Origin of the sequence: Thermococcus sp. SY098, assembly GCF_035621495.1 — an archaeon.
Lineage (GTDB): Archaea > Methanobacteriota_B > Thermococci > Thermococcales > Thermococcaceae > Thermococcus_B.
The window spans coordinates 339,142-395,520 of the sequence record NZ_CP141821.1; the positions used below are offsets into that span (position 1 = coordinate 339,142).

The window sequence follows — 56,379 nt, forward strand, 5'->3', positions numbered from 1 at the left end:
TCATGAATTCCAAGTATCATGATAAATCACCAAGAGAAAAGAAAAAACGAGTTCAATAAGTCCTTGCAAACCTTGCAATGAATTTTGCATCCTTTCCACAGTGAGCGCACTTTTTGCCTTCAATTTTTGCCTCTTCCTCTGGATATGGAATTCCAAGCATCTTTGCATCAAGGATTTCTTCCATCTCAAGTCCACAGCTCTCTTCCCCACACCACGGGATTTCAACGACCCCTCTTCTGTCTTCAAAGACTTCTTTTGCCTCTTCAAGTGTGTCAACCCTCTTAATGTAGCTGTCGAGGAACTCTTTAGCCCTTGCATAGAGGTTCTCCATTATTGCATCAAGTGTTTCTCTGACCTTCTCAATTAGCTCAGCTCTCTCAACTGTGAACTTCTCAAGGGTGTCTCTTCTTGCGAGCACAGCCTTTTGTCCTTCAACATCCCTCGGACCAACTTCAATCCTCAGCGGAACCCCCTTAAGCTCCCAGTCATAGAACTTCCTTCCTGGCCTTATGTCCCTCTCATCAACATGAACTCTCATTCCAGCGGTCTTAAGCTCCTCGGCAATCTCTCTTGCATATGCAAAGACATCATAGGGCGAGTCCTTCTTTGGAATTGGGACTATAACCACTTGAATTGGTGCGATTGTTGGTGGGAGAACCATTCCTCTATCGTCGCCGTGGACAGCAATGACCGCCGCGAGAAGCCTCTCACTCATTCCATAGGTTGTCTGGTGGACATACTCATGGGTTCCATCTTCTTTTTCATACATTATGTTGTATGCCTTTGCGAAGTTCTGCTTGTAGTTGTGCATCGTTCCTATCTGCAGAGTCCTCCCATCGGGCATTACAACCTCTGCACCGAGGGAGTAATAAGCTCCTGGGAACTTGTCCCACTCTGGTCTCTTTGAGACTATATAGGGCAATGCAAGCTTCTTAGCCAAATTGTCAAATATCTCTAAGTCCTCCTTTATCTGCCTCTCGGCATCTTCAAAGCTGTCGTGGGCTGTATGAGCTTCGAAGAACCTGCTGATTTCTCTAACTCTAATCAGTGGTCTTGTATGCTTTGTTTCGTATCTATAAACATTGACAATCTGGTATATTTTGAATGGTAAATCTGCGTGAGAGCGAATCCAAAGCGCGAACATTGAATACATGGCTGTCTCGCTTGTAGGTCTGAGAATCAATCTCACATCTAAAGGATCGTGACCTGCATGGGTTACCCAAAATACCTCTCCCTCAAATCCAGCTATGTGTTCGGCTTCCTTTTGGAATTCGGTTTCTGGAATTAACGCTGGGAATAGGACTTCTTGATGTCCAGTCCTTTCCATCTCCTCATGGATGAACTTTTCAATGTTCCTCATTATCCTAAGGCCATAAGGCAACCAGATGTTCATCCCTTTTACCGGATACCTTTTATCTTGTATTCCAGCCGTTTCAATAAGCTCATTGTACCACTCGCTGAAGTTGTTCTGCCATTTGTTTCGCTCTACCTTCATAACACCACCTACCCCTTAAGACTTCAGAAGAAGTTTTTAATTTTTCGCTTTGAATCAAAAAGATTTATTAGCTCGTTTCGATAAACGTCTAAAGGTGATAGCATGAAACCGAAAGTGGCTGTATTGTTCAAGATGAAAAGCAAACCACTGGAAGAACTCAAAAAATACTGTGATGTTGATGTTCTGCTGTATCCTGAGAAAGAAGATCTCATGGAAGTAATCCACCAATACGACGGCATTATAATCTCACCCCTTAACAAAATTGATGCTGAAATCATCGAGAAAGCTGAAAGGCTTAAAGTAATAAGCTGTCATTCAGCGGGATATGATCACGTTGATATTAACGCAGCGACAAAAAAAGGCATCTATGTCACTAAAGTGAGCGGAGTCTTGAGTGAAGTTGTTGCGGAGTTTGCCATCGGCTTAATGATTGCCTTGCTCAGGAAGATAGCCTATTCGGATAAATTTATCAGACAGGGAAAATGGGAATCTCCAAAGCTTGTGTGGAGCAGCTTTAAGAATATTGAAAGTGTTTATGGCAAAAAAGTTGGAATTATCGGCATGGGAGCAATTGGAAAAGCGATAGCAAGAAGAGCAAAAGCGTTGGGGGCTGAAATACTGTACTGGTCGAGGAGCAGAAAAGAAGACATAGAAAAGGAAGTTAATGCAAAATATCTGCCCTTTGAGGAGGTTCTCAAACAGAGCGACATCGTTGTTCTGGCACTTCCAGCAACAAAAGAAACGTACCACATAATTAACGAGGAAAGCCTTAAGATCATGGAGGGCAAATACCTTGTAAATATAGGGCGTGGAGCATTGGTTGATGAAAGAGCTGTGATTAAAGCTCTCAAAGAAGGAAAGCTGAGAGGCTATGCAACGGATGTATTTGAGAATGAGCCGGTTCAAGAAAGCGAATTATTTGGGATGGAATGGGAAACGGTTTTAACACCTCACTATGCGGGCTTATCAAAAGAGGCAATGCTTGATATGGGCATTCAGGCAGTTAAAAATCTGCTGAAAGTTTTCAAAGGCGAAATACCGGAAGATTTAGTCAATAGAGATGTATTAAAAATTAGACCAATTGAGAGCATAAAGATGCTGTGAGGTGGTGGTATGGAGCACCTTATTAAAGAGCTCAGAGAAATAACCCAAATTCCAGGAATTTCTGGATATGAGGAAAAAGTTAGGGAAAAGCTGATTGAGTGGATTGAGCCTTTTGCGGATTATAGGATTGACAGAATAGGAAATCTGATAGTTGAGCTTGGAGAAGGTAAGGAGAAAGCAGTTTTCATGGCACATATAGATGAGATCGGGCTTTTAATTACGGGCATAACAAACAACGGGAAGCTCAAGTTCAGAAAAATCGGTGGAGTTGATGACAGACTATTAATTGGAAGACACGTTGATGTGATAACGGAGAATGGAAAGCTTGACGGGGTTATAGGGGTTACACCAGTTCACCTCAACCTCGAGAGGAAGTTTGACACAATTCCCTGGCATGCATTGGAGATCGATATTGGTGCGGAATCAAAGGAGGAGGCTCTATCACTGGGAGTTAAGCCGCTGGACTATGCCGTGTTCAAAAAGCACTTTGCTGTTTTAAACAAACGCTATGTTGCAACTCGCTCTCTTGATGACCGCTTTGGTGCTGTTGCACTCTTTGAGGCTATCAAAGATTTAGTTGATCATGACCTGAATGGAAAGTTCATCTTCGCCTTCACTGTGCAGGAGGAAATAGGGCTTAAGGGCGCTAAGTTTTTGGCAGAACACTACAGCCCGGAGTTTGCCTTTGCCATTGACTCCTTTGCGTGCTGCTCCTTCTTAACGGGAGACGTTAAATTAGGCAGCGGCGCTGTGGTTAGGGCTGTGGACAATTCAGCAGTTTACACAAGAAAACTCGCAAAGAGAGTTGTTGAGACAGCCGAGAAGAACGGGATACCTCTTCAGATAGGTGTCACTGGCGGAGGGACTGATGCGTCTGTATTCCAGCACAAAAGCGAAGTTCTTGCCTTAAGTGTGCCCATTAAATATCTGCACAGCGAGGTGGAGATGCTCCACTTGGATGATTTAGATGCCCTGATAAAGCTGATCGAGGCAATAGTGTTTGAGCTTTAAATGGAGGTGGTCAATTGCTCAAATATATCAGCTATTTTGCAGTTGGTGTTTTCATAGGAATCTTGGCTGCTCTTTTCGGATTGGGCGGGGGATTTTTGATAGTTCCCACACTCAACCTCTTGGGAGTTGAAATTCACCACGCTGTGGGAACTTCATCAGCGGCTGTTGTGTTTACTTCGCTCAGTTCTGCTTTAGCATATTCAAGACAGAAGAGGGTCCATTACAAGGCAGGACTCCTATTGGCAAGCACTGCAATAATCGGGGCATACATCGGGGCTTGGATGACATCTCTGCTGAATCCAGCACAGCTTAAGGTGGTCTTTGGCGCTACGTTAATACTCGTTGCAATTAGGATTTACCGCAAGAAGACAGCAGAGCCAAGTGAAGTTAAGCTTAAGGACGTTAAAATAAACTATAAGCTTGTTCCGGTTGGTGGATTTTTCGCGGGAATAGCCTCCGGATTGTTAGGGGTGGGAGGGGGGATAATAAACGTCCCCTTCCTTGTTTGGCTTGGAATGCCAATTCACTATGCCGTTGCGACTTCAAGCTTTGCAATAGTCTTCACTGCTGCAAGCGGAGCAGTTAAACACTACATGATGGGAAACGTTGAAGCCCAATGGCTTGTTCTTTTGGTGCCCGGGCTGATTATTGGAGCACAGCTTGGAGCAAAAATAGCAAAGAGAACTAAGGCTTCAAACCTGAAAAGAGCATTTGCAGTGGTTTTAGCTTTATTGGCATTGAGAATGATTTTAAAAGGGCTGGGAATTGCGGTTCCGTAATCTTTAAAATTGTTCTTTTTTTATTGTTTTTCATGCTTTGGCACATTTCCATAATATTCATTGGCTTTTTCATAGGTTTGTTCGCTGGTCTATTTGGAATTGGTGGGGGCTTCTTAATAGTTCCCGTTCTGACCCTTTTGGGTCTGCCTATTCATGAAGCTATCGGAACGAGTCTGGCGTGCATCTCTATGAGTGCTCTTGCATCTGCTTATGGGCATTTGAGGCGAAAAAACGTTCTCTTTAAAGTTGTTGTAATAAAAGAAGCGTTTTCAATTCCATCTGCATTGCTTGGTGCTTATATAACTGCATTCCTAAATACGAGACAGTTAAGTGCGATATTCGGCTTTGCTTTGATATATGTCGCATACAAGCTTATTAAAAAGCCTGAAACGCCCTCAATAAAAAGAAATGTCAAAGTTGATTATAGGAAAGTTCCAGTGATAGGGATTATATCTGGCTTTTCTTCTGGGCTTTTGGGGATAAGTGGTGGAATTTTAAATGTCCCGCTGTTTTACTCTCTGGGACTTCCCATCCATTATGCTATTGGCACATCAAGCGTTGCTTTGTTCTTCACAGCATTAGCTGGGACAGTTGGTCATTATATCCTCGGGCAAGTCCACTTTGACAAAGCTATATTGTTGGCTCCAGGATTAATACTGGGAGGCTTTTCAGGAGCAAGACTTGCCCATGAAATTCATCCAGAGCGTCTCAAAATGGGATTCTCGCTGGTACTTCTCATAATCGCAACCAGGATGATCTTGAAAGGTTTGGGGTTTTCTGTACCATGAGATTTAACCTTTTTAAATACTGCTTTGTTTTATTTCTGTGTAGATTATAACGAAATGTTATTGTCATTTTCCCATCTTCGTCAGAAAATTTTATAACTTTAACAGAAGAAATTGACAAAGGTGCTTTATGAGAATTGCAAAGAGAGCATTGGGGAGGATTATTGCGATATACATTACTGTCATGCTGATTTTGGTTTTAACCGCAGGAATCACTGCTAATCACCTACTCAAGGAGAGAGCTAAGGATTTAGCGGCATATGGCATTGGAATGAAAAATCCAGTTCTTTATGAGCAGATAAAAAGGGAAGCTGCAAAAGAGGGTGTTGAACCTTGGGAGTATATTTATGAACACTTTCTCCTTGAAAAGTATGGTTTATCAAAAAATCCGTTCCTCATGGGGATTCAGCTCCTCTTAAATAAAGGGGAACCTTTAAAGACACAAATTGACAAAAGAAAGGAAAGAGAATTAAGTCTTTCTCGTGCAACCCTTGTAACTCTAACTGTAATGCTGAGCTCTGTGGCATTAATTGTTGTCTTTGGAGTTATCTTTGGAATGAAGCTTGCAAATCATCCAAGACTGTTGGAGATTATAGAGGGCATAACAAGACTCTTCAATGGTTTGCCTTCTTGGTGGATTGGAGTTTTGCTGATAGTTATATTTGCTGTTAAGCTGAATGTCCTCCCTACAGGCGGTCTTTTCACGCCAAAACCTCTATATGGTGTTACATATGTTGTTGATTTAATAAAGCATCTCGTTCTTCCCATAATGACTTTATTTCTGGTATTTATTTGGGAGTTCATGAGCATAGTTGCGAGAGAAACACAGAAGGAGATGTATCAGCCCTACATACAGACAGAGAGAGCAAAAGGTATCCCAGAAAAGGTCATCTACAGAAAACACATTCTAAGGAACATTGGAATCGTGCTGAGCAGCTTTACAGCCCAAAAGTTCATGGAGATGTTCACAGACTATCTCGTCATAGATTACCTTTTTGGTTTGATGGGTCTCGGCTTAGTGCTCAAAAACTCATTTGTGAGAGAGATAATACCAAATGTAGGTGTTAGCATTACATTTAACTTCTACCTTTTCTTCGCAACTACCCTTATAATTGCTACAATATCCTTCGGTGTTTCTCTGTTTCTTGAATTTCTCAAAGGAGTTATAGATCCAAGGGTGAGCTAAAATGATGATGAGGAGACAAAAGATCGGCGTGATAGTTCTGATACTCTTCATAATTTTTGTCTTTGGGAGTTATTTTTCAGTCTCTAAGGAGGAGCTTGACAACTGGGAAAATGGAATATATTGGATCAATTATCCCAAAAGGGCAAAACCTGTTTGGTTGGGAGGGATTCCAACTGTTAAGCTAACGCCCAAGCTGAACTGGTCTTCCCAAGGATACAGTTTCTATGTTTACACCTATGAACATCAATACAATGAGAAGCCCAACGATATTGCGATTGTCATACATAATCCATCCCTCTATGTTATTGACGTAAAGAGACCGGATGGGGTTTTAGTTAATGTTTATGATGGGATGCTTTTTCAAAATATTACCTTGAATACAAACGATAGAGCTGTCCTCTCAATTTTCAGAGCATTGAAAAATAGGTTCAACTTAACTGATGCGGACTTGGGAACAAAAACACCTGCAGAGTTGCTTTTTTCCGCTGATCCATATTTCGACACATTAAAAGGCACTTATACTCTCAGAGTTCTATGCAACTGCTCAGTACCTCCAGAAGTCATCGTTTATGGGACAAGTTATGGTCTGCTTGGAACTGACAGCTATGGTAGGGACATATGGGTGGGATTTGTTAAGGGCATGGTTAATACACTTTATTTAGCATTATTCACAACATTTATGATAATTGCTTTAGGTCTCGTGCTCGGCTTGATCTCTGGCTACTTTAAAAACCTGCTCTCATCCATAGTCACATTTTTCTTAGAAGTCCTTACAGCTCTTCCAATTTTGCCCATCCTCGTTGTTCTCACGTGGGTCATGTCAAGGCAAAGCATTGGAGCTCATGTTGAAGTTAACCCTGTAAAGTTCATGCTTTTGGTCTCAATATTGCTGGTGGGTAAGTTTGCCAAGACTATCCGGATAATGACAATCCAAGAAAAGTCGAGGGAGCACGTTACTGCCAGCATCTCTTTGGGAGCTTCAGGATTTCATGTCATCAGAAAGCACATTTTACCGGTAGTTTTAGAGCACAGCGTTAGGTACTTCACATTCTTAATGCCAAGAATTGTTGCCCTGATTTCAATATTCGGCTTCTTTGGATTAATACCTGGCGTAAACTGGGGCTCGTTTGTTGGTGAAGCTTTACAACAAGGAGCATTATATGGGGGATACTGGTGGTGGGTGCTTTCACCAGGATTTGCCATGGCATTCTTAAGCTTGGGCTTTGCTCTGGTTGTGTCTATCGATAAACCCCTAACTCTCTCTTAGCTTTTTGTACACTAAAAACACAGCAAGAACTACCAAAAGCTCTGCTATTACCAGAGGCAAATCATACGAATAGTAGAGCCTGTGGATATGTATAAGACTTGGAAGAAGGAGCATAAGAGCTAACAGAGTACTTATTGGGCATAGTACTAAGAAGTCTTTGAATGAAAAGCTGGGATTTATGTCAGCAACCACAAGCTTGGAAAGGTAGTAAGAGAAAGACATTAGCAGTGCAGCAAATATTAAATAGCCCCCAATTACTTTCTTTCCAAGCTTTTCACGATCCCACACAGCATAGATGACCATTAAAGGCATAACTCCAATATATGCCTCTAACCATGCAGAGAGATCTTTTAAAAATCCATAAGGAGCATCAAAGTTGGCAAAAGCTACTGCTCCCGGCTGGAGGACAGCCAGAGCAAGGAGGTTTATTAAGAGAAATTTGAGTTGACTCCTCTTCAAGAATGCCACCATGTCAAATTTTAGTTTTGCAGTATTTATTTTTTTTCTTGTCGTTTCAAATTCAAAATCTTGGAATTTTCTTGCTCAAAAAAGTTAAATACTAAAAGAGCAAACCAAAATCAGTAAGTGGAACGTTTCGAAACGTTCTTTTCACCGGGTTCCTAAAATAAGTTGACCTCACATTCACAACTGGTGATGTCCATGAGATGGAGTGCCCTGGCACTGATGGTGTTGCTTCTGGGGGGTTTAGTGCCATTGGGTGTAGCCCAGGAAGAAGCCAGTAACACAACAGATATTCAGCAATTAAGCCTTGATAACGCAACAAGGGAGCAAATAATTGCAGAACAGCTTATCAACCAACTTATGAGATTGGATAAATTCACTGAAAAGAGAATTGAACCCATTAGAGGCAAACTTCCCGAGAACTCAACAATATTGATACATTATGAGAAAGCAAAAGAGTACAAAGAGAAGGCACTTGAAGAGTTTAACAACGGCGATTATTACAACTCAATACTTGATGCATTAACTGCAATGCACCACTACAAGATTGTTTTAAGGGAGCTAAAAGAAGGAAAAGAAAGAGTTGAAGATGCAAGAGAACGGATAAGAGCAGAGATAGAGAGAACAATTCAATACTTCAAATTTGTTGAGAAAACGATCCGCATAGCTGAAAAAGAGGGAATTGACGTCAGTAACTTGACAGTGCTTTATAATGAAACAAAACAAGCATATAAGGTTGTGTTAGAGGATATTAAGGCAAAAGATTTTGGAAAAGCACGAGAAGACCTCCAAGTAGCAAAAGAAAAGAAGATGCAGCTTGACAAAGAACTGAGGAGAGTTAGAAAAGAGCTGGCTTATGCAAATGCTGACAGGATTGTAAAAGGGTTTTTAATGAGAACGAGCAGAGGTATTGCCTTTGCTGAGAGGGCTATACAAGAGGCAAAACTTAGAGGAATAGATACTGCCGAAGCAGAGGATAAGCTTGAGGAGATAAAAGCAATTTATGATGAAGTCAAAAGCTTGGCAGAACAAGAAAAATGGGAAGATGCTTTAACAGTTATAATCAACAACAAAGCAGAGATTGATGCATTTTTCAGGAGCCTCAATAGGATTCATGAAAAATTCGCTGAAGAGAAAATAAAAAGAGACGCTGGAGCATTTCTCCGGGAGATGCAAGATAGGATTAGAAAGGATACCAGAGCATTACAAGAGCTAAAAAGAAGGGGAGTTGATACAAGAAGGGCTGAAATTGAACTTAGAACCGCTGCACAGGAGTTACAAATAGGATTAAGGCTGCTCAAAGAAAGAAAGCCCGCCCTTGCAAGGGAACATTTTGGGATTGCACTGAGGCTCCTTTACAGTGTTGAGCAGTTTATCCTTTCTCATTCCTGATTTTTTATTTTGGAGGTGATTAAATGAGGAAAATCATGACCCTTATTACCATCACCCTGCTTATAGTTCCACTGGTTAGTGCTGAATTTACGGTTTCTGAATTGGAGCTCACCATTTACAGAGATGGGTATGTTAAAGTCAGTTATCAAATCATTCCAGGTGATTATGCTGTTCAAATAAGTGTTCCTCTTTTAGGTGAGAATTACGAAAACCTCATTGTAGAAGATGAAAATGGCAATCCCCTTAATTTTGAGATTTCTGGGAATAGTGTGGTTATTTATGTTGATGATGCTCAACTTATAAAACTCTCATATTACACCCCTGATTTAACTTCCAAGCATGGGCTTGTTTGGACTCTAAACGTTTCTTCACCTTATCCATTTAAGATCGTGCTTCCCCAAAACGCAATAGTTGTTGATCTTAGCGATATCCCCCTTTCAATAAGCGCAAATATAATCTCTATGCCACCCGGAAACCAAAGTATCTCATATACTCTGGGATATGGGGTAGAAAAAGCCTCTCAGAATTGGGTATACTATCTCATCACAAGTGTTCTGGTTATTAGTGCAGTGGTTATTGGAATAAAGCTGATCTCCAAAAGGTCTTCAAAGAGCATTAAAATTGACCGGGAGGCATTTCTAAAAAAGATGGAGAATTTTGATCTAAATGATGAAGAAAAAAGTGTATTGCTGTATATCCTTGAAAAAGGTGGTAGAGCAAGCCAAGCTGAAGTAAGAAACGCCCTCGGACTTCCAAAAACCACTGCATGGAGAATGTTTAAACGTCTTGAGAAGCAAGGATTAGTAAAAATAATCCGGGGGAGGAAGGAAAACTGGGTGGAGCTGAGGTTTTAGAAGCTGATAAATATAGATAAACCCTCAACCTTCCATTTTTTCTCCTCAAGATACTTTTTTATAAAAGAGGGACTCGGAGAAACGTTTTGAAACGAGCAAAGTCCGGCGGGTTCCTAATATAGAGGGGACACCTACTTACTATCAGGTGAGAGCCATGAAGATGAGTATGAAAACACTGCTGGTGCTCTTCATAGGGGCACTGATACCGCTGAGTACTGCATGGGCGGCAACCAACACAACCGCAGTGAGCAACCAGACCCTGCCGGTCAACGCCACGAACGTGACCAACACCACCCCCGTTAACATGAGCAACGTCACCAATACAACGAACACGAGCGTTATGGCATACAATCTGCTCATGATACTGGACAAGGTCGCCAACTACACCGCCGGCCTGATAGCCGAGCTCAACGTGAGCAACGTCACGATCTCCAACTACACCCTTGACCTGTACTCTCAGGCTGAAGCAGCCCGTGCCCAGGCGTGGGAGCTTTACAACGCCGGCAACTACAGCGAGAGCATAAACGCCTCCATGAATGCCCTCTATCTCTACAAGGAGGTCATCGAGGAGCTTATCGACTACTACAAAGAGCACAAGGAGGAGAAAATGGAGGAAGAGCACGAGTACTATGAGATGATAATGGACGCCAGGGAGGAGCTCCAGAGGGCCAGTGAGTACTTCCCCTACGTGGAGAAAGTTATCGCGGAGGCAGAAGCAGAGGGCCTCAACGTCACCTATGTCATGGAGCTTTACAACGAGACTAAAGCGGCTTATATGGTCGTTGCCCAGGACCTTGCCAGCGGCAACGTCACAGCGCTCAAGGCAGACCTTGAGTATGCGGAAGAGCTAATGGACAAGCTTGAGGATGCCGTTGAGAAGCTCCAGGAGCAGATAGTCAGCGCAAAGGCCGATGAGATAAGCCAGGCCTTCATGGAGAAGCTCCAGGAGCAGATGAAGCTCATGCAGGAGCTAATGACTATGCTTCAGAACTCCACGATAAACGCCACGTACCTCCAGGAGAACCTGATGGAGCTCCAGACCATGTACGAGCAGTTCAACGCCCTCGTTGAGAGCGGCCAGTATGAGGAGGCCCTCGACATGCTCCACGACATCAACGAGGAGCTGAAGGAGATAATCGAAGACACCAAAGAAATAGAAAAGGAGTACAAGGAGGAGACAGAAGAGAAAGAAGAACACAAGGATGAAAAGGACAGCAAAGATGAATACGAAGATGACCACAAAGAGAAGGACGAGCATAAGGACGAATACATCAGTGATGAGAGCGACGATGACCAGAATGGGGGATATGAGGAGCAGGATTCCCACGATGAGAACAACGGTCAGCATGAGGACTCTGAGGATAACAACGGAGACGGGGAACACAACGGTGAAGATGACTCGGAGGATGAAGATTGAACATCTTTTTAAGTATCTTTTTCTTTGGTTTTAAGAATATTTTTAAGGGGGATTTCTTAACTTCTGGAGGTGCCGAGATGAGGAGCAAAGCAGCAATAGTGCTGGCAATTGCACTCGTGATTCTACCTTTCATAAGCGGGCAGTACTCCGTCGAGTCTCTAAGCCTTACAGTCTATTCCGACGGGTACGTTAAGGTATCTGAGGTCATTATCCCAGAAAACTACACGGTCAGCTTTTCCATATCACTTCTCGCCACCAACGTTGAAGGGCTGACCGTTATCGATGAGAATGGGAATCCTCTACCGTACAAAATGAACGGTTCCATTCTTACCGTATACTTCGAAAACGCCATCCCAATTAAAATAACTTATTATACTCCCGATCTTACATCAAAGAAAGGGGCGATATGGAGTGTCCATTTCAGTTCAACCATCCCCGTTAAAATCACGTTTCCGGATAACGCTGTTATAGTTGACCTTACGGATATACCTCTCGAGATAAATGGGAACTCGATTCTCATGCCCCCCGGGAATCAGACGGTTTCCTATGTTCTTGAATACAGACCAGTAGGAACTGAGGCTCCAGCGGCACCAACATCGGGAACAACCACTGAATCCTTCAACTCAACGGCACCATCAAGCTCAGGCTCTTCATCTCAGAGTTCAAGCACTTCCAGCCAAGGCTCCATGAACTGGACGATGGTTGGTATATTGACCCTCCTTGCCCTTGCCGCCGGCGGGGGCCTTGTCTACATGAGGCGCGGGGGAGAAGAAAAAGCCATCGGCATCAGCAGGGAGGACTTTGAGAGACGTCTCAGGGAGTACGAACTGACGAAGGACGAGGAAAAAGCCCTGCTCTATCTGTTTGACAGGGGCGGGAAAGCCAAGCAAGCTGAAGTCAGGGAGATGCTTGGGATTCCTAAGACGACCGCCTGGAGGATGTTCCAGCGCCTTGAGAAGCAGGGACTGGTGAGGGTCTACAAGAAGAAGAGAGAAAACTGGGTGGAGCTAAGGCTTTAACGAACTCTTGCTCCCAATTTTACTTCTTTATCTGGCATGAGTAGAGCCACGTTCTCACCGTCATCTGCCGCGAGGAGCATTCCCTGACTTTCTACGCCACGGAGTTTCTTCGGCTCGAGATTTGCAATGACGACAACATATCTATTGAGCAGCTCCTCTTTGCTGTAGTACTTCTTAAGCCCAGCAACAAGCTGTCTAACCTCTTCGCCAAGGTCAACTTTAAGGACATAGAGCTTGTCCGCGTTTGGATGGTCTTTGACCTCAACAACCTTCCCAATCCTTAACTCAAGCTTAGCAAAATCATCGAACTTTATATATTCCATCTTTCCGCCCCCCATTCTTTCTTTCTTCTCAAGTTTTTTTCCATAGATGCTCTTAAGTATTGCCATTGCCTCTTCCCTTCTCTTCTCTCCAAAGTTCTCAAGGGTTACCCTTACAACATCCTCCATCTTGTAGTATTTTTCAAGGAGAAGCTTTGCACTCTCCGGATTTCCCCTGGCGATGTGCTTGACTATAAATAGTATGATGTCCTCATCAGTGACCTTCCTGAAGAGTATCTCAGCTTTTCTGACCTTATGTCCTGCCGGAATTTCGGTGAACTTCCACTTTTTAAGCTCGTCAAGATTTAAGAGGTGCCATATTTTTTCGCCTGCATCTGGGAGGAAGGGTTCAATTATGATTCCCAGAGCTTTGACGATCTGGAGCGAAACATTAACTGTCGTTGCCGTTCTCAGCTTATCAGTCTTTGCGGTCTTCCAGGGTTGCTGGTAATCGAAGTAGCGATTTCCAAAGGCAGCAAGCGCCATTGCTCTTTTCAGTGCGTCTTTGAAGCGGTATTTTGCTATTAGCTCCCCAACTTCCTCAAAGGCTTTCTCAATTTCCTCAAACGCTTGTCTATCCAATTCATCAGGTTCTCCCCTCTCAGGGACTTTTCCATCGAAATATCTGTTAACGAAGGTTAGAGCTCTATGGACAAAGTTTCCAAGTATGTTGACCAGCTCCTCGTTTATCTTGGCTTTGAAGTCCTTGAAATTAAAATCGGAATCCCTTGTTTCGGGCATTATTGCTGTTAGATAATAGCGGAGATAGTCAGCGGGGAATTCATCCAAGAATTCGTGAACCCAAATAGCCCAGTTTCTGCTGGTTGAGAACTTCTTGCCTTCTAAGTTGAGATATTCATTGGCCGGAATGTCATAGGGCAACAGCCACTTAAATTCTCCATTTTTATCTTTAAACTTCCCATAACTCATTAAGAAAGCTGGCCAGAAAATTGCGTGGAATGGTATGTTATCCTTTCCAATGAAGTGAATTATTCTTGTCTCTTCTCCATCATAGTTTGCCAGCCAGTACTTTTTCCATTCTTCTTCCTTACCTATGCGCTTGAAGTATTCAATCGTTATTGATATGTATCCTATTGGTGCCTCAAACCAGACATAGAGGACCTTGCCTTTCATGTCTTCAGTTTCAAGTGGCACTGGAATTCCCCAGTCTAAATCCCGGGTTATAGCCCTCTCTTCAAGTCCCTCTTTTATCCATCCAAGAACGGTGTTTCTAACATTGGGCTTCCAGTGTCCGTTACCCTCAATCCACTTTCTAAGCTTTTCCTGGAAGTCCTGCATTTTAATATAATAATGAGCAGAATCTTTGAAGGTTATGGGATTTCCACATATATTGCATCTTGGGTTTATCAAAATTTCAGGGGTAAGGGGTCTACCGCAAACTTCACACTGGTCTCCTCTCTGCTCCTCAGCTCCACAGTAGGGACAGGTTCCGATTACATATCTGTCCGGAAGAAACATCTTATCGTGCTCACAGTAAGCCTGCTTTGTTACCTTCTTTACAAGGTGTCCGTTCTTAAGGGCTCTTAGGAAGAAATCCTGACTGACCTTATAGTGAACTGGCAGCTCTGTTCTTCCGAAATAATCAAAGCTTATCTTAGCTCTTTCAAAAGTGGTCTTTATATGTTCATAGTAGTAGTCGACAATTTCCCTTGGGCTCTTGCCTTCTTTCAATGCCCTGAATGTTATCGGTGTTCCATGCTCATCAGTCCCACATATGTAAATAACATCTTCTCCCTTCAATCTGAGATATCGGACAAAAATATCAGCCGGCAGATATGCTCCAGCTAAATGTCCTGCATGGATGGGGCCATTAGCGTAAGGCAGGGCCGATGTTACCATATACCTTGTCATCGTTATCACCTCGAAAAACTAATGTTATTGGCTTTATAAGTGCTGTGAAATTTAAACATTACGGTGGGTTATTTTCGGTAAATGGAAATATGCTTAGTTGTGCATAAACAAGTGTTACCTTCACCGAACATTATTTAACATGAAAGCAGAAGGTTTCTTGGTGGTTTCATGAAAGCTCGGATAAGAGAAAGATTCAAATTTGATGCAGCTCATGCTGTTGTTATTAATGGAGAGCCAGAGGAGATTCACGGTCACACTTTCAGGCTTGAAGTGGTTGTAGAGGGGGAGCTCAGAAAAGGGTATATAATTGATTTCCTGGAGCTCAGAAAGATTGTTGAGGGTGTCATAGCTAATTTGAGGCATAAAAACCTCAATAAGTTTTTTGAGAATCCCACAACTGAAAACATAGCACTGTGGATTGCCCAGAAGGTTGAGAAAAAATTGCCTCCAACCATTAAGCTCCAGAAAATTATACTTTGGGAAGGAGATGAAAACGGAGTTGAGTTTGAATTTTAATCGTTCACCAGTGCATCTCTAAACCTAATATAATAGATGAGCACCACCAAAAACATTAGGCACCAGATTCCAAAGGCAACCTTCCATGCCGGATAGATGTCAAGCAGGGGTCCGATGACCATTAAACCCAAGGGAGTCGAGATATTCACCAACATCCCAAGAGCAGAAAATACTCTCCCCCTGAGTTCACTTGGCACTGCCCTCTGGATCTTTGCCTGCAGGGGGGTGCTGATTATTGCACTGCTGAAGCCCCAGAGAAGATTTATTGCAAGCAGGGATATGAAGATAATACCTGTGGAGAGCTTTGCAGGAGGGGAAATTAGAATGATGAAGGCAAACATTACAGCACCATTGAAAAAGAGAGATTTAAAGAACAATCTCCCAGCTCTTCTTCCAAGCCTTGCTGCAACTAAGATGTTGCCCAAAAGCATGCCGACCATGAGTGCAGACTGGAGAACTCCAAACTGCTGACTTGACAGCTTTAATATCACCCTGTAAACATACGGTTCCAGTACAGAGCCAAATGGCTGACCCAAGGCATTCATAAACAGGGCGAAGCTTATCAAAACCATAAGGTATCGGCTTGATCTTAGAAATGAAAGCCCCTCCCTGATATCTGCTATGATTTCACCGAAACTCTCTATTTCCCTTGTCTTCCATTCATACCGTATGAAGATTTCAAAGAGACCTGAACCAAAAAAGCTGAGAGCATTTATCGTAAATGCAAGCTTTATTCCCCCAACTGCATATATCAACCCACCGAGGGCGGGCCCAATGAGGCGGGCAACTATTGAAAAAGAACTAACTATCGAGTTTGCACGCTCAAGTTTGTCAGATTCAACCAGATCGGGAAACATGGCACTTGTAGAGGCTCCAAAAAATGTGCTCATTATTGCAAGAACAATCTGCAGGATGAGGAGCTGATATATCTCAAGGAGGTTGAGAAAAACAACTCCAAAAAGGAGGACTCCCCTAAGCAAATCAAAACCAACCATCAGGGCTTTTCTGTTGTATCTATCTCCCACAACACCAGCAAAAGGCATAAATACCAGAGAGGGTAGGATATCAGCCAGAACAAAAATGCTCATCATACTTCCGCTTTTGGTTTTGTCAAGAATATACAGGGGGAGAGCAACTTCGTGAACTGCCCATCCTATCTGAGACACAAATCTTCCAACTGCGAAGAGCCAGAAGTTTTTTCCTAACCCTGTCATTTATAGTCCCCCATGTATTCTGTGGTTTTTATCATCACAGTTTTGTGTAGTATGCTCTTTTGTGGTATGTTTTTTAATACTTATGATCAGTATATAAAAATTTATCGGAAACTTGTATCAAAAAGATTTTTAACGTGTGCTCAGGCTGAATTAATTCATGAAAGTCCCAGAAATGCTAATCCTGATTGCCTTTGGTCATCTCATTGGAAAGAGGGTTAGTCTTGCTAAAGTTGGACGGTTTGCCAGTAAATATCTGCTCGCGTTTTTGATATTCGGGAACATAGCGAGCAAGTCTCTGGACTATCTTCTCAGCATAAAGATTGTGTTCATATATGCGGTTCTTGTGACCATTATATGCCTGCTTTCATCGTATCTTTATGGACATGTTTTTATCAAAGATCACAAGTGGAGAGGGGCGCTTATTATTCTCTCCGTGTATCCGAATTTATCAGCTCTGGGCTTCCCCATAGTGAGCCTTTTTGTAAATGACATAACACCGGCTGTAATTTATGCCTCGATAACATCAATGACCGTTGTGCCGATTGTAACATTTGTAGCATCTCATTTCTCAAACCATTCTTCCACCTTAAAAGAGAGTCTGAAAGCTTCGGTGCTCTTTCCTCCATCAATAGCAACAGTGCTGGGAGTTACAGCAGTTGTGCTCAACATTAAGATACCCTTTTTGAACGTCATAAAAAGAATTGGCTGGCTCACAATTCCCCTTCTCCTAATTTATTTCGGCTCCAGAATAACGTTGAAGAGATTTACCTTGAAAAGTTTTGCTGAAGTTTTGGTCTTTCGCTCATTAATACCGGCAGTTTTTGTTGTGACGATACTTCACGGTTATAGTGATGAGGTTTTCTACTCCGTTTTAGTTGAATCAGTAATGCCCCCAGCTATATCTGCAAATGCGATTCTTGCGTATTACAACTTAAAAGCCGAAGAGGCCGTGAGTGCGACCTTTGCTCATACCATCTTGACTTTGGCAGTATTTATTGTGTTGAGTATTTTAAGATAAAAAATAACAAAGAAGAATTACTTTCCAGCAATCCTGACATTCTCAAATGCGACCCATGGTGTTATTGCCGTTCCGTGGAATGGAATTACCTTCTGCTCTTTGCTAATTGCGTAAATCTGATTGATCAGCTCGTAAACATTGCCGCTCATCATGAAGACCGTTGAACCTTTGACTTCCCCATTCTCAATTAGAAACGCCGGGTTAGCAACGACGGCAAAGTTTCCGTTGTCTGGGTTGCTTGAGTGTGCTCCTTGGAAGCCATCAACGAGGTAGCCGTGGTCAATCTCAGCTATCAAGTCGCTTAGACTTTCTTTTCCTTTCTCAATGACAATGCTGTGGAATCCTATGCCAATTCCACCTGTTGAGAGGTTCCTTGTTCCGTTTCCAGTGCTTTCTGTCCCATAAACCTTAGCCCAGTAGTTGTTCCATATGAAGCCTTTGAAGACACCGTTTTCAATGAGCATGTTCTTTCTCGTTGGAATTCCCTCATCGTCAGCTATAACCGGTTTTAAGCTGAGCTCATGGAACGGATCGTCATAGATAGTCAAAAGCTCGCTTGCAATTTTTTGCTCAACTTTATTAAGAAGAGGTGTTGTTTCTTTAACTACTCTTTCACCGCTAAACGCTGGAAAGAGCGCATAGCTCAGCAGGGAAGCCATGGCCCACGGCCCAACTATCACCTTTGCCTCCTCGGTCTTGCTTTTCTCAACGTTGTAAGCCCACTTGACTTTTTGGGCAACCTCTTCAACAACTTTCTCAACCTCAAGATCCAAGCCAAGCTTGGCATCAAATTCAAATATACCTGGCGTTACATTGCCGTTCTTCCTCCCAATGAGCTCAAGGTAAAAGTAAGCTCCCCCTCCTTCTTGGAAGACATCTACGCCGTGAGAATTTACTATTAAGCTCTCGCTCCACTCTGCCCCTCCTCCGCCACCAGCAACAACAAAGCCCTTGTCTTTCTCTAAGGCAAGCTTGATGGCTTTGGTTGCTAAGTCCACAAAGTAATCTGGAGAAACCTCCTTGACTTCTTTGCTTATCTTCTTTGGCTCTCTGTATTTGCCGGGCTCCGGAAGTGAAACCCACTTCTCGTCTGGAGCGTTGAGCTTAGCCATCTTATATGCTTCCTCAATCGCCTTCTTGATTTCCTCTTTATCCTCGCTGTCAATTATGCTTATTCCTATGCGCTTATCTTTTATGCCCCTGATCACAGTAATTGTTCTCTGCCTCACGGAGGAAGTTGAAACCTCATTGAGCTCAATGTTAACTCCAACGTCTCTGTTTCTGTAAACGGCAATCTCAAGCTCGTCAAAAAACCTTTCACCAAAGCGGATGAGCTCTTCCATTTCAATCACCCGATGATTATTCCCCCATCAAATCTCATGTGAGGTCCTCCGGAACTAACAAATGCCGTCTGCCCCTTTCCGCAGAAGCCCGTCTCAATTCCGAAGTCCTTTCCCACAGCAGTTATCTTCTTCAAAGCTTCAATTGCAATTCCGCTGATGGAAGTGTCTCTTATCGGCTTAGTAATTTCACCGTTCTCAATCATATACCCCTCTTGCACACCAACTTGGAATGCCGAGTTGAGCTGAGCTTGACCTCCTCTGAAGTCAACGACATAATAGCCGAACTTAATATCTTCAATCATCTCCTCAAAGCTCCAGTCGCCGGGCTCAAACACTGTGTTGCGCATTCTGATAATTGGTGGGAAAGTGTAGTCTTGAGCTCTCGCATGTCCGTTTGGCTCAATTCCCCACTTGTGGGCGTATTCCCTGTTGACCATGAGTTCTTTCAGAATTCCGTTCTCAATGATGTGAATGTCTTTAACGGGAACGCCCTCATCATCATATTTGTCGTTTCCAAAGCCGCCATCGACGATTCTCTCGCTCATCGTAACGAACTCAGGTGCAATCTGCTTACCCATGAGGTCTTTAAACGGTGAGTTAATTGTAAGATCAGCCTCAGCTAAATGCCCCAAAGCCTCGTGGGCAATGATTCCAACTATAATTGGTCCAGCAACAATCGGGAATTCTCCTCTCTTAGGTGCAACGCCATTGAGCTGAGCGTGTAGCTTCTTCAGAACTCTCTGAGCAACAACTTCATTGGTTTCCTTTGTCTCAAATATCTCCCAGCCGTAATCCACCTGCCCTATTGAGTCCCTGCTTGCAGCTAACTTATCCCCTTCCTTTCCCGTTGCCCAGATGTACTGGACGAGATAGTTGACGTCCCACCTTATATTTGCCCCTTCATTTGTGAGGAGGATTTTTTCACCACTTGCATCTTCATAGCGAATCATTGTGGACTTGACGACTTTATCCTCCTTAAGGAGTTTTTCAAGCTCTTTGAGATGCCCAATTTTGTCATCAATGTTAACCTCAACGGGTTTAATCTTCATCTTGCTCTTTACAACATCTTCAACGGGCTTTATCTCAGCAAGCTGAATCTTTTCTCTCTTTGCTTTTGCTCCAGCTTTTGCTAACTTGTATGCCTCTTCAATTGCTTTTTCTAAGTTCTCCAAGCGGTTGGTTGAAGAAAATCCCCAAGCTCCATCTGCAAGAACTCTTATTGCAACTCCTCTTTGAACTTTGTTTGTGAATGTTACAAAAGTTCCGTCTTTAAGCTCAAGATTAGTCTTTTTGAGGTTCTCATAGCGCAGCTCTATGTATTCTGCTTTTAAATTGTTCATAGCCCATTCAAGGGCTTTTTCGAGAACATCTTGCATATCGACCACCTCAAATTTATCCCCGGAGTAATTTACATTACCACCATATAAAAGGATTTTGCGCGGATTTGAACACTTAAATATGCATCTGAAGGAAGTCTTTTTAGGAGGGTAAAATTAGATTACAGTGGGGGTGGAGGAAATGAAAGCAGAAATTAAGGAGTTCATTGACAGGGGAACTTATAAAAAAGCCCCATTGTTTGAAGGTGAGCTTCCTGAAGGGAGTTACGCTCAAATAGTTGAGATTAAACCAAAGCAGACTGTTCCAAAACACTATCATGAAAGACAGTATGAGCTGTTTTACATAATTAGCGGACAAGCAAAGCTCGGCATTGGAGAGAGGGAATATGACGCAAAACCAGGGGACATATTTTTGGTTAAGCCCAAGACTGTTCATTGGGTTGTCAATAAAAAGGAAGAGCCATTCAGGCTTTTTGTGGTTAAGCTGAACTACTTTGGAGATGATAGCGTTTGGCTTGAGTGATTTGCCCTTACGCTTTTGTAATTTTTCTGCTTATGATACTACGCATTCTTTCTGTAGCTTCTTTTGGGAAGATTGTCCTATTAATGCCTTTGTTCATTTATCAACTTTCTGACCAAGTCCGCAAGCTCGTCAAGGGTCTTAATGTGATAATCAGCGTCTTCCACAAAATTGTTAAACCTCAAAACCTGAACTGCTTTAATTCCAGCTCTATGTGCAGCCTTCACATCCAGTTCGCTGTCCCCAACAACGAGGGACTCATCGGGAGGAACATTCAAAACTTTTAGTGATTTCAGAATTAAATGTGGATTTGGTTTTACGCCATCAAGATATGAGTAATCCTTACCAAAAACGACATCAAAATATTTTCTTAAGTTGAAAAGCTCTAAAACAAACTCTGTGCAATCTTGAGATGCATTGCTTACAGCAGCGAGTTTTAGTCCCATTGTTCTTAATTCAGAGAGAGCTTGAGGAACGTCTGGGAAGATTTTAACCTTGCCTTCTTTTGCTAATACCTTTCGATATTTAAGGTTCACATTATCAACGAGCTTCCAAAATTCTACATGGTCAATGCCAAACCTTTCAACGTAACTCCGAGGAAGAATCCCTTTAACCATCTTCCTATATGTCTCAAAATCTATATCTATACCATGCTGCTGGAACGCAGGCTCAAGATATTTGCTGAACCACTCCTTTGCATCATAGTTCTCGTAATAAACAAGGGTTTCATCAACATCAAAAATTAACGCCTTAATCAATTTGCACACCTCAGACAAGACCGATATCATCACTGTTCAGCCGGTTGATCCGTCATCATTGGTTTAGAAATATTTGGAATAAAAAGTTAAAAAGCTTTCAGAAAAGATCCTCCAGCTTGACATCAATCTTGTCTGGTATGAACGGCAATACATGCCTTGTTGTCTTTGGTGAGAAAACCTCCCCTCTTTTTACAAGCTCCATGACTTCCTCTTTGCTTGGTGCTTTTCTAATAAAGACATAGTCAATTTCTCCTTTGTCCATGTCTTCTTTCGCATCCTCTTTAAGGCCATAGTAAATGAGCTCAATCTCTCCTTCAACGCTCATCTCATCAAGGACTTTACTCACAATCTTCTGCTCTTTCAGTCCTCCTGGAATCTTGAATGCCTTATCTTTGCCAACAAGAGCAAAGGCGATTTCTCCTTTCTCTGCCAATTCTTCAGCATCCTCACACTCTTCAACTGTAAGTCCTTCTTTCTTAAGTCTTTCAAGAACTTTTCCCAAGTCACCCTTGAACGCTGGGTACCAAGTATAAACTTTCACATCATCACTGAAGTAGTCCAAAATCACCGATGGAGCTTTTTTAGCCCCAAGTTTCATAAGACCAGCCCATCTGTGGTGTCCATCGACAATTAGGTACATATCTTCACCGGGAACTTTAGCTAAGAGCATCGGCTTCCAAAAAACTCCCGAACCTGTAACACTTTCGATAAACGCTTCAAGTTCCTTTTGGACGAGTTGCTCGTGAGGCTTCATTTTTTCCAGCTCAATGAAAACATACTCAACTTTTTTTACTGGAATATCGTACTTTGGAACCTTTTCAACTCCCATAAATATACCTCCCAAAAGCTTTACACTATTGTGAAACATTTCACAAAATAAAAAGCTTTTCCTACAAATCCCAATACAAGCTTGTAGTGGTTGTGGATTTATTGGGAGATGACTTTTTGAATTGCTTCTTTTTTTGCTTTATGCATGAAACACTCTGGAGAAGGATAACAAATTTTGGTCAGACCTTCGCCAGAAAAGTTTGCTGGTGGGCCCGCGGGGATTCGAACCCCGGACCTCCACCTTGTCAGGGTGGCGTCATAACCAGTCTAGACCACGGGCCCGCCCAAGTTTGGTGGACCGGCCGGGATTTGAACCCGGGGCCTCCGCCTTGCCAAGGCGGCGCTCATCCCAGGCTGAGCTACCGGCCCACCTGCCAAATTATAGACATTGGAGTTAGTTTATAAAGTTTTCGCCTTAAAGATACCCGAACCTTTTTAAAACATGCAGTATTCCTTCGGCTCCTCCTTCTCCGTAGGGCTTTGTGGTTATATAATCTGCTTTTCTCTTTAGGCTTTCTGGGGCTTGAGCAACTGCTACCCGATAACCAACAACTTCAAAAGCATCCAAATCGTTTTCACCATCTCCAATGTGGGCGACTTCTTTTGGCTTTATACCTAAGATTTTACATGCCCTTCTTATGCCGTTACCTTTATTGACCCAAGGTTGCTTTACATGGATTGCATATCCCGAATCAACAGCAACCAAATTCAATCCAAGCTCTTTTATGAGCTCTCTAACAACCTCAACGGGAACCGTTCTCCTCAGAACAAGACCAGCCCTTCTTTCACCATATTTCATCGTGTGGCTCATTTCCGCCTCAGGATAGCGTTTCTTCAGCTCACTCCAGAGTATCATGCACTCTCCCATGTCCCCAAGATAGATACGATTATTTCCATTATGATCCGCAACAACTCCACCATCTTCAGCTATTATTGGTCCTGTAGTTCCAATCAAAATACTCGCTCCCATTGCAAAACCTGCAGTATTTCCTGTTACAAGCATCACTCTGACTCCTAAGCTTTCAGCCAGCCTAATAGCCCTGAGAGCTTCTTCGTGAAGCCTTCTGTCCTTATAAGTTATTGTTCCATCAATATCCACCGAAATAACTTTAATCATACAAACCACCTTAATGATCCTTCATAATCTCCCTCAAGACACTTGTAGCATAAACCCCTTTAGGGAGAAAGAACTTAAAAACTATGGCATGTTCCTCAGTAAGGATTCTGTATCTAAACCCTAAAGGCTTTATTAAAAGCTCTCTCCTTCCACCAGGTTCAGCCAAAATTTTTAGACTTTTCATTTTGAACTCTTTTAGGTTTATTCCTTCATCTTCAAGTATCTCCCTCTCTATTCTCCCCATTTCTCCGTCTGCTAAACGAGAAGCGAACCCAAATATTGGACCAGTGACCATTGCCTCCCCTTTTTTAATTTTTTCATTTACCAGGCTCAGTGTTCTTTTTGTGGTCTTGAAAGTTTTGCTCCTTAATGGGATTCCGCGCTTAACCTGACAGACAATATCCCCTACTAAAGCCTCATTGAGAGGTAATCCTTCCTCAATTCTTCTGGAAAGGACTTTATTGAAAAGATACGACTGATATGAATGTATGAAAATTCTGAGAATTGGTCTTGGCAAAACTACAAATGCTTTTTTCCAGCTCTTGGTCTCTTTATACCGATAGAGCATCGCTCTTTCGTATCTCAAGAATTTAGGAAATTCTTCCAATGCTTTTTCGATATTTTTGGTCTTTAAAAAATTTTTTCTCGCTTCATCACCTTCCATTTCACCAGTGTATTCACCTAAAAATTTAATTGCAGCATCTTCAAACTGCCCTTTCAATAGAAGCTTCCCGATTTCGTGATTCACAACTCTTCTCTCGCCAAAGCGCTGATATCCAAAATAATTTGGAAATCCCCCTTTAGATTTAAGCTCAGCTATTATCTCCTTTGTTCTTTCAAAAGCTTCCTCAATTGGTAAATTTGGCTCTCTAATTACAATTTTAAACTTGTTTCCGATCAACATGCCAAGCTTTAAAGGTTTGCCATAACCCGCAAACTCAAGCTTTATATCCTGGATTTTTAGAGAGTCAAGCTTTTCCTTTAGTGACGTATCACAAATGCTTATGTATTGAACAGTAAGTGCATGTCTATCTTTTGTCCCAGCAAATCCAATCTCTTTATAATGAATCCCAATTCTTTTTGCGATTTCTTTCACAGCTGCCATTGTTTCCCAATTTTTCTTCTTGAGCTTGTAGATTAAGCAAGGACCTCCGCTAATTAGCCTTTTTGGGACTACTTCAACAACTATGAAATCTTCGGGTCTTTGCTTGATTTTTCCTCCGATGCCAGGGGTTTCACTTAAATGCCTAAACTGCCTGAAAAACTCTTTGTAGTCCATCCATACCCCTCATAACAGCTTTAAATGTCCTGTAACTTTATCGACGAGATCTTCAGGTGCGGGTCCAATTGCCAAGCATGTTATTGTTCCAGGAGGAATTTCAGTCAACCCGGCATCTTTGATAAGGGCAGTCGGTATTCCAAGTTTCTCTGCTTCTGCTTTTAACTCAAAGAGCTCCTTTTCATTCTGCACTTTTACAACTACTTTTTTCTGTCCTTCGTGAAACCATGCTTTGAACCATTCTGGTTTCTCCTTATATGCTTTAAATGCTGCTGTAACTGCACCATGGGCAACCTGAACTGCTAACTTTCCCTTGCTGAGCTTTAAATCCTGCCTAATGACCATAACCTGCTTGTACTTGAACATGCTTCATCCCTAAAATAAGGGGAGAAAAGAATATATAAAGATTAAGAAAAAGTTAGGGAGATTCCTCCTTCTTAAATTCTGAGGTTTTTACTTCTTGCCCCTCTTCCTCCTTCTTGGGGAGTCCTCCAGGTCTTTTCTTTCTCCTCTCCAGTTTACTCCTGACAATCTCATACTTGTTCTTGTAGTTCACTGTTGCAGCCCCAAGAGCAACGACCAATGCCAGCAGAATAACTATTAAAGGAGTCTTATAGTCTGGTTTCTTTGGAAGATAATTTACTGTAATATTCTCAATGGCCTGTGCAAGCGGTGTTGGATCTTTTAATGTGTCCAATGTTTTCTTTATATAATCAGGTAATTCCTCCGGCTTTGGATATACTTTTTGAACTTTCTCCTCAACAATGACTTTTGGTGGAATTGAATTGATAATTAACAGGTTGCCAAAATACTCTTCGTGCCGGTTGCCAAGTGGATCTTGATATTTGAGCTTTGCACCTATGATTGAAACTGCTTGCTTGAGAACAATGTATTGCCCCTCGACTATCTTTTCCTCACCAGCTTTTATATCTCCGAGCTTAATTGTAGTTTCACCATCAATACTGTCTGGTAGTATGAGTTCAAGGGTTGCGTTCTTTATGAACTCGAATTCGGGATTTCCTTTTCCGGCTGATACTTTGAATCTAAGCTTAATGCTCTTTTCTTGTGTTGTGATGTAATTGCTCCAAGTTCCATTGAAAGCTTCTGCAGAGAGGGAAATCTCCGGAATTGAATACACCACTATCCCTTTTACCTCGTTTGAGCTTATAACCTTCTTCTGTCCAGCCTCATTGTAGTACTCTACCTTTACTTTTCCAAGGTCATATCTGCCAACTTGAGTTGGTTTCAGTGTATATACCAGAACCGGCATTTTTGTGAAGGCATCAAGGGTTTTCAGCGACCAAGTGCCGATTCCACTCTTAAGCTCAAAGTTGTTTGGCAGTGGGGCCATTACTTTGACATCGAAGGCTTTTCCTCTTCCCTGATTCTCCACGTTCACGAATACTATTAGCTCTTCACCGTTGAGAAGCATTTTTTTAACGTTTGTGCTTAAATCCACTTTGATTTTGGCTTCTCTAATTATTGGGGGAACCTCTGCACCGCTTGGAGCATAGACTTTAATGTAGGTGCGGTTATATGTAAGATCAACACTGTTCGGAGGGATCTCAACTCTAATTGGGGCTTTTTTGCTTGTATAGCTACCTCCCTCTTTTACGCTAAAAGTCTCTAATGGTTTGTTATTCTTATCAAAAAGGCTTAGACTTGAGTAGTATCCTATTGAGTTAAGTCTGAGCTTATATATTGTTGAATTATAGTTTATCGTGAGGATTTCTCCGACATATAGGATATCGTCGTATACAAGCTCTGTCGGTTCAACTTTTGTTTCAGTTGGAGTTTCTTTCGCAGTTGCTTTCTTTATTTCCAGCTTTGTCGCGGCATACTTCGGAACATAAATATCAACAGTGGCGTAGCTATTTTTTACTGAGCTCTTTAGGAACACAAAGACATATGGGTAATAAGAGACTTCATCAGTCAGTTTATATGCAACTCCAAAGCCATCGTTTTCATTGACTGTTTTAGTCAGTGTGGTATATGGCAGATAAACAGTGAACTTCGCACTTGTATCGTAGGCATCAACGAGCTTTATTTTTATACTTGGAAATCCAGCCGGAAGAGTGTAGGAGTCTCCTTCGTCTAATCTCACATCGGAGGCTATTTTAATCAGAGGAGAGTCAATTGCTATCAGAATTGTTTTTCTGTCTGCTTGGGTCCATTTTAATGTGATTCTCAGGAGCTGATTAGTGGAACTTGGGTAGTAATAGCTGTCCCCCAAACCAAGCACTGCCGTTGCTTTTTTGACACCGTTCTCATAGATGTCCAAGGCAGCTTTTGTCCAGTACGGATCAACATCAGTGAATTTAATCTCATAGATTCCAAAAACAACGGAATCCTTTAGTCCAAGTTCAATCAGGCTTAACCCCGCGTATTCTGGAACGGAGACAGATTTTACAGCTGGGGCTGTTGACAAAAATAACAATCCAATTAACATTAAAGCCATCCTTCTCATATTCTTCTCCTCCAAGGTTTTATCAGCCTAAATGGAAAAAAGGATAAAGGAGTATAAAGCTGTTATGGTGTCAGTCTTTTTCTATCTCTTGGGAATAATATAACTTCCCTGATATTGCCCAAGTTGAGCATCTGTTTGATCAATCTCTCAGCCCCTAAGCCAAAGCCTCCGTGGGGTGGCATTCCATATCTGAAGGCTTTTAAATAGAACTCAAAGCTTTCAACGTTTAATCCTTTTTCTGCTATCTGTTGTTTAAGAATTTCATATCTGTGCTCCCTCTGACCTCCCGAGGTTATTTCCACGCCTCTGTACTCTAAATCAAAAGCCCTTGAAATCTTTGGGTTGTCATCATACTTCATAATGTAGAACGGCTTAGCCTCACTTGGGTACTGGTAGATGAAGTATAAATCCTCATCATAGTTCTCTTTAATATACTGACCAAGGAGCTTTTCTCCTTCAGTATCTATGTCTTCACCCCAAGGAATATTTTTGCCCAAATCTTTAAGGATTTCAAGTGCATCTGTGTAAGTTATTCTCCTAAATGGCAGCTTTGGTTTTTCAAGCTCGAAGTTAAGGATCTTGAGTTCTTTCTCATTGTGTTCTCTCACATAGTTGATCGTATATGCCACAAGGCGCTCTAACACCTGCATAACTTCATCTTCATCTTCAATAAAAGCGATTTCGGCGTCAATGCTCCATGCTTCATTCAGATGCCTTGTGGTGTTATGTTCTTCTGCCCTGAATATTGGGGCAATTTCAAAAACTCTATCCAAACCAGACGCCATCATTATCTGCTTGTAAAGCTGTGGAGATTGGGCTAAGAAGGCATCCTTTTCAAAGTACTTCATTGGAAACAGTTCAGTTCCCCCTTCTGTGGCAGTAGCTATGATCTTTGGGGTATGAATTTCTATGAACCCCTCATTATAGAAGAACTCTCTTACGGCTTTAAAGACATTTGACCGAATTTTAAAGATTGCCATGACCTCTGGCTTTCTTAGGTCAATAAATCTATTATCTAATCTTGTGTCAAGTTCCGCCTTAACTTTTCCTGTCGGATCCAATGGGAGAGGTGTTTCAGCTTTTGAAAGTACTTCAAGCTTTTCTGGTATTATTTCAAATCCTAATTTAGCTTTGGGCGTGAAGTTTACCACACCCTCGACAGCCACAACATCCTCGCTATTTAATTTTGGTATTAATTTGAATATCTCTTCACTGACTTTCTTCTTGGGGGCTGTTACCTGAACAATACCTTCCCTGTCTCTAATCCAAAGGAACTTAATTCCTCCAAGATCCTTGATCTCATAAACCCAGCCAGCAACTTTAACTCTTTGTCCGTTAAGTTCTTCAGTTATTTGACTTGAATAGTGGGTTCTATACATTTTCAAACCTCCAAAAGAATGGAGTCAGATAAAAGCAATTTTGGAGTCTTTTCCAGTGATTTGAGTTAGAATGTTCTCCAGAACCTCTGGTTTCTCTGGGAGTTTGTTTCTGTCCCTCTGAAGAACTAAGACCTTGTAGTACTGTCCGCCGTTTGGTTTATAGACAATGTTAACTCCAAATATACTTGCTGGATAGAATAAATCCGTTGCAAGCTTCTTAACATCATCTGTCCCCTTGATCTCTCTCCCCTCAATTACTCTGATCCTCTTACCAAGCTCCCTCATCAGGAGTTTGATATTCTTTCCACCCTTGCCAATTGTAAGCGGAACATCTCCTTCGCCAACCATAATCACAATTAAGTCCCCAGCCTCAACAGCCCTTTTGAACTCTATGTCAGCATCTCCCAGGAGTTTGTAAAGCAGTCTTGCAATTTTAACGTCAAGTTCAGAAATAACACCCTCTTGCAGCTTTTTTTCATCTGCTGGACATAGAATGTCGTCAGTTTTTAAACAAACCTCACAGATTGGTGCTTTCATTTGCTCACCTCCTGTTAATATTAAAAATGAACATAACAAGCTAACACTTTTTTGTGAGAGTTATTTAAAAACCTTATCATTCAAAAATTCGGGATGATTCTCCCAGTATATGGGTATACTGGATACAATGGCGCATGCTATTATAAAGATTTAAAAGATTGAGAATTAAAATATGTCCTAAAGCTCGCCTTCAATTTCTTTCCTTATTCTATCTATGAACTCCTCTACATATTTATGCCTCTCAAGTGCCATTTCTTTAGCGGTTTTTGTATACATCAAATCTTTAAGTTTCAGTATTTTCTCCTCAAAGTGCTTGAGAGAATACTCTATGCTCCTTCCGTGCTCTCCGGAGTACATGAAAACTCTTGCAATTCCTATTGCTCCTATTGCATCAAGCTTATCTGCATCACTGAGAATTTTTGCTTCAAGAGTTTGAGGTTCTGGTGGTTTTGAAAAGCGATGAGCCTCAATCGCATGAGCAACCTGGTCAGTCTTTTCATATCCCAGACCTTTAAGAAAACGTCTTGCAATCTTTGCCCCCTCTTTAGCATGGTCTTCAATCTTTCCTTTGCTTTCAAGAGGCCTTGCGATATCATGTAAAAGAGCAGCCAAAGCCAAAACCTCTAAATCTGCACCCTCTTTTTTTCCGATGTGCATGCAAAGTGCGAGAACCCTCTCCGTGTGCGAAAACCCGTGTGTGCCCTCTCTTTCAAAAAAGTTTTTGGCAAATTCCTCCGCCTTTTTGATTATAGCCAAGCTTTTCTCATCTTTTATGAAGTCTTCGATTCTCATTCCAACCACCTTACCTTTCTGACTAAAGCTGGTAATTCACTGTTTCCTTTAAAAGCTCAACGATCTTTTCATGGATGTCAACACTTATCCCATCAACGCTCATAACAGGTTTCTTGATTATTCCATCAATTAATCCAGCGGAGATTATAACTTCCAAGTTCTTTCGTTCATCCCAATCTTCCAAAAGGTTCTCCCCAACCTCAAGTGAAACCTGAGCGACCAGCCCATAAGCTCCCCAATTGGAAACTGCAGACACTATGAGCTCATCGGTATCAACTATGGATGCGATTTTCCCTCCAAGAGGGATGTATTTTTTAATGAGATGCTTAATCTTTCCCATGCCTATTTCGTTACCACCATCGCCAATTCCTATGGTTGGTATCCCTAATTTTTTGGCTTCTAAGAATATTTCATCAAAAAGGGTAGTGGTCTTTACTTCAAGCCCGCTCATAGAGTAATACTTTCCATCTTTTGCCCTTCCAACAGTTTCAACGCTTATCAGAAGGGAATACTCCGATACATCTGGCTGCTTCACAAAAGTAACGCCAAAAGGTTTTAGAGCCTTTCTCACCTGCTCATGTGCCCAGATCTCAGCTTTTCCACCTACTTTTTCAACAGTTTTGTAAAGTGCCAAAGCTCCCAATGGTCCATCAGTTTCACAGATGTTCATGGGAGGGATGGGAAAGCTTGAGACAACTAAGACTTTCTCCGAATTATTTATGAGCAATTTTGCAGCATTTTTTAAGAAATTGAAATTTCTGAGACGGTATTCCAGGTAAACCTTCAGAATTCCTCTGCCATAGATATCAGTATTTATGATGTGAGCTATCATTTTCATTCCTCTATCTCATATACTACAACCTTAACTCTCTTACCCTTAAGGACCTCTTTCAGTTCCCACCAAAGTTTTGTTGGGGATTCCTGAGTGTGGATCAGCATATCACCATTTTCAAGTTTAACTATCTTTTCCTTATACTCAACAAAAACTCCCTCCTTGCTAAATATCTCTTTCATTTTAAACCCCCCAAGATTTTTCTCAACTCATGAAGGGTTCTAATTTCGTAATCAGCGAAGTTGTACCCTTTTTCATTATTTCTATTGATCCAAACAGCGATCATTCCAACATTTTTTGCACCGTATACATCCTGCTGCAAGCTGTCACCAATCATTATTGCCTCTTTTGGCTCAACTTTAAGCTTTTCCAATGCGTATATAAATATCTTTGGATCTGGCTTTATTGTGTTTACATCTTCTCTGGTGACAATTACGTCAAAATAATTGTCGAGTTTCGCTATTCTGAGTTTTAGTTTTTGATAAGTTGGTCCGCTTGTAACGACTCCAAGTTTGTATCCCTCTGACTTTAACCACTCCAAAGTTGGCTTCACATCAGGAAACACATGGATTTTATGAGGATACGCAGTTAGAAGCTCCTCATACCTTAGATCTAAGTTGAAAAGCCTGAAAAAGAAGTTCCAGTCATGCCATTCGTAAGTATTCCTCCGACTCAGTATCTCCTCAAGAAACTTAGCCCTTGCCTCCTCCTTTCTAATCTGAAGTCTCCTTGAAATCTCTTCATATACCTGAGGAAGAAAAAGCATCATTAATGGTTTTTCTGTCAAAAGTGTCTCATCTACATCAAACAGAATTGCTTCCATTTGACCACCTCTTGATTAAAAGTGCTAGAATCTCGATTTCATTATCAAGTTCCTTGTTCATTCTAACTCCCCAGATTATGTCCTTTTCCCTTAGAAGATGCTGAAACTTTTCCAAAATCTCGTGGGCATTCTTTAGAGGCACGTTCTTACCTACCATTATGCTGATCAACCCCCTGTCCCATATTCCCCAGTTCCATTCAAAGTTAACATCCCTTAGGATTCGCAGTATGCCTACGTTGCCTCCTTTAATCATGTTAAATAAGTCAGCGTAGTCAATGTTGACGAGCATTTGGTTTTCAAGGTAATAGTAAAGCTTTGAAAACATGAGTCCAATTTGTTTGCTTGCCGCATTAAATGCATCCTCTAAGGGTATTGCCGTGTATGCACTTAAAAACTCTGAAAGTGAATCATAAAACACGGTTTCAAAACTATGAGCCCATTCTGGTTTCTCCTCATGGACGAGTTCCTTATAGGGGGAGAGCACATAAGCTAAACGAATCACATTCTTCGTAAGAGCATCGTTGATGAGCCTTACAATCTCGACGTTAATCGGCTTGTCCTCAAAAATAATCCAGATTATTGTATCATCACTTAGGCTTCCAAAAAAGCTTTTAATTTGCTTTACAAAAGAATGTCTCTTTTTATCAAAGAGATAATAGGAGGAATCCAGAGGTACTTTGACAGCATTAGGTATGTCAATATTCCTCACAATCCTTATTCCGCTGTTTCCAATTCCAACAAAAATATAAGTGAAGGAAATCATGGTGACCCCTATTCTAAGGTCGCATGCTTTTTCTTCATATCCTTTTCGGTCTTCTGGAATGTTGCCATTAAGAGTGCAATTATCCCATCCAGAAAGACCATTGTAGAGTCCTCAAAAAGCGTTCCCATCGGAGCTATCCATTTGTACTGAGTCAGCATCTGTCTTGCTATGTAATCAGTCGGAACATCAGTTTTTGCTCTTCCTGGAATTTCAACCACGACATCAGCCAACTTCCCAAGTGTTGAGTTCTTGTATGAGGTTATGGCAACGACTTTTCCTCCCTGCTTCTTTGCGATTTCAGCTGCGTCAACTATTGTCCTCGTTTCCCCACTCCCACTGATGGCTATTAGCAAATCACCTTCTTCAAATGCGGGGGTTATTGTTTCTCCAACCACATAAACATTGAAATCAAGATGCATTAACCTCATGGCAAAAGCTTTACCAACCAGTCCACTCCTTCCTGCCCCGTAAATGAAAATTTTGTTAGCCCCAATCATTGCATCTACCATTCCCCTTACCTCTTCCAATCTAAGTGCATCAGCGACATGATCAATATGTTCAGTTATATCATGCATTGCCTTTCTGATTGTCTGCATGTACTCGCCCCAAAAGAGATCAATTATCCTCCTTGTAACTTCTTCTGGATTCTCCGACTTGGTTATTGCTCCACCGACGATAATTATGGTGGCACCAAGTTCAATGACTTTAGGAATAGTCTCTAAGTTCAATCCTCCTGCAACAGCAACTGGGATCTTGACGGCTTTAACAACTTTTTCCAAATCTTCAAGCGGGCTCTTTCCTTGTGCTTGCTCGTCTATCCCTGTATGAACAAGAATATAATGAACTCCCATCTTTTCAAGTTCTTTGGCCCTTTTGACCTTATCTTTAACTCCAATTAGATCAACCATGACCTTTATTCCATATTTTCTTGCTACCATAAGAGCATCTTTTATTGTTTTATTGTCAGCAACTCCCAAAATAGAAACTACATCTGCTCCATGCCTCGCTGCCATTTCAACTTCTAATGCTCCAGTGTCCATAGTTTTTAGGTCAGCAACTATTTTTCTATCAGGAAAACGTCTTTTCATCAGCTCAACTGCTCTCATTCCTTCTTTTTTAATAAGAGGTGTTCCAACCTCGAGCCAATGAGCACCGCCGCGAGCAGCTTTCTCTGCTATAGAAATGGCCTGCTCAATATCAGTTAAGTCTAAAGCAACCTGGAGAATCATCTTGAACTCCCCCGAATATTTTCTTAGAGCTTCCACCTTAACATCAATTGCACACTTTTTAACTTTAACTCTCAAAATTTTTGACAAGAATTTGCAAACATAATTAAATAATTATTTGATTATTTAATTGTGTGTCAAGTGAGAACAGACAACAGTGGACTAAGTTTAAAAAGAGTTCACTGAATTAAATCTTGGGAATTACGATGGTTACATTTATTCCGTTTGGAGAAAAACCAAACAGAGAGGGCGTCATGTATGTTCTCAATTTTCTTCAAAAAAACAAGCTTATTGAGGATTACATGGTTGTTGAATCGAATACCATTGAACTGCTTTCTGAGAGATTGCCCGTGGATGAGGCATACATAATCGGTGATCATCTTGCAACGTATGGAATACTTCAAAAGCTAAAGCCAAAGGCAGTTATAAGCATAGATGCTCACACTGACTTAATGCATGATTATCTGGATCATGGTTCTTGGCTCGCTTATGCTCTTTCCGAGAGAATAATTGAAAAGGCATCAATTATTGGCCCTGTTCTGATGATACCTACCACAGAAGGGACCGAACTGTGGACAAGACGGGTTAAGATATTCCCCGCCCTACCCAGAAGCAGAAAAACAAGAGGTAGATGGAAAGCTTACAAGAGCTTGAAGAATCATCCGATAGATGAGATAATAAAAGATACTAAAAAGTACCTCGGAGAAGAAATATATCTTACCATTGATTTGGATGTTCTCCTACCTGAGTACAAAATTGCCCGATTTCAGCATGGTGAACTTACGTTGGAGGAACTTCTCAACATCCTTGAAGAAATTAAGAGGAACTTTAACATCATGGCATTTGATATAGCGGAGATTTCAGATAAGATAAAACGTTCCCGTTTAGGAAAAAAGGCCTTAGCTGATGTATTTCAACTGTTAAGCGGTGAGTAACAATGGCACTAAGCGATGAAGAGATAAGAAAAATAATAACCCCTCTCCTACTTTCAGGGGCAAAGATGCTCGACAAGCATTGCCCCAAGTGCGGCTCCCCCCTCTTTGAATTAAATGGAAGGGTCTTTTGTCCTGTGTGTGAGCATCGAAAAAAACAAAGAAAAGCAGAGCTGAAGGGTATTGAAGAGATACTAATGGAGAAGCTAAAGGTATTGGCAAACGATTTACCTGATGATATTGAGAAACTCGAAAAGCACCTAAGGGTCATGGAAAAGATAATTGAAATCTTGGAGAGATACAAAAAACTGGAGGGAGAAGAATGAAACATTTAAAGGTTTTAAACATTCTTAAAGGAAAAGAGCTAACAGCTGAAGAAATTTCAAGAGAAGTTAGGATTTCTCATCCTGAAGTCAGAAGGATATTGCTTAGATTGGCAGAACAGGGGAAAGTGGAAAGCTTTCAGAAAGAGGGCAAAATACTCTGGAGGCTCAAGCAAAGAACCCGCGAAGAAGAGGAATTCAAATATGTATAAAAGAAAAAAGGAGTTAAACTTTTGTTGCCTTCTCCCAGTATTCATTGAACTTTCCTTTAAAGAGGCTAACAACTCTAAAGTCCTTAATCCAGACTTGGGTCTCATAGTTGAAGTACCTGGCAGCCATGTCTTCAAGTGCAAAGAACACTTCCTCATCACAGATCAGCATTGGCAGTTCAAGAGTGTCAATAACCTTAAGTTCGAACTTTCCATTTTTGTAGTAGTCCATGAGCTTTGATGCCTGCAGTCTTGGGAGTATTTGCTTGGTAACAACAATTTTAACGGTAATACCTTTTTCGATAGCTTTAATGATGTCGTCTTCAAGGTTTATTGCAACGTATCCATCGTCTGCAAGAAGTATCTCCTTCTGGACGCCCTCAAGCATTTCTTTTGTCTTGAGTGTTGAGTTTCTGATTCCCCTGACAACCCAAACCCTTTCAACACCGTACTTTGGAATCTCTGTCTCTATCAATGGTGTCATGAGTTCAAGTAGCTCCTCCTTGGCCTTCCTCTTTGCCTCAAGCTCTTCTTTAACTCTCTCCTGCCACTCCTCAATGAATTTCTCAAGTATGTTTTTCGGGTGAACCGGTCTGTACTTGTTGACTTTGCCAGGTTGGCTGATGGCAAAGCCCTTCTTCTCCAAGCTCCTCAACACATCGTAAGTTCTTGGTGCTGGGACTTCAGAAACGCTGGCCAACTCCGCTGGAGTAAGAACTCCAAATGCGACCAAGGCAACATATGCCCTTGCTTCGTATAAGTTCAATTCAAAATGTTCTTGTAAAAGTTCTACCATTCTGTCTTTTGCCATTTTTACCACCATCATGGTTCTGTTAAAATATATGTGAGCCAAAGGTATATAACTTTTTTCCAACTCAATTAGTTTTACATCTTATTTAAACTTCTGATTTTAACATAACTTCATCTGATTTTATCAATGTTGCATGCATATACAAAACCTTTACTCAGTTATAATTTTAAATCTTTTGGTTCAGGCAACAATATTGATCAAATGTAACAATGTATTACTAAACAAATAGATAACAAGGGAAAGAACAGACATCACTTTAAGATGTACTGTTTAATTTCCTCATACATATTGTTGAGAACTTCCTGATAATCTGCTTTGTTTTCCTCTACCAAGTCCATAAGCTCTTCAAGCTGTCTCGTCCTTTCTTCACTTACAAGCTCTTTGTATTTACTTATGAGATAGTGATAGACTTTAGTTCCAAGTTCTGTTGGGACTAACTTCTTCCTTCCTTTTGTCTCAATGACATAGTGTCTGTCCAAGAGTGTCTTAACGATCTTTGCATAGGTAGATGGCCTTCCAATCTTACGCTCTTTCATAAGGGCAATCAAATCGCCCTGAGTGTAAAGGGAAACTTTTGGTGCTCTCCATTTCTTAACTTCAATGACTTTGAGTTTCTGTCCTTTTTCAAGCTTTGGCAGCTGTCTTAATGGGGGTGCCCTTAATTTAGTCCAGCCATCAAAGATCACTTCAATATATCCCTCAATCTCAGTCTTGGCAACTCTTGCATCGATCACAGCTTTCTCATAGAGAACTTTCGCAGGTTTCATCTGCGATGCCATGAACCGCTTAAATATCATGTCATAAAGCCTGAAGTGATCTCTTGTAAGTCCCCTTGCAAGGGTAATGACACCATCTCTCAGCAGTTGCATCAGTCTTCCGGTGTCAATTGGTCTTGTGGGTCTTATACACTCGTGTGCTCCCTCTTCACCCCACTTTCTTGGAGCGAAGTATTCTTCCCCAATTTCTTCGCTAATGTATTCCTTTGCAACTTCAATACCCGTATTGCTAACGTGAGTTGAATCAGTTCTGTGATAAGTAATAAGACCAAGCTCGAAAAGATCCTGAGCCAATTGCATTGTATGAGGAGCAGAAAATCCTAAAAATCTTGAAGCATCTTGAAGCATTGTATCTGTGGTATACGGTGGGAATGGGTTGATCTCCTTCTCTTCAATTTTGACATCCTCAACGATTATTTCGTTGACTTCCTCTTTAACGCCTTCAAGGGTTACGCTTAAGCCGTTCTCCAAAGTCAGCGCCATGAAATCTGTCTCGCTCTCTACAAATTCCTTGTATCTCTGTATCACCCATCCAAGAACTGGCGTCTGAACCCTACCAGCCGATAAGTTTCTGCTCTCAAAGACCTCCCAGAGCTTTTGGCTGAGCTCGAATCCAATCCATCTGTCCTCTATTCTCCTCACTAATTGGGCATTGACCCTAAACTCATTAACGTCTCTCGCTTCATTCAATGCTTTCAATATGGCCGGTCTTGTAACTTCGTGGAACTCAATACGCTTGATGTTTGGGGTGTAAGGACTTAAGACATTCCTGATATCCCATGCAATCTTTTCTCCCTCGACATCTGGGTCAGTCCCTATGAGAATTTCATCAACTTCCTGAGCTATCTCACGCATTGCAATTACATTTTCCAGAGCATCCCTAACATTCCTTGAGCCACATCTTGGACAGACTCCTCTCTCCTCCCAGTCAACGAACTGATGACCGCAGTCCCTACAGCGTTTTATTGTGTCATAGACTGGTATGAAGTAGAGCTTTCCGTTCCTCTCCTCTATGATGACACCATGGTAACCTTCCGTTGTAACGAGGTCAAACATATGTCCGCCGCTTGCCAGAATCGTCAGCATCCTGTCTCCTATGCTTACCTCATATGCAACCAAGTCGCCAATTCTTCTCTTGCTTGGCTGTCCAAAGAAATTAGCAATTGTCCTGGCTTTATTGGGTGATTCAACGATCATTAGAGCAGACTTAACTAAATCCTTGGTCTTCTCACTTATCTTTCCAGCAAGAATTAGCCTAACTTTCTCCCTATCGGCATCGATCTCTCTCAAAAGCTCCTCAAGATTGAGCTCTTCAAACGACTTCATCTCAAACTCAGCAAAGCGCCATCTCATCTGCCTCTTCAAGCCGTTGAAGACCTTTTCGTTGTCCACTATTATTACGCTCAGGCCCTTTGTAATTCCACCAGCAAAGAGACGTGAAGTCCTTCCGCTTGCTTGGATATAAGTCCTAACATCGGGAATCTCAATGTACCATTTTCCCTCCTCTTCTTTGAGACTGACGAATGGATCTTCTTCTATGCGCTTGAGCACTTCCTTCTTCTTCAGAACTCTCCTCAGGAACTCAACTGCCTGTCTGAATACTTCAAGGACATGGCTATGGAATCCTTCCAACGGTAGACCTTCAGCCAATGCCTCTTCAATTTTCATCAATTCAAACTGTGGAATGTTTCTAATCAAACGCCTCAAGCGAGCATAAAGCCTTTCGCCTTCTCTTCTATCTTCTTCATCAAGGAATTCCATGACTTCACTCATCAGTCCTAAAACCCTGTAAATTGTGGGCTGCTCTAAGTCAAGGCTGAACCTGAATTTCGGCACACCTGTAAAGATTGCATATCTGATCAAGTATGGCAGATCTAATCCCCTAACTATTGTTCCGTAATAGGTTGCAACACCAACTAAATAGTCAATCTCTTCGTTTTCAAACTTCTCCAAGCCTTTCTTGTTTCTTGCGGAGACAAGCTCAACCTTGAAACCTCTCTCTTGGAGATATTGTGTAAGCTTCTCAGCGTAACCAATTCCTTGATCAATTGGGACAAATATTAGTCCTCCCTTACCGAGTTTTGTCAAAAGTTCTTCAACATGTTCCTCAATTGACTTCTCTGGGAAGAGATAGCTGTCAACAACATTTCTCAACGCTGACCTTCCGCTTCCCACTTCGAAGTCCAAAAGCTCACGGTAGAGCTTTATCCTATCTCCCCTTGCGCTTCCAGTTGCTGAAGCTACAATTAATACTCCAATTTTATTCTCACGCTTGAATTTTCTTATTTCCCTCTCAAGCTTGTTAATCTGCTTGTTGAGTTCCTTCAACTGTTCTTGCTTGTCTGGGCTGTTGCCATTAAGGAATTTTGCCATCTGCTTCTTCAGCCTTATAATTTCCCATGCCTTCTGGATTATCTCTTCTGTAAAGCCGAGCAGAATAAGGGAGCGGTCAATGTTCTTTGAGGCTTTCAAAAATGCGTCAACATCATCAACAAAAATGAAGTCAAATCTCTTATCCTTGAGCATCTCGTCGAAGTTTCTCGCAAGCCATTGGGCTGAAGTTATGAGAATATCAAAATCTCCGTTCATGATTTTTTCAGTCATCTCCTCTTTTTCCTTCTTCTTCATGCCACCGTGGTAATAGGCAAGGTTAATCTCAATTCCAGCCCTCTCTGCAAATGTTTTCACTCTCTTAATTGTCTGCACCACAAGCGGTGTTGTTGGTAAGACTATGTAGCTCTTCTTTTTCTTTTTGGCATAATACAATGCCATGAATGATCCAAAAACACTTTTGCCCATGCCTGTTGGAGCTATGATGGAAAAGCTCTTATTTTTAATTAGTCTCTTCACCCAGGTTTTTTGAGCACTCCAGAAGTTAAAACCCGTGGCTTTCTCAAAGAGCTCTTCAATCTCTCTCAACCTTTTCTCAAGCTTGTAGATATTCTCCCAGTGCTTCAGTGTTCCACGCAGCTTGAGAGCTTCTCTAATGCCCGTTATCAAATCAAAGTAAATTTCGGCCTGAATTTCCTTATCGAGACAAACATCACATGGATGCTTCTTGTACAAGCGTTCATCACTAATCCTATCTTCACAATTTGGGCACATTTCCCTATAAATCGCTTTCATTTTCTCACCCTCTAATGTTCTATTTAGGTAATGCAAAGTTTATAAGGGTTTTTTAGATTCCCATTGTGGGTGGGACAATGATAATCGAGAGAATTAAGCTTAAGGCTGAGCTCACAGAAGAGCAGTATGAGAGAGCAATAAAGCTTATAGAGAAGTCTAAATCAAGATTTTCAAACGCTCTCGTGAAAAGGTTCAAAACACAAGAAAAGATAAGCTTTATTGATGTGGATTTAGGTGTAAGGTTGAATTTTGATATAATAATTGGAAATCGTGGTAAGCCCTTTATAGCTGTAGAAATGGAAGGAAATAAGTCAAAATATGCCTTTCAGATAATGAAATTTTTCCTTGACGAGCTCGGTGTTGAGTATTCCTTCGATTTTGACGGAAGAGAGGTTTATGACGCGTTGAAGAGGAAAATTAAGGCAAAGAGCCTGCTGGATTATTTGGACGTGGGATAAAACTGTACTCCAAGCAACCACTTCCAGAGAGGGACAAACTTAATCTCTCTCCCATTGAAGCTAAGATAGGACTCGTAATCCCAGGTTATAACAAGTAAATTGCTCCAGCCAAATACTTTGGAGGCTGAAGTGATGCCTCTAACCTCTCTTTTCATAGTTTCCGGATTGGTAACATCATAGCTCACTTGGATTAATAACTCTTCCTCAGGTATTACGAAGTCAACCTCCCAGTTATTTCCCTTTGCATAATTTGGATAGTAGCCTCTCCTCATTAGCTCCACAAAAACCGTATTTTCCATAAGCTTCCCGATATTATCACTGAATTTGACGCTTAAGAATGTCAAAAAAGACGTGTCAACAAAATATATTTTCTTGGGATGCTGAATCCTGAGTTTCACCTTTGAAGCATAAATTTCAATTGGGAAAGCAAAGTAGCATTCAGCAAGGTAACGGAGATAATTTGAGAGAGTAGCCTTGCTTATTGAATAACCCATACTCTTCATAGTCTTTTCAAGTTTGCTGAGGCTGAAGTACTCTGAGTTGAGGAGCAAACGTATAAATGTTCTAAGTTCCTCTGGGTCTCTGACATTGTACCGTTCAACGATATCAAGAGATACTATCGTGTTAAAATACTCTCTCACAAGCATGCGCTTTATTCTCACGTCATTCACAAGAACAATTTCTGGAAACCCACCGTAGAGTAAATATTCTCTCAAAAGGTTTAAAAGCTCAAATTTTTTATCACTGAATTCGAGATTCTTTGGCAGTTTAAATCCTCTGAACTTTAAAAATTCTCTAAAGTTCAGTGGGAAAACTTCGAATGTTAAGGCCCTTCCCCTCAAGCTTGTTGGAATTTCCCTGCTTGAAAGCTTTGAAGAGGAGCCACTCAAGAAAAGCCTAATATCCCTCCGTGAATCGTTGATCCGTCTAACCCACGTGTCCCATCCTTCTATGTTTTGAATCTCATCAAGGAACAAATAAAGGGGATCTTTCCTGCCAAAGAGTTCCTCAATAGTTGGTATTATCTCTGTTAATGTATCAATTCTCTTTTCAAGTCTTTCATCTTCAAAGTTAATGTAGAATATTTTCTCCTTTGGAATCTTTTTTGAAAGCTCGTTTATCAGCTGAAACATTAGATATGTTTTTCCCACTCTTCGGCATCCTGCAAATGTTATCACTTTGTTAATATTCTGGGGAATAAGGGACATATCAAACTCCCTCTCTATCAGAGGAGGCGTCCAGCTTTCCTGCCATTCCACCAACACCTTGGCTATTTCGGGCTTCATACTATTGATTGCGCATATATCCTTTATAAAGTTGTTTACCATATTGAACAACTGTTTATAAAAAATTGTTTAATTTAACAAACAATATTGAACAGGTATCAAATGGAGCATTTAGAGAAACGTTTAAATTCCATCAACTCTCTCTCAAGCTCCTCGGTGAGCTCATAATCATAAAAGACTTTCTTAAATTCCCCAAACTGTATGAGCAAGGACTCATAAAATTCCTCTGAAAACTCCATCTTTAGCAGAGCAAGAGCTTTCCTGAATAGCCTCGCTGCTTCGCTTCCGCTTTCATCGTGATTCATATAATACACCAGCTCCTTTAAGATAATGGACCTTCCAATACCAGGATTTTCAAAAATGATCTCATCTGCAACAGCCTGTGGCGAGAGCTCCACTAAATGGCTTGAAGTCTCAAAATATCTCCCATTTTCAAAAGCTTCCAGGACAGCAAATACATGCTTGCAGTCTTTCCCAATAGGACATGTACATCTGCTCTTTCCACTTTTTATGCCGACCTCAACGTAGTACGGATAAGTCCCAAGAACCTTTCCATAAAGCCTATCCCCATACCTCAGCACCCACAGAACCTTGCCCTTTTTGAAATACTGCTCTCCCTTCTTTTTTGCATTGTTCATGTTAACCACTAAAGTTAGTAACAATGGAGACTTTTAAAGATTTCGCTCTGCGGTACTATTAAAGGGCGAAACCTATAAATTCAGGGGAGATGACTAAATGTTGAGGTGATGGCATGGACGTTTTTGAGCTTGCGCGGAGGTATCATCAAGAGCTTGGGATAAAAGAGCCGAGCTTTGCAACTTTGGCTGCGGAAATTTTTGGAGAGCTTGGCCTCAAAATATACGAGCACTTAAAGGGCGAAGGCTACACTCTCAAAAGCACGCGCTTTATTGACTACGATAAAAGCCTTGTATTGGAAGTTGTAAAAGAAGAAAAAGCCTTCGAGATTCTTCTCAGAAAGGCTTAAACTCTGTAGTCAAACGCTATTTCCTTCTTTTCTCCTGGCTTTACGGTTATCTTAAACTCCACATAGTGTGCTGTTTCATCTATTGGCTTTACTGTAGAGCTCAATATTTTGCCGCTCCACTTGTAATGCCTGACAACAACTTCTTTCGTCCTGTTTCCAAAATTCTCAATTGTAATCCTCACTTTGTAGTACGTTGAATCGCTTTCTCTTCTCTGCTCAAGGATTTCTGTTTTGCCTTTCAGATCAACATCCCTTCCAAGCTTGAGCCTCAATGTATCGCCTTTAGCGGTGTGATCAATTTTCTGCTCGCCAATTAAAACTGTTGTATCGTTCATTTCTTTGTAAATCTCTACAATGCCAGCTGGAAGCACTTTCTCAGCTTTAAATGATATAATCTCGTAAATTTCATTACTTCCACCGTAGGGATAGCTCTCGTATAGATACTCCCTTTCAAAAGATGTCTCTTGGGTAATGTAGGGTATCATCTTCTTTTCAAATGGGTTTACACTGAGCATTCCAAGGTTGTAAAGGTAAAATGCTTCAATTTTTTGAGGTTGTTCTGGAATTCCAGTAGCTGCTTTTTCTGCCATCGCATAAACCCTCTCCATAACGACTTGTGGAGGAGCATAGAAGTTTACTTCTCCCGAAACGAGCATGACTTTAAAGTCTTCAAATGTCTTGTTTGTAGGATTGTCAATCACTATGTATCCAAACAGCAGGGCATTGTTGGTTAGGTAAAGCTTATACCTTGAGCTCCAGCCGATCGACTGAACTCTGTAAATCAGCTTGAACTTATACTTTCCATCTTCCTCAGCTTGTATAATGGCATAAGTTTGGGCCTTGGCTTTGCTTCCCAGTTCAGCAAGCTTCGTATATGCAACTTCCTCAGGTTCAATTAGATAGTAAGATTCTCCCTGAACCGCTATCTTGCCTTCTTTGTAACCTAAAAACTTTCCGGTTATCGTTTCACCGCTCTTCAGCTTTATTGTGACAGTTTTTCCAATGTTTGCCTCAAGCACTCCTTTGCCTGGGTATGCCTGCGAAATAATTCCTAAGACCATAACTTTATCGCTTAAAGGCTTTAGTGTAACTTCCTCAATATTCAAACCTTCAATCTCCTCAAGGGGAACTTCGTTGAATCCCTTTTTAAGGTCTAAGGCAACTGTTTTCTCGACAACTCCAATGCGCGCAGAGTCGTAGAGAACCAGAGTCCCACTTTCATCTGCGGCCCTTGTTTGATGAAGTACTATCATTGCCAAGAGCAAAAAAGCCACAAAAATTCCACTCAAAATTTTCTTTTTCATTATTTTTCACCATGAATAGTTGGTTTTCATACTATTTATAGAGACCGACAGCTTCAAGCTGGGTTGAAGCAAATGATGGAAAGACTTTTAACATTGTAAACATAGTTGAAACTGCAGTCATGATAATTAGAGGTGGTAAAGATGGATAGGGTTTCAAAAGCAAGGGAAATTATCGAAAAAGCCAAGACTGAGGGCAGACCTCTTGTAGAACCAGAGGCTAAGGAGATTCTCAAGCTCTACGGCATTCCAACTCCAGATTTCAAAGTTGCAAGAAATGAGGAGGAAGCCGTTAAGTTTGCAAGGGAGATTGGTTATCCAGTTGTCATGAAGATTGTTTCACCCCAGATTATCCACAAGAGTGACGCTGGCGGTGTTAAAATTAACATCAAAAACGATGATGAGGCAAGAGAAGCATTCAGAACAATAATGGAAAATGCAAAGAGATACAAGCCAGATGCAGACCTTTGGGGTGTTATAATTTACAAGATGCTCCCACTTGGAAAGGAAGTTATCGTCGGCATGATCAGAGACCCACAGTTTGGCCCAGCTGTGATGTTCGGTCTTGGTGGTATATTCGTTGAGATCCTTAAGGACGTCAGCTTTAGAGTCGCTCCAATAACAAAGGAAGAGGCACTTGAAATGATTAAAGAAATCAAGGCTTACCCAATTCTTGCTGGTGCAAGAGGAGAAAAACCAGTAAACATTGAGGCTTTGGCAGACATAATTGTTAAAGTTGGTGAATTGGCACTTGAGCTTCCAGAGGTCAAAGAGCTTGACATCAACCCAATCTTTGCTTATGAGGATGAAGCAGTTGCCGTCGATGCAAGAATGCTACTTTGATTTCGTTCTTTTCTTCCATTTGCTATGAAAATAAAAAGAATTAAGCGATCGTGAAAATCTTTATTGTATTTGTCCCCACTGTCTTTTCTATTGGCTTCCCCGAGGTTAAAAGCACAGTATCGTTGGTCTTCACAATTCCAAGATCTTTTATGAGCTGAATAAGCTCCTGTTCATTTGTGGTATCTTCAACGCAGAAGGGATAAACACCGTAGGAGAACATCAGACTATTGCAGACCTTTTCATCTTCAGCAAAAGCCAATATCCACTGTTTTGGCTTGAATCTCGAAATCAAGCGGGCAGTTTGTCCTGTTCTTGTGGGTGTTAGAATGTACTTTATATCAACTGTGTTTAATGCTTCAATTATGCTCCTCGTTATGGCATCTTTAATTGTACCTCTTTTCGGAATTTTTTCCTTCCATTCAAGCATTCTTGTATGTCCTGAAGACTCCCTATATGCTTCAGTGGTCTTTGCAATTCTTGCCATCATCCTCACGGCTTCAACAGGATACTTGCCTATTGCCGTCTCCTCGGAGAGCATAACAGCATCGGTTCCATCCAATATAGCATTTGCAACATCTGTAACCTCGGCCCTTGTTGGAATTTTGTCGGCAGTCATTGATACGAGCATCTGAGTTGCTGTTATGACGGGTTTTCCGACAAGATTTGCCTTGTTTATGAGCTTTTTCTGGATTATAGGGAGCTTTTCTATTGGCATCTCAACTCCTAAGTCGCCCCGTGCTATCATTATTCCATCTGCAGCATTGAGTATCTCGTCAAAGTTTCTAACGGCATCTGGTCTCTCAATCTTTGCTATTGTGAAAATCCGTTTTCCCATCTTTTCGGCAAATCTCTTGACCTTCATAACGTCATATGCCGAACCAACAAAGGAAATCCCTATGGCATCAACACCATGCTCAAGGGCAAACTCCAAAATTTCTAAATCCCTTTCGGTAATTGCCTCGAGTGGAAGATTGATCTTTGGAATATTGATACCTTTTCTTGAGAAGAGTGTGCCTCCAACTATTACCCTGCAGATAACATCATTTCCCTGAACATCCTCCACTTTTAGTGTAATGTATCCATCACTTAGGTATATTATATCTCCCTTAGAAACCAGTTTTGGGAATGCCTCACATTCCACAGGAATGGTTGTTTCGTCTCCTTCTATTTCTCTATTTGTCAGCACCACAGTTTGCCCTCTGTGCAGAACAACAGCATCGCCCTTAAGCTTGCCCACCCTAATTTTTAAGCCTGGCAAATCCCCAAGAATTGCTACACGGGTATTTAGTCTCTCGGACACTTTCCTTATCGTTTCAATTGTTTCTGCATGTTGCTCAAAGTTTCCATGCGCAAAGTTGATTCTCGCAACGTTCATCCCAGCCTTTATCAGCCTTTCAATCATGTTCTTTGAGTTAGAGGCGGGCCCTATTGTAGCAATTATCTTTGTTTTATGGGACGGAAGCCTCATCTTTAAGCACCTCTTTTAAAATATATCAGATAAGCGGTTTTATAACAGTTGCTAAACTAAAAAGCGAAATCCAAGACTCGGGATTAACGTTATCATCATGCTCAACAAACCGCCAAGAATCAGAGCGGGGATTGTTTTTCTATTTCCCATCCCAAAGATGTAAGCGGCTAAACTCCCAGTCCAGATCCCGGTGCCAGGTAAAGGCACGGCAACAAATATTATCAACCCATAAAATCCCCACTTCTCTACATACGGGTGAGCTTTCTTCCTAACCCGCTGCACATATTTTAGATACATCTCTGCCACTTTTCCCAGAAACGTTTTTTCAAGAGTGACCATTACAACATCAATAAGAGGTAGAAACAAGGGCAAGGTTAAAGAAAGGAGCAAAACGCCCAAAGAAGCCGTCAAAAGAGTTTCCCATAACGGGTACCCTTTTGCAATTCCATACACTATTGCGTACCTTCCCTCAAAAGTTGGCAATAGTGAAAGTAAGAAGATATATACGAATTCATTCAACTTTGAACACCTCCAAACGCTCTACACAAAATGGAGACAGGTAAATAAAAACTTTATCTTCCAGATAACTTAGAAAAGTGAACCAATTGACTTTTAATTGTGGTACCTGATGAAGGAGTATGGGAAGAGAAGATGATCGACATAACTCCATACATTGAGACACTTACCTCACTAAACAAAAGAGGATTCGAATTGATAGGCATTGCAGTTGCTTTGTACTACTTAAGCGCCCTTATCTATGCCCTTCGCTGGAAAGTTGTCCTAAATGCAATTGGAAAGAACATTCCCATAATTGAACTCCTACGAATAACCCTTTCCTCAATTTTTGTCAACAACGTGACCCCAATGAGTAGAGGTGGAGGGGAGATCCTCAGGATAACTTGGGTTGCAAAAAAGTATAAGATACCCATTGCTATTTCAACAGTCAGTATAGTGTACGAGCGAATTTTGGAGATATTTCCGATAATTTTCTTAGCTGTTATGGGGGTGTCTTATTTCGCCCACCATGCCATTTTAATCACACTATCCCTACTTCTTGTTGCAGTTATTGTCTGGTTCAACTGGGAAAAGATTGTAATTCTATCGTTTAAACTGCTTAAAATCAAATTGAGTCATGAGGAGCTTGTTAACTTGCTGTCTCTCAGAAAAAGAGCATCGCTAACTATGATGGGGGTTGGATTGAGCTTTTTAGTATGGTTCTTGGATATCATGAGACTCAAGGTTATAGCACTTGCTTTTAGCTGGAATCCAAGCATAAAGTTTCTGGCAATAATCTCACTTGCAAACTTGATATTTGGTCTTATGGCATTTACCCCCGGAGGCGTTGGCATAGTGGAAGGGGGACTCATAGGAACCCTCGTCTATTTTGGTATCCCTTCAACATTGGCCATCTCAATAACACTGATTGAGCGCTTCATATCCTATGTAATGAGCTCAGCAGTAGGATTTGCAACATTAGTGGTGTCTGGAGGTGCTGAAATATGGAAAGCCTTAAAATCGCATTAGCCTCTGATTGGTTCTTTCCAAGTACCGGGGGTATAGAACATCATATCCACGATCTTGCCAAAAACTTGGTTGAGCAGGGGCATGATGTTCATATAATAACACGACTGGGGGAGTATCCGGATAATACTCTACCTTATACAGTCCACCGGTTTAAGGGGAGAATCACAGTTGACAGTTTTCATGTGAGTATAGGGGTTGACCTATTAAAAAGAGTGAATGAACTCTACAAAAAGGAACATTTCGACATTACCCATGGACACAGCATCTACTCTCCAATAGCTGTTGGCGTCTCGAATCTCTCCAGCGGTATCAGAGGTGTTCCGAGTATCATTACAAATCACTCCTTTTTGGGAAATTCAATACTAAATCCAACATATATTCTCTTGCTTCAGACATCTCTCAGAAAAATTGATGGATTCATAGCAGTTAGCAATGCCGTTAAGAGGGACTTGGAAAATATATTACGAGGAAGTTTAAGGAACAGACCAATATACGTCGTTCCAAATGGGATAGACACAAATTTCTGGAGACCTGTGGAAGATAAAGAGGAGTGGAAAAGTAAGATGGGATTAGATGGAGGGATGGTAATAACAACAACCTCACGACTTACAAAAAGAAAGAGGGTGAATGTAATACCCAAACTGGCAAAAGAAATTACAGAAAAATACAGGATAGAGGATATAAAGTTCGTTATAATAGGTGATGGTCCGGAGAAAAGGAGGATTAAAGAACTCATTAAAGCTTATCATGTCCAAGATAAAGTTTTGATGGTTGGAAAACAACCCCGGGAAAAGGTCAGGGAATTTCTCTGGGCGAGTGATATTTACTTATCTCCAGCAATTTATGAAGCATTTGGGATAGCAGCTCTTGAAGCACTTTCTTGTGGGGTTCCTGTAGTTGCAAACAACCATGGAGGAATAAGTGAGATAGTGAGACACGGTGTTACAGGGCTAATATCAGAGGATGACACGGAACTGCTTGAAAACGTTCTGTATCTGCTGAACAATATAGAGTTGGTTGAAAAGATGGGCAGGAATGCAAGAAAGATTGTAAAAGAGGAATTTTCATGGGAAAAAGTAACAAAAGAGATAGTTAGCATATACAAAAAGACAATAGAAACATTCGAAGAGAAACCATTCATTCTGTACGCACTTCATCAGATGCTGAAAGGAGGAATAAAGAATGCTGGTGTCTTTAACCTTTGATGTCGAGCAGGATTGTCCACCATACTTAAACACTACCCGAGGCATGGAGGAAGGTTTGCCAAAGATTCTTGATCTTCTTAGCGAAAAAAATGTCAGAGCAACATTCTTCTTCACTGCCGAGATGGCGAGAAAATATCCAAATCTTGCAAAAAGGATCGTTGATGAAGGACATGAACTTGCTTGTCATGGCTTTAACCACGAGCGGTTTGATAAACTGGAAAAGGATAGAGCAGATCTTATTCTTGAGAAGGCATTAAATATCTTAAGAGAATTTGGAGACGTTGTGTCCTTTAGAGCACCAAATCTCCAATTTCCCGACTATCTTTTTCCAGCTTTGAGTAAGAATGGAATACTCTTAGATTCTTCAAAGGCAAGATACAAAGGGTATAAAGGCGGGGTTAAAGTGGTTGATGGTGTTTTAGAGGTTCCAGTCTCAATTACATCTTCTATATTAAGACTACCTTGGTCAGTACAGAAGGTTATCCATAAAAAGTTAAGGGAACCCAGAATTTACTTTGCTCATCCTTGGGAATTTGTTTCAATGAAAAAGGAACGGATAAGATTTGATTGCAGGTTCAACACGGGAGATAAGGCTTTAATGTTGTTAGAAAGGTTAATTGACTATTACAAGACTCAAAACGCTAAATTTGTAATGATGCGGGAGTATTTGAATGTCTATCAGGAAATATGAATTTGCCAACAGAACTCATTTAGGGGGAAAGGTTATAAAGTTAGGCTATCCTAATTCTAATCAGGTGGTTTTATGGAGTATCTTGAGATTCCCCTTTTGGATGAAAATGGACAGGAAGTAAAGCTGAGGGATTTTCTTGGCAGGTGGATAGTCCTCTACGTGTATCCAAAGGACAACACCCCGGGCTGTACTATGGAGGCTAAAGAGTTCACAGAGCTTTTACCTGAATTTGAGAAGCTTGGAGTTCTTGTCATTGGAATCAGCAAAGATTCCGTTGAGTCTCACAGAAGATTTAAAGACAGGCACAATCTTAAGGTTAAACTCCTCAGCGACCCAGAAGTTAAGTTGATAAGGAGTTTGGGGGCTTGGGGCAGAAAGATGAGGGGAGAGGGAGTATTGAGGAGTACCTTTATAATAAACCCCGAGGGAAAAATTGTGTGGGAAAAGAAGAGGGTTAAAGCTAAGGGACACGCCGTTAAGGTTCTTGAAGTTGTTAAAGAACTGGTGAAAAAATGAGAATAATAACTCCCATTCCACCGGAAGAGCTTAAGATGATCCTAAAGAAATCAAACGCTGCAGTTAGATTGGAGATTAAAGAAGCTAAACCTTTTCATGGAATGCCCAGGTATGAGGTAATTATTAGCGGAAATAAAGAGGAAGTAGAGAAGTTTATGGAAAAGCTTAGGTTAGCAAGAGCTGGGGGTTAACTTTCCTTTTTCAGGCTTCTTTTCTCCAGGTATTTCTCCAACAAAGTTCTCACAATAAATAGTGCTAAAAATAGTGCTATAATTAAAGCAACTTTTCCAAGAGAGACTCCGCCGGGAGCAGATATGGGATTATACACGGTATCACCTCACCACACGTCTTTCATCCTATCATTGCGTTTTTCAACTCAAACTCTGCAGCAAGCTCAGTAGCCCTCTGCATCTCTTCATAGTTTAACCTTCTGGCAATTTCCGGGTATCTATCTGCTCTGTACTCTGGTCTGTACTGAAACATCACGTTTACTCTAACTTCTTTTCCAAGATTCTCCGCTATCCACTTTAAGATAGGCTTAGTGCAACATTCCAAATGGTTCGGCATTACCAAGTGCCTTATCAAGAATTCTGCTTTATAGTGCTCCTTAGCCAGGAGAAAGTTCCTTGTCACGACTTCCCAATAGCGAGGAGCCTTTGAATATTTAATGGCATCTTCGTTGTTGCCCCACTTAAAATCGGCTAAGTATACATCGACTATCCCATCCAGAAGCCTCATTGTGATCTCACTCATGTACATGTTTGAGTTCCAAACCACCGGAATTGGAACTTTAACGTATCTGAGGGTCTCAAGGATAAAAGGTAAATTTGGCGTTGGCTCTCCCCCAACAAAATTAACATTTTTGGCTCCCTCTGCATATGCAACGGCAATTTTAGTCGCCATATCCTCTGGAGAATATCTTAATCCAACCCTGTACTGGCTTATATCCCAGTTCTGGCAGAATACACATCTAAAATTGCACCCAGAAAAGAATATGGTGTATGATGGAATTAATTCAGGCTCTTCCCCGATGTGCAAAAAGTCGCTTGCAATTAATGTCTCTTTAACTCGGCAGTAGCCAATACTCTCCTTTCTGTTTACATGGCACTTAATCTCACAGAGCTCACATTTTTTAAGGATTCTGTCTGCTATTAAAGCTTTGAGATCAAGCAAACTTTTCTCAGGGCTCTCGCTTAGATCATTTTCTCTCAGTTTTTCCATGCCTTCTTCATGGATATTCCATAGTTCTTCAAGTGAGTCATCTTTTGAAAAATCAACCTTCACCTGCTTGGCATAGAAAAAGTTAGGCTTCTCTCTGCCAGAGAGCACCTCAAAATAATGGGGCATTGCCCTCTTTGCTTTCTCAATTTCCCCTATATCTACTCTGCGGAACCACATATCCATCATTAAAAAATAAGCAAAAACTTATAAAAATATTTCAAACTTCCTCAAGCTTCTTCTTAACATCTTCAGTGTATCTCTTTGTTTCCTCTAATACATTCCTAAGGTTGCTGAGTTCAAGTTTGAGCTCACTCAGAGTTTTATTCATCTGATAGAAGGCAAAAACGACAATGACAATGAGGATTAAACCTAAAATTATTGAAATCCATCCACTTGGTGTTCCACCATATGCAGGCATCCTTCACTCCTCCTTTAGATTTTTTATAATGTCATTATCGATTACAAACCTAAAAGGTTTTGCCCTGTAGTATTTTTTAGCCCTTGGATCACCGGGTTCAAGCCGGAGCTCACTTTCAATGAGATTCGCTTTTTCAAGTTTTTTCAAATGGAGATACAAGAGTTGTCTTGAAATGTTAAGCTCTTTTGCAAGCTCATAAACATACCACTCCTTTTCACAGAGCATCTTGAGTATTTTGACTCTTATCGGAACACTTAATGCCTCCGCAACCACTGTCAGTTCTTGTATGCTTCCAACCATTTTCACCACGTAATCTAAATTATTGCATAAGCCAGAATTCCCTTACGTACTATTATAAAAAGGGAAAATAAAAACTTTTCGAAATTATTTTTTGGCGATTAGGTAGATCAGTGCACCAATTAGTATGAACGGCAACAGTAGGAAGGCTAACCTAAACAGCAGGAGGAATACTCCAAAGATTCCAAACCACCACCAGCCAAATCCCCACCTTCTTCTACCAAACATTGGGCCCCCAAATCCTCTGGGCATTTTCATCACCCTACTCGGGTAGATACAACCAACCAACAATTTTATCATTATAATCAAGTGTCACCTTAATCCCAAAGGCAGTCTGATATGCACTCCCAATGCTCAGCTCTTCAATTGAGTAATCACCGACAATTTTTCCGACATAGTGACCATAATTATCACTGAGCTTTTGGACAATGCCTCTTGATGTCTGGAACTTTTCAATCTTTATTCTTCTCAAGACATTCAATGCGTCTTCCTCAACTTCATCAACTGGAATTTCTTCAATCGGAAATTCCCCATATTCAACGAAGTGAAATATTTTAACAGCTTCCATATTTTCATCCTCCACAGTGCTTAGCCACAAAATGGAAATATGGAAAAAGAAAGGGTTCACCATCTTCCTCCTCTAAATCCTCTCATACTTCTACCTCTATCATCCATTCCAGTGTTCATAGGACTCGAGATTATCTCATTATACTCATCCTCGCTGATTACTTGGGGTTCATATGTTATACCATAATTCTGAAGCACGCTTGTGAATGCCCTTAAATGGTTCTCCGAGCCTGCCATGAGGTTTTCATATACCTGGATTATGTCGGCATTGTCAGTCTTTGCAATCCACTCCTCCAGATCCTTGAGGTCTGTCTCCTCAATGAGTGCCCCAACCTTGAGTGCATCTTCAATGCTTTGGCTCCCCATTGCTATAAGCTGGTCATATAAAGCCTGAAGCTCTGGGTTTGTGAATACTCCAACTTCATCTACTGCTGGATCCTCAATGCCGTACTTTTCGAGTAAGCTTAACACTGCATCCATGTGCATCTGCTCACTGTTTGCTATGTTCCGGAATATTTGCAAACCGTACATTTCATAGAGTGTTAAATAGACATCCCTCGCCAGCTTTTCCTCTTCCCTCATCCAGAGCAGTCCATCAACCTCTTCCTGTGTGAGTGTGTCGCTTCCATAGATTGCGGCGTATGGCCTATCCCATGTTGTGTTGCTCCCTCTATCCCATGTATCTGCCCACCATGGCATTGCTGCTACACTGCCAAATATAACACCAAACATGAGACCCAACAACCCTAAACTTAATATTTTCTTCCTCATGTTCTCGACCTCCTCCATATGTAACTTCATTATTACATATGTAGCCAAACTTTATAAAATTTTCGGTGCAAAGTAATGCCTCCAGATACAATTAGCGTTCTTGAAGATAATCGGGTTGCAATATCCTGAAAGATATACAAAAAAGCAGAACCTCTCAATCTACTTCGCTCTTTCTAATTTTAGCAGCTTATTTAAGCATCATGATTTAATCTGCTAATAACTAAGCTGAAAAATATAAAACTGAATTCAGGGCTGTTCTCTTCTTCTAACGGGCATACGCGCTTTTCCTTTTAGGATACCTCTGCCAGCTAAATAGCAAGTTCTCAGTTCCTCCCTAAGCTTTATCATAAGCTCCTGGGCTGTGTCATAATCCCCGTTCCTTACAGCTGCTTTTATTGCCTCCATCAGTTGCAGTGCCGCTGTTACATTGACTCCTAATCTTTCCATGACCATGAGCTGAGCTTCGACTCTTATGATTTCCCTTTGTAGCTTCATCTTAATGTCGCTCATTATCATTTTTCTAATGTCCTCACCGGCAAATCTGATAACAACTTCTGCTTTGGATTTTGCGGCTATTGCAAGACCATATGCCAGTCCATACTTTCCACTGTTGTATGCATCTTTTGCATCTTCAAGTTGCTTTTCTGCTATTCTTAAGAGGGTTTTAAGGGCAGGATTTGTTGCATTCTCAGCGAGTTCTTTTGCTGTGTTCACTTTTTCCTCAGCTATTTGTATTGCCTCAAGGGCCCTCTCAGCAGTTATGTTGAGATGGAGCTCTGTGCAGTTACATTCCTGCTTTCTAAGCTGTTTCATAATGTAAAGCATTGTTTGATTCATGGTGGGGGTTCCAATTATTGTGAAGTTGCCTGCCCTGACGTGTAGCCGCTCCATAACTTTTGTAATATTCGTGGTTTGGTTCACCAGCACTATCATTGCCCTCTCACGGATTGCAAGTTGCAGTGCCTTTTCAATTCCTGCTAAATCCGTACCTGCCACGAGGATAACTTTGTTTTGTAGCTGTAGTTGAAACTTTACAGTGGCGTTTCTAATTACTGCTAAATCTGTTTCATACCTGTTCTGTCCCCACCATCTTTCAACGCTAATGCCTAAATTCTGCAGGTCTTCAACGTATTCCTCTGGAACTGCCACTGGTCCCCCAATAATAATGACCTCATCTGGGGCATAGCTGATTATCTCCGCAGTTACATTGGGATTGTAGATTCCCCAAGGAGTCTTAACTATTACAACATTCACATTTACCGTTATATTCGCAATATAATCGGCCAATGCACAGTCCGCCTCATTATCACTCACTAAAATGACTACCATGGTTTCTGACGCATTTACAGGCGTGAATGTCAATGGGAGACCCAAGATTATCAAGCCAAACATCACTGACAGCATTTTTTTCCACATCATTCTCCATCACCCCCACTATTTTTAATAAACAAGATATATTTAAGCTTTTTTCACGAAATCGTCGCTTATTGTTTCCGTTTGTTCAATTTGAACCCAGTATTTTGTCCAATTCCCTGTTGATTGTTAAATAACGTTTGCAATCGTTTATCTATGTTTAAAACCACATCAAAAGTCAATTTAAAGACATTAAAAGAACATTAAAGAAGTCAGAAACAGTTAAGAACTTCAGGCTTCTTGAAGGACTTCATTGATGTGTTTGCTCTGATCTCTTAACTGCTGTGCCACTGAATTAGTCTGCTTGATCTCTTCAAGGAGTGCATCCAGGGATCTCTTCAACATATACAGTGAAGATGCAACTACAATGACCAAGACTACCCAAAAGCCAATTATCAAATAATCTATCCTTGTCATTTCAGGATAAAAGGAGGAAAAATATGGCCCAGGCATTCAACTTCCTCCCTGTTTTGCTTTTGCTATGGCTTCAGCTAAGATTTCCTTAAACTGCTCTCTGTCCAACTCATTGTTAACCTCTATCGTCTCAAGCAGCTGATCAGGCTGAGCTTCAATATTATAGTCTGCTTTTAGGATTTCAACAAGTTTTTGGGGATCTACATCATACATCTCGGCAAGTTGCTCCAATGTCAAACTCTTTAACATAGAGCCCGTTATCTCTATTGTTGTGTTATCAACCGTTACCGATATCTCTTCAGGTGATGTAGTCTCGGATGTAGTTTCTTCCTCGGCAGTTAATGCGGCAAACGCAAAATATCCACCAGCAAGTACTAAGCTAATTAAGATTAGACTTCCAACCACTTTAGCCCTACTTTTCTTAAATGCAGATTTGAGCATGACAACCATGCTGTTGAATCCGATTATTAAATGAACTGCCACTAAACCAATCATGACAAATCCCAGATATGTATGTACTGTTTCCCAAGTGTCCTTAGTTACACCCAAGAACGTCCACCCAATGGCGTCTGCTATTCTGCCTGACGGTGCTTGATAAAGCGCAATTCCAGATATCGCCACAAGTACAAACACCACTGTCAAAACTAAATCAACTGTCCCCCTTAACCAAGCTGGTGCCTTCATTTCCATCACCCACAATCCTTTTTAGTGCATTCCTCTTTTTGAGCCGTTACAGGTACAGGGATAACATTTTCTTTCTTCTCAATGATTAATGATGGCAGCAAAATTCCGAGTTTTTTCAGCAACTCCATAAAGCCCCCCTCCAAAATAAAAAAGGGAAAGAGGTCACTTCATAAGGAAGAACCCCACAATATCCCCATCATAGCTTAGGAATACTTTTATTCCGTTTTGAGTCTCGTATGCTTTGTACACTTCAAGTGAGCTGAGGTCGTAGTCACCTACTATCTTTCCAATGTATTCTCCATCAAGCACCAACTTTTGCACTGTAATTCCTCTTGGAGTAGTGAACTCCTCAATGGTGACACCGCTTAGATATTCTTGTATCTGCTGCTCATCAACATTGGCTTCTCCAAGGTATTGCCCTTTGATTC

Annotated in this window: 64 protein-coding genes and 2 tRNA genes (2 of these 66 cut by a window edge); 24 read left to right on the forward strand and 42 right to left on the reverse strand. The window is 41.2% G+C overall.

Translation table 11 applies throughout. The features are described 5' to 3' along the window. Positions 1–20, reverse strand: partial view of a carbamoyltransferase gene (locus VFC49_RS01770; protein ID WP_324735928.1) — the 5' end (the start) only. Its footprint begins 1,579 nt before the window's first position; only the first 20 of its 1,599 coding nucleotides appear in the window; it begins with the start codon at positions 18–20; its stop codon lies beyond the left edge, outside the window. A gap of 32 nt (positions 21–52) precedes the next feature. Then, positions 53–1,495: a proline--tRNA ligase gene (gene proS / locus VFC49_RS01775; protein ID WP_324735929.1), complete on the reverse strand. Its 1,443-nt coding sequence runs from the start codon at positions 1,493–1,495 to the stop codon at positions 53–55. 102 nt (positions 1,496–1,597) lie between these two features. On the opposite strand from proS, the gene VFC49_RS01780 reads away from it, so the two are divergent. The 6 genes from VFC49_RS01780 (at position 1,598) to VFC49_RS01805 (ending at position 7,627) form a co-directional block, all read left to right on the forward strand. Then, a complete protein-coding gene (locus VFC49_RS01780; RefSeq protein WP_324735930.1) occupies positions 1,598–2,599 on the forward strand; it encodes a 2-hydroxyacid dehydrogenase in 1,002 nt (333 codons plus the stop codon). Between the two features lie 9 nt (positions 2,600–2,608). Next, positions 2,609–3,610: a M42 family metallopeptidase gene (locus tag VFC49_RS01785; RefSeq protein WP_324735931.1), complete on the forward strand. Its 1,002-nt coding sequence runs from the start codon at positions 2,609–2,611 to the stop codon at positions 3,608–3,610. Between the two features lie 14 nt (positions 3,611–3,624). Then, positions 3,625–4,389, forward strand: a complete 765-nt coding sequence (locus tag VFC49_RS01790; protein ID WP_324735932.1) for a sulfite exporter TauE/SafE family protein — start codon at positions 3,625–3,627, stop codon at positions 4,387–4,389. Between the two features lie 32 nt (positions 4,390–4,421). Continuing rightward, on the forward strand, positions 4,422–5,177 hold the full coding sequence (locus VFC49_RS01795) for a sulfite exporter TauE/SafE family protein (protein WP_324735933.1): 756 nt from the start codon (positions 4,422–4,424) through the stop codon (positions 5,175–5,177). 127 nt (positions 5,178–5,304) lie between these two features. Next, the gene (locus VFC49_RS01800) at positions 5,305–6,360 is read left to right on the forward strand and encodes an ABC transporter permease (RefSeq protein WP_324735934.1); all 1,056 of its coding nucleotides are present in this window, start codon (positions 5,305–5,307) and stop codon (positions 6,358–6,360) included. Position 6,361: 1 nt separating this feature from the next. Then, a complete protein-coding gene (locus VFC49_RS01805; protein WP_324735935.1) occupies positions 6,362–7,627 on the forward strand; it encodes an ABC transporter permease in 1,266 nt (421 codons plus the stop codon). Here VFC49_RS01805 and VFC49_RS01810 read toward each other — a convergent pair. Next, positions 7,613–8,086 (reverse strand): hypothetical protein, encoded by a 474-nt coding sequence (locus VFC49_RS01810; protein ID WP_324735936.1) that lies wholly within the window; start codon positions 8,084–8,086, stop codon positions 7,613–7,615. The genes VFC49_RS01805 and VFC49_RS01810 overlap by 15 nt on opposite strands. A gap of 201 nt (positions 8,087–8,287) precedes the next feature. Here VFC49_RS01810 and VFC49_RS01815 point away from each other — a divergent pair, with 201 nt between their 5' ends. The 4 genes from VFC49_RS01815 (at position 8,288) to VFC49_RS01830 (ending at position 12,771) form a co-directional block, all read left to right on the forward strand. Then, complete coding sequence (locus VFC49_RS01815) at positions 8,288–9,481, forward strand: hypothetical protein (protein ID WP_324735937.1); 1,194 nt, start codon at positions 8,288–8,290, stop codon at positions 9,479–9,481. A 23-nt stretch (positions 9,482–9,504) separates the two neighbouring features. Further along, a complete protein-coding gene (locus tag VFC49_RS01820; protein WP_324735938.1) occupies positions 9,505–10,335 on the forward strand; it encodes a helix-turn-helix transcriptional regulator in 831 nt (276 codons plus the stop codon). A 154-nt stretch (positions 10,336–10,489) separates the two neighbouring features. Next, positions 10,490–11,752 carry a hypothetical protein gene (locus VFC49_RS01825; RefSeq protein WP_324735939.1) on the forward strand — a complete coding sequence of 421 codons (1,263 nt, stop codon included), beginning with the start codon at positions 10,490–10,492 and terminating at the stop codon, positions 11,750–11,752. A 77-nt stretch (positions 11,753–11,829) separates the two neighbouring features. Beyond that, entirely contained in the window at positions 11,830–12,771 is a 942-nt protein-coding gene (locus tag VFC49_RS01830) for a helix-turn-helix transcriptional regulator (protein WP_324735940.1), read from the forward strand. On the opposite strand, the gene metG is transcribed toward VFC49_RS01830, so the two are convergent. Beyond that, positions 12,768–14,963, reverse strand: a complete 2,196-nt coding sequence (gene metG / locus VFC49_RS01835; RefSeq protein ID WP_324735941.1) for a methionine--tRNA ligase — start codon at positions 14,961–14,963, stop codon at positions 12,768–12,770. The genes VFC49_RS01830 and metG overlap by 4 nt on opposite strands. A 168-nt stretch (positions 14,964–15,131) precedes the next feature. Between metG and VFC49_RS01840 the strand changes: the two genes are divergently transcribed. Next, positions 15,132–15,479, forward strand: coding sequence for a 6-carboxytetrahydropterin synthase (locus VFC49_RS01840; RefSeq protein WP_324735942.1), 348 nt, complete (start codon positions 15,132–15,134; stop codon positions 15,477–15,479). On the opposite strand, the gene VFC49_RS01845 is transcribed toward VFC49_RS01840, so the two are convergent. Next, entirely contained in the window at positions 15,476–16,693 is a 1,218-nt protein-coding gene (locus VFC49_RS01845; protein WP_324735943.1) for an MFS transporter, read from the reverse strand. The genes VFC49_RS01840 and VFC49_RS01845 overlap by 4 nt on opposite strands. Before the next feature lie 157 nt (positions 16,694–16,850). Between VFC49_RS01845 and VFC49_RS01850 the strand changes: the two genes are divergently transcribed. After that, positions 16,851–17,711 (forward strand): AEC family transporter, encoded by an 861-nt coding sequence (locus VFC49_RS01850; RefSeq protein ID WP_324735944.1) that lies wholly within the window; start codon positions 16,851–16,853, stop codon positions 17,709–17,711. A 17-nt stretch (positions 17,712–17,728) separates the two neighbouring features. Here the strand turns inward: VFC49_RS01850 and VFC49_RS01855 are convergent, their stop codons facing one another. After that, complete coding sequence (locus tag VFC49_RS01855) at positions 17,729–19,054, reverse strand: TldD/PmbA family protein (protein WP_324735945.1); 1,326 nt, start codon at positions 19,052–19,054, stop codon at positions 17,729–17,731. 5 nt (positions 19,055–19,059) lie between these two features. Next, positions 19,060–20,430 (reverse strand): TldD/PmbA family protein, encoded by a 1,371-nt coding sequence (locus VFC49_RS01860; RefSeq protein ID WP_324735947.1) that lies wholly within the window; start codon positions 20,428–20,430, stop codon positions 19,060–19,062. 142 nt (positions 20,431–20,572) lie between these two features. Here VFC49_RS01860 and VFC49_RS01865 point away from each other — a divergent pair, with 142 nt between their 5' ends. Beyond that, positions 20,573–20,914, forward strand: coding sequence for a cupin domain-containing protein (locus tag VFC49_RS01865; protein WP_324735948.1), 342 nt, complete (start codon positions 20,573–20,575; stop codon positions 20,912–20,914). Positions 20,915–20,994: 80 nt separating this feature from the next. On the opposite strand, the gene VFC49_RS01870 is transcribed toward VFC49_RS01865, so the two are convergent. From VFC49_RS01870 to hxlAB, 16 genes are all read right to left on the reverse strand, one after another. Continuing rightward, positions 20,995–21,669 (reverse strand): HAD family hydrolase, encoded by a 675-nt coding sequence (locus VFC49_RS01870; protein WP_324735949.1) that lies wholly within the window; start codon positions 21,667–21,669, stop codon positions 20,995–20,997. Positions 21,670–21,766: 97 nt separating this feature from the next. Next, on the reverse strand, positions 21,767–22,498 hold the full coding sequence (gene serK / locus VFC49_RS01875) for an L-serine kinase SerK (RefSeq protein WP_056933644.1): 732 nt from the start codon (positions 22,496–22,498) through the stop codon (positions 21,767–21,769). A 203-nt stretch (positions 22,499–22,701) separates the two neighbouring features. Then, a tRNA-Val gene (locus VFC49_RS01880) sits at positions 22,702–22,779 on the reverse strand. 9 nt (positions 22,780–22,788) lie between these two features. Continuing rightward, positions 22,789–22,866: transfer RNA gene (locus tag VFC49_RS01885), tRNA-Ala, on the reverse strand. A gap of 46 nt (positions 22,867–22,912) precedes the next feature. Next, positions 22,913–23,614 (reverse strand): phosphoglycolate phosphatase, encoded by a 702-nt coding sequence (locus VFC49_RS01890; RefSeq protein WP_324735950.1) that lies wholly within the window; start codon positions 23,612–23,614, stop codon positions 22,913–22,915. Positions 23,615–23,624: 10 nt separating this feature from the next. After that, entirely contained in the window at positions 23,625–24,893 is a 1,269-nt protein-coding gene (gene truD, locus VFC49_RS01895) for a tRNA pseudouridine(13) synthase TruD (RefSeq protein WP_324735951.1), read from the reverse strand. A 9-nt stretch (positions 24,894–24,902) separates the two neighbouring features. Beyond that, positions 24,903–25,259, reverse strand: coding sequence for a peptidyl-tRNA hydrolase Pth2 (pth2, locus tag VFC49_RS01900; protein ID WP_324735952.1), 357 nt, complete (start codon positions 25,257–25,259; stop codon positions 24,903–24,905). 52 nt (positions 25,260–25,311) lie between these two features. Next, on the reverse strand, positions 25,312–27,360 hold the full coding sequence (locus VFC49_RS01905; RefSeq protein ID WP_324735953.1) for a DNA cytosine methyltransferase: 2,049 nt from the start codon (positions 27,358–27,360) through the stop codon (positions 25,312–25,314). A 62-nt stretch (positions 27,361–27,422) separates the two neighbouring features. Next, positions 27,423–28,739, reverse strand: coding sequence for an aspartate--tRNA(Asn) ligase (aspS, locus tag VFC49_RS01910; RefSeq protein ID WP_324735954.1), 1,317 nt, complete (start codon positions 28,737–28,739; stop codon positions 27,423–27,425). Between the two features lie 24 nt (positions 28,740–28,763). Beyond that, positions 28,764–29,276 (reverse strand): KH domain-containing protein, encoded by a 513-nt coding sequence (locus VFC49_RS01915; protein ID WP_324735955.1) that lies wholly within the window; start codon positions 29,274–29,276, stop codon positions 28,764–28,766. A 177-nt stretch (positions 29,277–29,453) separates the two neighbouring features. Then, a complete protein-coding gene (locus tag VFC49_RS01920) occupies positions 29,454–30,068 on the reverse strand; it encodes an HD domain-containing protein (protein ID WP_324735956.1) in 615 nt (204 codons plus the stop codon). Positions 30,069–30,090: 22 nt separating this feature from the next. Continuing rightward, complete coding sequence (locus VFC49_RS01925) at positions 30,091–30,900, reverse strand: glutamate cyclase domain-containing protein (protein ID WP_324735957.1); 810 nt, start codon at positions 30,898–30,900, stop codon at positions 30,091–30,093. 2 nt (positions 30,901–30,902) lie between these two features. Then, entirely contained in the window at positions 30,903–31,082 is a 180-nt protein-coding gene (locus VFC49_RS01930) for a hypothetical protein (protein WP_324735958.1), read from the reverse strand. Continuing rightward, entirely contained in the window at positions 31,079–31,723 is a 645-nt protein-coding gene (locus VFC49_RS01935; protein ID WP_056933689.1) for a TIGR02253 family HAD-type hydrolase, read from the reverse strand. The genes VFC49_RS01930 and VFC49_RS01935 overlap by 4 nt, the downstream gene beginning before the upstream one ends. Beyond that, on the reverse strand, positions 31,704–32,486 hold the full coding sequence (locus VFC49_RS01940; protein WP_324735960.1) for a hypothetical protein: 783 nt from the start codon (positions 32,484–32,486) through the stop codon (positions 31,704–31,706). Before VFC49_RS01940 ends, VFC49_RS01935 begins: the two co-directional genes overlap by 20 nt. A gap of 8 nt (positions 32,487–32,494) precedes the next feature. Then, on the reverse strand, positions 32,495–33,715 hold the full coding sequence (gene hxlAB, locus VFC49_RS01945; RefSeq protein ID WP_324736576.1) for a bifunctional 3-hexulose-6-phosphate synthase/6-phospho-3-hexuloisomerase: 1,221 nt from the start codon (positions 33,713–33,715) through the stop codon (positions 32,495–32,497). Positions 33,716–33,918: 203 nt separating this feature from the next. Here hxlAB and VFC49_RS01950 point away from each other — a divergent pair, with 203 nt between their 5' ends. The 3 genes from VFC49_RS01950 to VFC49_RS01960 are packed head-to-tail and all read left to right on the forward strand — an operon-like array spanning position 33,919 to position 35,179. Then, the gene (locus VFC49_RS01950; protein ID WP_324736578.1) at positions 33,919–34,647 is read left to right on the forward strand and encodes an arginase family protein; all 729 of its coding nucleotides are present in this window, start codon (positions 33,919–33,921) and stop codon (positions 34,645–34,647) included. A gap of 2 nt (positions 34,648–34,649) precedes the next feature. Then, entirely contained in the window at positions 34,650–34,970 is a 321-nt protein-coding gene (locus VFC49_RS01955; protein ID WP_324735961.1) for an Sjogren's syndrome/scleroderma autoantigen 1 family protein, read from the forward strand. Next, positions 34,967–35,179: an ArsR family transcriptional regulator gene (locus VFC49_RS01960; protein WP_324735962.1), complete on the forward strand. Its 213-nt coding sequence runs from the start codon at positions 34,967–34,969 to the stop codon at positions 35,177–35,179. The genes VFC49_RS01955 and VFC49_RS01960 overlap by 4 nt, the downstream gene beginning before the upstream one ends. Positions 35,180–35,192: 13 nt before the next feature. Here the strand turns inward: VFC49_RS01960 and trmBL2 are convergent, their stop codons facing one another. Further along, a complete protein-coding gene (gene trmBL2 / locus VFC49_RS01965) occupies positions 35,193–35,987 on the reverse strand; it encodes an HTH-type transcriptional regulator TrmBL2 (protein WP_013467037.1) in 795 nt (264 codons plus the stop codon). 251 nt (positions 35,988–36,238) lie between these two features. Next, positions 36,239–39,889 carry a reverse gyrase gene (rgy, locus tag VFC49_RS01970; protein WP_324735963.1) on the reverse strand — a complete coding sequence of 1,217 codons (3,651 nt, stop codon included), beginning with the start codon at positions 39,887–39,889 and terminating at the stop codon, positions 36,239–36,241. A gap of 77 nt (positions 39,890–39,966) precedes the next feature. Between rgy and VFC49_RS01975 the strand changes: the two genes are divergently transcribed. Beyond that, the gene (locus VFC49_RS01975) at positions 39,967–40,347 is read left to right on the forward strand and encodes a hypothetical protein (protein ID WP_324735964.1); all 381 of its coding nucleotides are present in this window, start codon (positions 39,967–39,969) and stop codon (positions 40,345–40,347) included. Here the strand turns inward: VFC49_RS01975 and VFC49_RS01980 are convergent. Further along, complete coding sequence (locus tag VFC49_RS01980; RefSeq protein ID WP_324735965.1) at positions 40,329–41,633, reverse strand: ATP-binding protein; 1,305 nt, start codon at positions 41,631–41,633, stop codon at positions 40,329–40,331. The genes VFC49_RS01975 and VFC49_RS01980 overlap by 19 nt on opposite strands. A gap of 98 nt (positions 41,634–41,731) precedes the next feature. Further along, positions 41,732–42,271 carry an SWIM zinc finger family protein gene (locus VFC49_RS01985; RefSeq protein ID WP_324736579.1) on the reverse strand — a complete coding sequence of 180 codons (540 nt, stop codon included), beginning with the start codon at positions 42,269–42,271 and terminating at the stop codon, positions 41,732–41,734. 113 nt (positions 42,272–42,384) lie between these two features. Between VFC49_RS01985 and VFC49_RS01990 the strand changes: the two genes are divergently transcribed. After that, on the forward strand, positions 42,385–42,618 hold the full coding sequence (locus tag VFC49_RS01990; RefSeq protein WP_013467041.1) for a hypothetical protein: 234 nt from the start codon (positions 42,385–42,387) through the stop codon (positions 42,616–42,618). Here VFC49_RS01990 and VFC49_RS01995 read toward each other — a convergent pair. Continuing rightward, positions 42,615–43,922 carry a DUF4139 domain-containing protein gene (locus VFC49_RS01995; protein ID WP_324735966.1) on the reverse strand — a complete coding sequence of 436 codons (1,308 nt, stop codon included), beginning with the start codon at positions 43,920–43,922 and terminating at the stop codon, positions 42,615–42,617. The genes VFC49_RS01990 and VFC49_RS01995 overlap by 4 nt on opposite strands. 141 nt (positions 43,923–44,063) lie before the next feature. Between VFC49_RS01995 and VFC49_RS02000 the strand changes: the two genes are divergently transcribed. Further along, positions 44,064–44,762, forward strand: a complete 699-nt coding sequence (locus VFC49_RS02000; protein WP_324735967.1) for an acetate--CoA ligase family protein — start codon at positions 44,064–44,066, stop codon at positions 44,760–44,762. Between the two features lie 40 nt (positions 44,763–44,802). Here VFC49_RS02000 and pyk read toward each other — a convergent pair whose 3' ends face one another. Both pyk and VFC49_RS02010 read right to left on the reverse strand, forming a co-directional pair. Beyond that, positions 44,803–46,230 (reverse strand): pyruvate kinase, encoded by a 1,428-nt coding sequence (gene pyk / locus VFC49_RS02005; protein ID WP_324735968.1) that lies wholly within the window; start codon positions 46,228–46,230, stop codon positions 44,803–44,805. A 51-nt stretch (positions 46,231–46,281) separates the two neighbouring features. Beyond that, entirely contained in the window at positions 46,282–46,749 is a 468-nt protein-coding gene (locus VFC49_RS02010; protein WP_324735969.1) for a COG2426 family protein, read from the reverse strand. Between the two features lie 99 nt (positions 46,750–46,848). On the opposite strand from VFC49_RS02010, the gene VFC49_RS02015 reads away from it, so the two are divergent. From VFC49_RS02015 to VFC49_RS02035, 5 genes are all read left to right on the forward strand, one after another. Beyond that, positions 46,849–47,754, forward strand: coding sequence for a lysylphosphatidylglycerol synthase transmembrane domain-containing protein (locus VFC49_RS02015; protein WP_324735970.1), 906 nt, complete (start codon positions 46,849–46,851; stop codon positions 47,752–47,754). Further along, positions 47,730–48,959, forward strand: a complete 1,230-nt coding sequence (locus VFC49_RS02020; protein ID WP_324735971.1) for a glycosyltransferase family 4 protein — start codon at positions 47,730–47,732, stop codon at positions 48,957–48,959. Before VFC49_RS02015 ends, VFC49_RS02020 begins: the two co-directional genes overlap by 25 nt. Next, positions 48,937–49,650, forward strand: coding sequence for a polysaccharide deacetylase family protein (locus tag VFC49_RS02025; protein WP_324735972.1), 714 nt, complete (start codon positions 48,937–48,939; stop codon positions 49,648–49,650). The genes VFC49_RS02020 and VFC49_RS02025 overlap by 23 nt, the downstream gene beginning before the upstream one ends. Positions 49,651–49,722: 72 nt before the next feature. Further along, complete coding sequence (locus VFC49_RS02030; protein ID WP_324735973.1) at positions 49,723–50,166, forward strand: peroxiredoxin; 444 nt, start codon at positions 49,723–49,725, stop codon at positions 50,164–50,166. Next, entirely contained in the window at positions 50,163–50,357 is a 195-nt protein-coding gene (locus VFC49_RS02035; RefSeq protein WP_324735974.1) for a TIGR04140 family protein, read from the forward strand. Before VFC49_RS02030 ends, VFC49_RS02035 begins: the two co-directional genes overlap by 4 nt. Here the strand turns inward: VFC49_RS02035 and VFC49_RS02040 are convergent. The 12 genes from VFC49_RS02040 to VFC49_RS02095 all read right to left on the reverse strand — a co-directional run. Further along, positions 50,354–50,494, reverse strand: a complete 141-nt coding sequence (locus VFC49_RS02040) for a hypothetical protein (protein ID WP_324735975.1) — start codon at positions 50,492–50,494, stop codon at positions 50,354–50,356. The two genes, VFC49_RS02035 and VFC49_RS02040, sit on opposite strands and share 4 nt — an antisense overlap. Before the next feature lie 23 nt (positions 50,495–50,517). After that, on the reverse strand, positions 50,518–51,570 hold the full coding sequence (locus VFC49_RS02045; RefSeq protein ID WP_324736580.1) for a radical SAM protein: 1,053 nt from the start codon (positions 51,568–51,570) through the stop codon (positions 50,518–50,520). 34 nt (positions 51,571–51,604) lie between these two features. Next, the gene (locus tag VFC49_RS02050; protein ID WP_013467053.1) at positions 51,605–51,805 is read right to left on the reverse strand and encodes a hypothetical protein; all 201 of its coding nucleotides are present in this window, start codon (positions 51,803–51,805) and stop codon (positions 51,605–51,607) included. A gap of 3 nt (positions 51,806–51,808) precedes the next feature. Continuing rightward, the gene (locus VFC49_RS02055) at positions 51,809–52,105 is read right to left on the reverse strand and encodes a winged helix-turn-helix domain-containing protein (RefSeq protein ID WP_324735976.1); all 297 of its coding nucleotides are present in this window, start codon (positions 52,103–52,105) and stop codon (positions 51,809–51,811) included. An 84-nt stretch (positions 52,106–52,189) separates the two neighbouring features. Continuing rightward, positions 52,190–52,360, reverse strand: a complete 171-nt coding sequence (locus VFC49_RS02060; protein WP_324735977.1) for a hypothetical protein — start codon at positions 52,358–52,360, stop codon at positions 52,190–52,192. A 4-nt stretch (positions 52,361–52,364) separates the two neighbouring features. Further along, complete coding sequence (locus VFC49_RS02065; protein WP_324735978.1) at positions 52,365–52,670, reverse strand: hypothetical protein; 306 nt, start codon at positions 52,668–52,670, stop codon at positions 52,365–52,367. A gap of 56 nt (positions 52,671–52,726) precedes the next feature. Then, positions 52,727–53,470, reverse strand: a complete 744-nt coding sequence (locus VFC49_RS02070) for a DUF2202 domain-containing protein (RefSeq protein WP_324735979.1) — start codon at positions 53,468–53,470, stop codon at positions 52,727–52,729. 216 nt (positions 53,471–53,686) lie between these two features. Continuing rightward, on the reverse strand, positions 53,687–54,859 hold the full coding sequence (locus VFC49_RS02075; protein WP_324735980.1) for a hypothetical protein: 1,173 nt from the start codon (positions 54,857–54,859) through the stop codon (positions 53,687–53,689). Between the two features lie 225 nt (positions 54,860–55,084). Beyond that, positions 55,085–55,306 carry a hypothetical protein gene (locus tag VFC49_RS02080; RefSeq protein ID WP_324735981.1) on the reverse strand — a complete coding sequence of 74 codons (222 nt, stop codon included), beginning with the start codon at positions 55,304–55,306 and terminating at the stop codon, positions 55,085–55,087. Then, on the reverse strand, positions 55,307–55,957 hold the full coding sequence (locus tag VFC49_RS02085; RefSeq protein ID WP_324735982.1) for a DUF4405 domain-containing protein: 651 nt from the start codon (positions 55,955–55,957) through the stop codon (positions 55,307–55,309). Beyond that, a complete protein-coding gene (locus VFC49_RS02090) occupies positions 55,957–56,079 on the reverse strand; it encodes a hypothetical protein (RefSeq protein WP_324735983.1) in 123 nt (40 codons plus the stop codon). Before VFC49_RS02090 ends, VFC49_RS02085 begins: the two co-directional genes overlap by 1 nt. Before the next feature lie 34 nt (positions 56,080–56,113). Beyond that, positions 56,114–56,379, reverse strand: partial view of a hypothetical protein gene (locus VFC49_RS02095; protein WP_324735984.1) — the 3' portion only. Its footprint extends 229 nt past the window's final position; the window shows 266 of its 495 coding nt (coding positions 230–495); its start codon lies beyond the right edge, outside the window; the stop codon is at positions 56,114–56,116.

Coding starts and splice junctions, on each gene's coding strand:
- VFC49_RS01990 (WP_013467041.1), top strand. CDS start 42,385: ATGGACGTTTTTGAGCTTGCGCGGAGGTATCATCAAGAGCTTGGGATA.
- VFC49_RS01915 (WP_324735955.1), bottom strand. CDS start 29,276: ATGAAAGCACCAATCTGTGAGGTTTGTTTAAAAACTGACGACATTCTA.
- truD (WP_324735951.1), bottom strand. CDS start 24,893: ATGGACTACAAAGAGTTTTTCAGGCAGTTTAGGCATTTAAGTGAAACC.
- VFC49_RS01920 (WP_324735956.1), bottom strand. CDS start 30,068: ATGAGAATCGAAGACTTCATAAAAGATGAGAAAAGCTTGGCTATAATC.
- VFC49_RS01780 (WP_324735930.1), top strand. CDS start 1,598: ATGAAACCGAAAGTGGCTGTATTGTTCAAGATGAAAAGCAAACCACTG.
- VFC49_RS02025 (WP_324735972.1), top strand. CDS start 48,937: ATGCTGGTGTCTTTAACCTTTGATGTCGAGCAGGATTGTCCACCATAC.
- VFC49_RS01960 (WP_324735962.1), top strand. CDS start 34,967: ATGAAACATTTAAAGGTTTTAAACATTCTTAAAGGAAAAGAGCTAACA.
- VFC49_RS01980 (WP_324735965.1), bottom strand. CDS start 41,633: ATGAAGCCCGAAATAGCCAAGGTGTTGGTGGAATGGCAGGAAAGCTGG.
- VFC49_RS01865 (WP_324735948.1), top strand. CDS start 20,573: ATGAAAGCAGAAATTAAGGAGTTCATTGACAGGGGAACTTATAAAAAA.
- VFC49_RS01820 (WP_324735938.1), top strand. CDS start 9,505: ATGAGGAAAATCATGACCCTTATTACCATCACCCTGCTTATAGTTCCA.
- VFC49_RS02085 (WP_324735982.1), bottom strand. CDS start 55,957: ATGGAAATGAAGGCACCAGCTTGGTTAAGGGGGACAGTTGATTTAGTT.
- VFC49_RS01940 (WP_324735960.1), bottom strand. CDS start 32,486: ATGATTTCCTTCACTTATATTTTTGTTGGAATTGGAAACAGCGGAATA.
- pth2 (WP_324735952.1), bottom strand. CDS start 25,259: ATGTTCAAGTACAAGCAGGTTATGGTCATTAGGCAGGATTTAAAGCTC.
- trmBL2 (WP_013467037.1), bottom strand. CDS start 35,987: ATGGCAAAAGACAGAATGGTAGAACTTTTACAAGAACATTTTGAATTG.
- VFC49_RS02030 (WP_324735973.1), top strand. CDS start 49,723: ATGGAGTATCTTGAGATTCCCCTTTTGGATGAAAATGGACAGGAAGTA.
- aspS (WP_324735954.1), bottom strand. CDS start 28,739: ATGTATAGAACCCACTATTCAAGTCAAATAACTGAAGAACTTAACGGA.
- VFC49_RS02000 (WP_324735967.1), top strand. CDS start 44,064: ATGGATAGGGTTTCAAAAGCAAGGGAAATTATCGAAAAAGCCAAGACT.
- VFC49_RS02020 (WP_324735971.1), top strand. CDS start 47,730: ATGGAAAGCCTTAAAATCGCATTAGCCTCTGATTGGTTCTTTCCAAGT.
- VFC49_RS01890 (WP_324735950.1), bottom strand. CDS start 23,614: ATGATTAAAGTTATTTCGGTGGATATTGATGGAACAATAACTTATAAG.
- VFC49_RS02050 (WP_013467053.1), bottom strand. CDS start 51,805: ATGCCTGCATATGGTGGAACACCAAGTGGATGGATTTCAATAATTTTA.
- VFC49_RS01815 (WP_324735937.1), top strand. CDS start 8,288: ATGAGATGGAGTGCCCTGGCACTGATGGTGTTGCTTCTGGGGGGTTTA.
- rgy (WP_324735963.1), bottom strand. CDS start 39,889: ATGAAAGCGATTTATAGGGAAATGTGCCCAAATTGTGAAGATAGGATT.
- VFC49_RS02080 (WP_324735981.1), bottom strand. CDS start 55,306: ATGCCTGGGCCATATTTTTCCTCCTTTTATCCTGAAATGACAAGGATA.
- VFC49_RS01905 (WP_324735953.1), bottom strand. CDS start 27,360: ATGAGAAGGATGGCTTTAATGTTAATTGGATTGTTATTTTTGTCAACA.
- hxlAB (WP_324736576.1), bottom strand. CDS start 33,715: ATGATTCTCCAGGTTGCTTTAGACTTAACTGATATTGAGCAGGCCATT.
- VFC49_RS02060 (WP_324735977.1), bottom strand. CDS start 52,360: ATGAAAATGCCCAGAGGATTTGGGGGCCCAATGTTTGGTAGAAGAAGG.
- VFC49_RS02070 (WP_324735979.1), bottom strand. CDS start 53,470: ATGAAGTTACATATGGAGGAGGTCGAGAACATGAGGAAGAAAATATTA.
- VFC49_RS01795 (WP_324735933.1), top strand. CDS start 4,422: ATGCTTTGGCACATTTCCATAATATTCATTGGCTTTTTCATAGGTTTG.
- VFC49_RS01800 (WP_324735934.1), top strand. CDS start 5,305: ATGAGAATTGCAAAGAGAGCATTGGGGAGGATTATTGCGATATACATT.
- VFC49_RS01955 (WP_324735961.1), top strand. CDS start 34,650: ATGGCACTAAGCGATGAAGAGATAAGAAAAATAATAACCCCTCTCCTA.
- VFC49_RS01845 (WP_324735943.1), bottom strand. CDS start 16,693: ATGACAGGGTTAGGAAAAAACTTCTGGCTCTTCGCAGTTGGAAGATTT.
- VFC49_RS02045 (WP_324736580.1), bottom strand. CDS start 51,570: ATGGATATGTGGTTCCGCAGAGTAGATATAGGGGAAATTGAGAAAGCA.
- VFC49_RS01855 (WP_324735945.1), bottom strand. CDS start 19,054: ATGGAAGAGCTCATCCGCTTTGGTGAAAGGTTTTTTGACGAGCTTGAG.
- VFC49_RS02055 (WP_324735976.1), bottom strand. CDS start 52,105: ATGGTTGGAAGCATACAAGAACTGACAGTGGTTGCGGAGGCATTAAGT.
- VFC49_RS01830 (WP_324735940.1), top strand. CDS start 11,830: ATGAGGAGCAAAGCAGCAATAGTGCTGGCAATTGCACTCGTGATTCTA.
- VFC49_RS01840 (WP_324735942.1), top strand. CDS start 15,132: ATGAAAGCTCGGATAAGAGAAAGATTCAAATTTGATGCAGCTCATGCT.
- serK (WP_056933644.1), bottom strand. CDS start 22,498: ATGGGAGTTGAAAAGGTTCCAAAGTACGATATTCCAGTAAAAAAAGTT.
- VFC49_RS02075 (WP_324735980.1), bottom strand. CDS start 54,859: ATGATGTGGAAAAAAATGCTGTCAGTGATGTTTGGCTTGATAATCTTG.
- VFC49_RS01850 (WP_324735944.1), top strand. CDS start 16,851: ATGAAAGTCCCAGAAATGCTAATCCTGATTGCCTTTGGTCATCTCATT.
- VFC49_RS01985 (WP_324736579.1), bottom strand. CDS start 42,271: ATGAACAATGCAAAAAAGAAGGGAGAGCAGTATTTCAAAAAGGGCAAG.
- VFC49_RS01925 (WP_324735957.1), bottom strand. CDS start 30,900: ATGATAGCTCACATCATAAATACTGATATCTATGGCAGAGGAATTCTG.
- VFC49_RS01860 (WP_324735947.1), bottom strand. CDS start 20,430: ATGCAAGATGTTCTCGAAAAAGCCCTTGAATGGGCTATGAACAATTTA.
- VFC49_RS01995 (WP_324735966.1), bottom strand. CDS start 43,922: ATGAAAAAGAAAATTTTGAGTGGAATTTTTGTGGCTTTTTTGCTCTTG.
- VFC49_RS01950 (WP_324736578.1), top strand. CDS start 33,919: ATGGTTACATTTATTCCGTTTGGAGAAAAACCAAACAGAGAGGGCGTC.
- VFC49_RS01825 (WP_324735939.1), top strand. CDS start 10,490: ATGAAGATGAGTATGAAAACACTGCTGGTGCTCTTCATAGGGGCACTG.
- VFC49_RS01785 (WP_324735931.1), top strand. CDS start 2,609: ATGGAGCACCTTATTAAAGAGCTCAGAGAAATAACCCAAATTCCAGGA.
- VFC49_RS01805 (WP_324735935.1), top strand. CDS start 6,362: ATGATGATGAGGAGACAAAAGATCGGCGTGATAGTTCTGATACTCTTC.
- VFC49_RS01975 (WP_324735964.1), top strand. CDS start 39,967: ATGATAATCGAGAGAATTAAGCTTAAGGCTGAGCTCACAGAAGAGCAG.
- VFC49_RS02065 (WP_324735978.1), bottom strand. CDS start 52,670: ATGGAAGCTGTTAAAATATTTCACTTCGTTGAATATGGGGAATTTCCG.
- metG (WP_324735941.1), bottom strand. CDS start 14,963: ATGACAAGGTATATGGTAACATCGGCCCTGCCTTACGCTAATGGCCCC.
- pyk (WP_324735968.1), bottom strand. CDS start 46,230: ATGAGGCTTCCGTCCCATAAAACAAAGATAATTGCTACAATAGGGCCC.
- VFC49_RS02035 (WP_324735974.1), top strand. CDS start 50,163: ATGAGAATAATAACTCCCATTCCACCGGAAGAGCTTAAGATGATCCTA.
- VFC49_RS01930 (WP_324735958.1), bottom strand. CDS start 31,082: ATGAAAGAGATATTTAGCAAGGAGGGAGTTTTTGTTGAGTATAAGGAA.
- VFC49_RS02090 (WP_324735983.1), bottom strand. CDS start 56,079: ATGGAGTTGCTGAAAAAACTCGGAATTTTGCTGCCATCATTAATCATT.
- VFC49_RS01935 (WP_056933689.1), bottom strand. CDS start 31,723: ATGGAAGCAATTCTGTTTGATGTAGATGAGACACTTTTGACAGAAAAA.
- proS (WP_324735929.1), bottom strand. CDS start 1,495: ATGAAGGTAGAGCGAAACAAATGGCAGAACAACTTCAGCGAGTGGTAC.